Origin of the sequence: Sulfuritortus calidifontis (assembly GCF_003967275.1) — a bacterium.
GTDB lineage: Bacteria > Pseudomonadota > Gammaproteobacteria > Burkholderiales > Thiobacillaceae > Sulfuritortus > Sulfuritortus calidifontis.
Genome location: NZ_AP018721.1, coordinates 1,217,885 through 1,272,398, shown reverse-complemented (window position 1 = coordinate 1,272,398; position 54,514 = coordinate 1,217,885). Strand labels below are relative to the sequence as shown.

Annotated in this window: 59 protein-coding genes and 2 tRNA genes (1 of these 61 only partly in view); 35 read left to right on the top strand and 26 right to left on the bottom strand. The window is 65.3% G+C overall.

From position 1 onward, the window contains the following. Together EL388_RS06700 and EL388_RS06695 are read right to left on the bottom strand one after the other, a co-directional pair. On the bottom strand, positions 1–372 hold the full coding sequence (locus EL388_RS06700) for an Hsp20/alpha crystallin family protein (protein WP_126461427.1): 372 nt from the start codon (positions 370–372) through the stop codon (positions 1–3). A 20-nt stretch (positions 373–392) separates the two neighbouring features. After that, entirely contained in the window at positions 393–824 is a 432-nt protein-coding gene (locus tag EL388_RS06695; protein ID WP_172599386.1) for an Hsp20/alpha crystallin family protein, read from the bottom strand. Positions 825–968: 144 nt separating this feature from the next. On the opposite strand from EL388_RS06695, the gene EL388_RS06690 reads away from it, so the two are divergent. From EL388_RS06690 to EL388_RS06645, 10 genes are all read left to right on the top strand, one after another. Continuing rightward, on the top strand, positions 969–1,913 hold the full coding sequence (locus EL388_RS06690; protein ID WP_126461424.1) for a DnaJ C-terminal domain-containing protein: 945 nt from the start codon (positions 969–971) through the stop codon (positions 1,911–1,913). Between the two features lie 2 nt (positions 1,914–1,915). Then, positions 1,916–2,224, top strand: a complete 309-nt coding sequence (locus EL388_RS06685) for a chaperone modulator CbpM (protein WP_126461421.1) — start codon at positions 1,916–1,918, stop codon at positions 2,222–2,224. Positions 2,225–2,226: 2 nt separating this feature from the next. After that, on the top strand, positions 2,227–3,153 hold the full coding sequence (locus EL388_RS06680; RefSeq protein ID WP_126461418.1) for a zinc metalloprotease HtpX: 927 nt from the start codon (positions 2,227–2,229) through the stop codon (positions 3,151–3,153). Positions 3,154–3,316: 163 nt separating this feature from the next. Next, positions 3,317–5,164 carry an ATP-dependent zinc metalloprotease FtsH gene (gene ftsH / locus EL388_RS06675; RefSeq protein ID WP_126461415.1) on the top strand — a complete coding sequence of 616 codons (1,848 nt, stop codon included), beginning with the start codon at positions 3,317–3,319 and terminating at the stop codon, positions 5,162–5,164. A 47-nt stretch (positions 5,165–5,211) separates the two neighbouring features. Beyond that, complete coding sequence (locus tag EL388_RS06670) at positions 5,212–5,991, top strand: IS1595 family transposase (protein WP_197721789.1); 780 nt, start codon at positions 5,212–5,214, stop codon at positions 5,989–5,991. A 41-nt stretch (positions 5,992–6,032) separates the two neighbouring features. Continuing rightward, on the top strand, positions 6,033–6,470 hold the full coding sequence (gene trxC, locus EL388_RS06665; protein ID WP_126461412.1) for a thioredoxin TrxC: 438 nt from the start codon (positions 6,033–6,035) through the stop codon (positions 6,468–6,470). 26 nt (positions 6,471–6,496) lie between these two features. Next, on the top strand, positions 6,497–6,709 hold the full coding sequence (locus EL388_RS06660; RefSeq protein WP_126461409.1) for a cation:proton antiporter domain-containing protein: 213 nt from the start codon (positions 6,497–6,499) through the stop codon (positions 6,707–6,709). A gap of 36 nt (positions 6,710–6,745) precedes the next feature. Further along, the gene (locus EL388_RS06655) at positions 6,746–7,069 is read left to right on the top strand and encodes an NAD-binding protein (RefSeq protein ID WP_126461406.1); all 324 of its coding nucleotides are present in this window, start codon (positions 6,746–6,748) and stop codon (positions 7,067–7,069) included. Next, positions 7,051–7,269, top strand: coding sequence for a hypothetical protein (locus tag EL388_RS06650; RefSeq protein ID WP_126461403.1), 219 nt, complete (start codon positions 7,051–7,053; stop codon positions 7,267–7,269). Before EL388_RS06655 ends, EL388_RS06650 begins: the two co-directional genes overlap by 19 nt. Before the next feature lie 110 nt (positions 7,270–7,379). Further along, a complete protein-coding gene (locus EL388_RS06645; RefSeq protein ID WP_126461400.1) occupies positions 7,380–8,504 on the top strand; it encodes a S1C family serine protease in 1,125 nt (374 codons plus the stop codon). Positions 8,505–8,581: 77 nt separating this feature from the next. On the opposite strand, the gene dnaK is transcribed toward EL388_RS06645, so the two are convergent. From dnaK to EL388_RS06610, 7 genes are all read right to left on the bottom strand, one after another. Continuing rightward, on the bottom strand, positions 8,582–10,504 hold the full coding sequence (gene dnaK, locus EL388_RS06640) for a molecular chaperone DnaK (RefSeq protein ID WP_126461396.1): 1,923 nt from the start codon (positions 10,502–10,504) through the stop codon (positions 8,582–8,584). A gap of 70 nt (positions 10,505–10,574) precedes the next feature. Further along, on the bottom strand, positions 10,575–11,096 hold the full coding sequence (gene grpE / locus EL388_RS06635) for a nucleotide exchange factor GrpE (RefSeq protein ID WP_126461393.1): 522 nt from the start codon (positions 11,094–11,096) through the stop codon (positions 10,575–10,577). Between the two features lie 71 nt (positions 11,097–11,167). After that, positions 11,168–11,404 (bottom strand): transcriptional antiterminator, Rof, encoded by a 237-nt coding sequence (locus EL388_RS06630; protein ID WP_197721837.1) that lies wholly within the window; start codon positions 11,402–11,404, stop codon positions 11,168–11,170. Further along, entirely contained in the window at positions 11,404–12,339 is a 936-nt protein-coding gene (locus EL388_RS06625; RefSeq protein ID WP_126461390.1) for a S49 family peptidase, read from the bottom strand. The genes EL388_RS06630 and EL388_RS06625 overlap by 1 nt, the downstream gene beginning before the upstream one ends. Positions 12,340–12,342: 3 nt before the next feature. Then, positions 12,343–12,687: a Rieske (2Fe-2S) protein gene (locus EL388_RS06620; protein ID WP_126461386.1), complete on the bottom strand. Its 345-nt coding sequence runs from the start codon at positions 12,685–12,687 to the stop codon at positions 12,343–12,345. Further along, positions 12,666–13,322 (bottom strand): HAD-IA family hydrolase, encoded by a 657-nt coding sequence (locus tag EL388_RS06615; protein WP_126461383.1) that lies wholly within the window; start codon positions 13,320–13,322, stop codon positions 12,666–12,668. The genes EL388_RS06620 and EL388_RS06615 overlap by 22 nt, the downstream gene beginning before the upstream one ends. Next, entirely contained in the window at positions 13,315–14,280 is a 966-nt protein-coding gene (locus tag EL388_RS06610; RefSeq protein WP_197721836.1) for an RluA family pseudouridine synthase, read from the bottom strand. The genes EL388_RS06615 and EL388_RS06610 overlap by 8 nt, the downstream gene beginning before the upstream one ends. A gap of 523 nt (positions 14,281–14,803) precedes the next feature. Between EL388_RS06610 and EL388_RS06605 the strand changes: the two genes are divergently transcribed. Beyond that, positions 14,804–17,428, top strand: a complete 2,625-nt coding sequence (locus EL388_RS06605; protein WP_126461377.1) for an Rne/Rng family ribonuclease — start codon at positions 14,804–14,806, stop codon at positions 17,426–17,428. Between the two features lie 32 nt (positions 17,429–17,460). Here EL388_RS06605 and EL388_RS06600 read toward each other — a convergent pair whose 3' ends face one another. Continuing rightward, positions 17,461–17,946 carry a low molecular weight protein-tyrosine-phosphatase gene (locus tag EL388_RS06600; RefSeq protein WP_126461374.1) on the bottom strand — a complete coding sequence of 162 codons (486 nt, stop codon included), beginning with the start codon at positions 17,944–17,946 and terminating at the stop codon, positions 17,461–17,463. A gap of 38 nt (positions 17,947–17,984) precedes the next feature. After that, positions 17,985–18,419: a MarR family winged helix-turn-helix transcriptional regulator gene (locus EL388_RS06595; RefSeq protein ID WP_126461371.1), complete on the bottom strand. Its 435-nt coding sequence runs from the start codon at positions 18,417–18,419 to the stop codon at positions 17,985–17,987. A gap of 144 nt (positions 18,420–18,563) precedes the next feature. Between EL388_RS06595 and EL388_RS06590 the strand changes: the two genes are divergently transcribed. Continuing rightward, positions 18,564–18,890 (top strand): TusE/DsrC/DsvC family sulfur relay protein, encoded by a 327-nt coding sequence (locus tag EL388_RS06590; RefSeq protein WP_126464032.1) that lies wholly within the window; start codon positions 18,564–18,566, stop codon positions 18,888–18,890. Between the two features lie 3 nt (positions 18,891–18,893). Here EL388_RS06590 and uvrB read toward each other — a convergent pair whose 3' ends face one another. Further along, complete coding sequence (gene uvrB, locus EL388_RS06585) at positions 18,894–20,963, bottom strand: excinuclease ABC subunit UvrB (protein ID WP_126461368.1); 2,070 nt, start codon at positions 20,961–20,963, stop codon at positions 18,894–18,896. Between the two features lie 82 nt (positions 20,964–21,045). Between uvrB and EL388_RS06580 the strand changes: the two genes are divergently transcribed. After that, entirely contained in the window at positions 21,046–22,236 is a 1,191-nt protein-coding gene (locus tag EL388_RS06580) for a pyridoxal phosphate-dependent aminotransferase (protein ID WP_126461365.1), read from the top strand. Between the two features lie 2 nt (positions 22,237–22,238). On the opposite strand, the gene EL388_RS06575 is transcribed toward EL388_RS06580, so the two are convergent. After that, positions 22,239–23,561: an AsmA family protein gene (locus EL388_RS06575; RefSeq protein ID WP_165919159.1), complete on the bottom strand. Its 1,323-nt coding sequence runs from the start codon at positions 23,559–23,561 to the stop codon at positions 22,239–22,241. Between the two features lie 59 nt (positions 23,562–23,620). Between EL388_RS06575 and EL388_RS06570 the strand changes: the two genes are divergently transcribed. After that, positions 23,621–23,696, top strand: a tRNA-Asn gene (locus EL388_RS06570). Positions 23,697–23,730: 34 nt separating this feature from the next. Here the strand turns inward: EL388_RS06570 and EL388_RS06565 are convergent. The 4 genes from EL388_RS06565 to EL388_RS06550 all read right to left on the bottom strand — a co-directional run bounded on the left by EL388_RS06565 (position 23,731) and on the right by EL388_RS06550 (position 26,548). Next, positions 23,731–24,561 (bottom strand): tyrosine-type recombinase/integrase, encoded by an 831-nt coding sequence (locus EL388_RS06565; protein WP_232019201.1) that lies wholly within the window; start codon positions 24,559–24,561, stop codon positions 23,731–23,733. Positions 24,562–24,653: 92 nt separating this feature from the next. After that, a complete protein-coding gene (locus tag EL388_RS06560) occupies positions 24,654–24,953 on the bottom strand; it encodes a helix-turn-helix domain-containing protein (RefSeq protein ID WP_165919160.1) in 300 nt (99 codons plus the stop codon). Further along, a complete protein-coding gene (locus EL388_RS13830) occupies positions 24,950–25,795 on the bottom strand; it encodes a replication initiation factor domain-containing protein (protein ID WP_165919161.1) in 846 nt (281 codons plus the stop codon). Before EL388_RS13830 ends, EL388_RS06560 begins: the two co-directional genes overlap by 4 nt. A 552-nt stretch (positions 25,796–26,347) precedes the next feature. Further along, positions 26,348–26,548, bottom strand: coding sequence for a hypothetical protein (locus EL388_RS06550; RefSeq protein WP_126461354.1), 201 nt, complete (start codon positions 26,546–26,548; stop codon positions 26,348–26,350). Positions 26,549–26,934: 386 nt separating this feature from the next. Here EL388_RS06550 and EL388_RS06545 point away from each other — a divergent pair, with 386 nt between their 5' ends. After that, positions 26,935–27,219, top strand: a complete 285-nt coding sequence (locus tag EL388_RS06545) for a hypothetical protein (RefSeq protein ID WP_126461351.1) — start codon at positions 26,935–26,937, stop codon at positions 27,217–27,219. A 23-nt stretch (positions 27,220–27,242) separates the two neighbouring features. Then, positions 27,243–27,608 (top strand): hypothetical protein, encoded by a 366-nt coding sequence (locus EL388_RS06540; protein ID WP_126461348.1) that lies wholly within the window; start codon positions 27,243–27,245, stop codon positions 27,606–27,608. Between the two features lie 34 nt (positions 27,609–27,642). Here the strand turns inward: EL388_RS06540 and EL388_RS06535 are convergent. Further along, positions 27,643–27,717: transfer RNA gene (locus EL388_RS06535), tRNA-Val, on the bottom strand. Positions 27,718–27,828: 111 nt separating this feature from the next. On the opposite strand from EL388_RS06535, the gene gltX reads away from it, so the two are divergent. Further along, positions 27,829–29,247: a glutamate--tRNA ligase gene (gene gltX / locus EL388_RS06530; protein WP_126461346.1), complete on the top strand. Its 1,419-nt coding sequence runs from the start codon at positions 27,829–27,831 to the stop codon at positions 29,245–29,247. A gap of 132 nt (positions 29,248–29,379) precedes the next feature. Next, on the top strand, positions 29,380–30,033 hold the full coding sequence (locus EL388_RS06525) for a glutathione S-transferase N-terminal domain-containing protein (RefSeq protein ID WP_126461343.1): 654 nt from the start codon (positions 29,380–29,382) through the stop codon (positions 30,031–30,033). A gap of 167 nt (positions 30,034–30,200) precedes the next feature. On the opposite strand, the gene mnmA is transcribed toward EL388_RS06525, so the two are convergent. From mnmA to rluD, 6 genes are all read right to left on the bottom strand, one after another. Next, on the bottom strand, positions 30,201–31,271 hold the full coding sequence (gene mnmA / locus EL388_RS06520) for a tRNA 2-thiouridine(34) synthase MnmA (RefSeq protein WP_126461340.1): 1,071 nt from the start codon (positions 31,269–31,271) through the stop codon (positions 30,201–30,203). Positions 31,272–31,322: 51 nt separating this feature from the next. Then, positions 31,323–31,781, bottom strand: coding sequence for an NUDIX hydrolase (locus EL388_RS06515; RefSeq protein WP_126461337.1), 459 nt, complete (start codon positions 31,779–31,781; stop codon positions 31,323–31,325). Next, positions 31,778–33,097 (bottom strand): 30S ribosomal protein S12 methylthiotransferase RimO, encoded by a 1,320-nt coding sequence (gene rimO / locus EL388_RS06510; RefSeq protein WP_126461334.1) that lies wholly within the window; start codon positions 33,095–33,097, stop codon positions 31,778–31,780. The genes EL388_RS06515 and rimO overlap by 4 nt, the downstream gene beginning before the upstream one ends. A gap of 204 nt (positions 33,098–33,301) precedes the next feature. Then, positions 33,302–34,117, bottom strand: a complete 816-nt coding sequence (locus EL388_RS06505; RefSeq protein ID WP_126461331.1) for a ZIP family metal transporter — start codon at positions 34,115–34,117, stop codon at positions 33,302–33,304. Between the two features lie 168 nt (positions 34,118–34,285). Then, the gene (gene pgeF / locus EL388_RS06500; protein ID WP_126461328.1) at positions 34,286–35,038 is read right to left on the bottom strand and encodes a peptidoglycan editing factor PgeF; all 753 of its coding nucleotides are present in this window, start codon (positions 35,036–35,038) and stop codon (positions 34,286–34,288) included. Beyond that, positions 35,025–35,939: a 23S rRNA pseudouridine(1911/1915/1917) synthase RluD gene (gene rluD, locus EL388_RS06495; RefSeq protein WP_126461325.1), complete on the bottom strand. Its 915-nt coding sequence runs from the start codon at positions 35,937–35,939 to the stop codon at positions 35,025–35,027. The genes pgeF and rluD overlap by 14 nt, the downstream gene beginning before the upstream one ends. Before the next feature lie 45 nt (positions 35,940–35,984). On the opposite strand from rluD, the gene EL388_RS06490 reads away from it, so the two are divergent. Then, positions 35,985–36,773 (top strand): outer membrane protein assembly factor BamD, encoded by a 789-nt coding sequence (locus EL388_RS06490; RefSeq protein ID WP_126461322.1) that lies wholly within the window; start codon positions 35,985–35,987, stop codon positions 36,771–36,773. A 92-nt stretch (positions 36,774–36,865) separates the two neighbouring features. Next, positions 36,866–39,040 carry a RelA/SpoT family protein gene (locus EL388_RS06485; RefSeq protein WP_126461319.1) on the top strand — a complete coding sequence of 725 codons (2,175 nt, stop codon included), beginning with the start codon at positions 36,866–36,868 and terminating at the stop codon, positions 39,038–39,040. A 157-nt stretch (positions 39,041–39,197) separates the two neighbouring features. Here the strand turns inward: EL388_RS06485 and ispD are convergent, their stop codons facing one another. After that, positions 39,198–39,887, bottom strand: a complete 690-nt coding sequence (ispD, locus tag EL388_RS06480; protein WP_126461316.1) for a 2-C-methyl-D-erythritol 4-phosphate cytidylyltransferase — start codon at positions 39,885–39,887, stop codon at positions 39,198–39,200. Positions 39,888–39,959: 72 nt separating this feature from the next. Here ispD and amrB point away from each other — a divergent pair, with 72 nt between their 5' ends. From amrB to EL388_RS06440, 8 genes are all read left to right on the top strand, one after another. Beyond that, positions 39,960–40,760, top strand: coding sequence for an AmmeMemoRadiSam system protein B (gene amrB / locus EL388_RS14215; RefSeq protein ID WP_126461313.1), 801 nt, complete (start codon positions 39,960–39,962; stop codon positions 40,758–40,760). After that, a complete protein-coding gene (gene amrA / locus EL388_RS14210; RefSeq protein ID WP_126461310.1) occupies positions 40,750–41,313 on the top strand; it encodes an AmmeMemoRadiSam system protein A in 564 nt (187 codons plus the stop codon). Before amrB ends, amrA begins: the two co-directional genes overlap by 11 nt. Then, positions 41,310–42,398, top strand: a complete 1,089-nt coding sequence (gene amrS / locus EL388_RS06465) for an AmmeMemoRadiSam system radical SAM enzyme (protein WP_126461307.1) — start codon at positions 41,310–41,312, stop codon at positions 42,396–42,398. Before amrA ends, amrS begins: the two co-directional genes overlap by 4 nt. Positions 42,399–42,471: 73 nt before the next feature. Next, a complete protein-coding gene (locus EL388_RS06460; RefSeq protein ID WP_172599385.1) occupies positions 42,472–44,709 on the top strand; it encodes a CHASE2 domain-containing protein in 2,238 nt (745 codons plus the stop codon). A 139-nt stretch (positions 44,710–44,848) separates the two neighbouring features. Then, positions 44,849–45,256, top strand: coding sequence for a response regulator transcription factor (locus tag EL388_RS06455; protein WP_126461304.1), 408 nt, complete (start codon positions 44,849–44,851; stop codon positions 45,254–45,256). Next, positions 45,253–45,996: a YaiO family outer membrane beta-barrel protein gene (locus EL388_RS06450; protein WP_126461301.1), complete on the top strand. Its 744-nt coding sequence runs from the start codon at positions 45,253–45,255 to the stop codon at positions 45,994–45,996. The genes EL388_RS06455 and EL388_RS06450 overlap by 4 nt, the downstream gene beginning before the upstream one ends. Continuing rightward, complete coding sequence (locus tag EL388_RS06445; RefSeq protein WP_126461298.1) at positions 45,974–47,029, top strand: HEAT repeat domain-containing protein; 1,056 nt, start codon at positions 45,974–45,976, stop codon at positions 47,027–47,029. Before EL388_RS06450 ends, EL388_RS06445 begins: the two co-directional genes overlap by 23 nt. After that, the gene (locus EL388_RS06440) at positions 47,026–48,435 is read left to right on the top strand and encodes a glycosyltransferase family 2 protein (RefSeq protein ID WP_197721835.1); all 1,410 of its coding nucleotides are present in this window, start codon (positions 47,026–47,028) and stop codon (positions 48,433–48,435) included. The genes EL388_RS06445 and EL388_RS06440 overlap by 4 nt, the downstream gene beginning before the upstream one ends. A 52-nt stretch (positions 48,436–48,487) precedes the next feature. Here the strand turns inward: EL388_RS06440 and EL388_RS06435 are convergent, their stop codons facing one another. Continuing rightward, positions 48,488–49,723, bottom strand: a complete 1,236-nt coding sequence (locus EL388_RS06435) for a DUF1015 domain-containing protein (RefSeq protein ID WP_126461295.1) — start codon at positions 49,721–49,723, stop codon at positions 48,488–48,490. A 216-nt stretch (positions 49,724–49,939) separates the two neighbouring features. Here EL388_RS06435 and EL388_RS06430 point away from each other — a divergent pair, with 216 nt between their 5' ends. The 7 genes from EL388_RS06430 to EL388_RS06400 all read left to right on the top strand — a co-directional run. Then, complete coding sequence (locus tag EL388_RS06430) at positions 49,940–51,211, top strand: YhjD/YihY/BrkB family envelope integrity protein (RefSeq protein ID WP_126461292.1); 1,272 nt, start codon at positions 49,940–49,942, stop codon at positions 51,209–51,211. Positions 51,212–51,229: 18 nt separating this feature from the next. Further along, entirely contained in the window at positions 51,230–51,508 is a 279-nt protein-coding gene (locus EL388_RS06425; RefSeq protein WP_126461289.1) for a toxin-antitoxin system TumE family protein, read from the top strand. After that, positions 51,489–51,836 carry an HVO_A0114 family putative DNA-binding protein gene (locus EL388_RS06420; RefSeq protein ID WP_126461286.1) on the top strand — a complete coding sequence of 116 codons (348 nt, stop codon included), beginning with the start codon at positions 51,489–51,491 and terminating at the stop codon, positions 51,834–51,836. Before EL388_RS06425 ends, EL388_RS06420 begins: the two co-directional genes overlap by 20 nt. 97 nt (positions 51,837–51,933) lie before the next feature. Beyond that, positions 51,934–52,731 carry an alpha/beta hydrolase gene (locus EL388_RS06415; RefSeq protein ID WP_165919162.1) on the top strand — a complete coding sequence of 266 codons (798 nt, stop codon included), beginning with the start codon at positions 51,934–51,936 and terminating at the stop codon, positions 52,729–52,731. Between the two features lie 135 nt (positions 52,732–52,866). After that, positions 52,867–53,232: a hypothetical protein gene (locus EL388_RS13825; protein ID WP_165919163.1), complete on the top strand. Its 366-nt coding sequence runs from the start codon at positions 52,867–52,869 to the stop codon at positions 53,230–53,232. A gap of 120 nt (positions 53,233–53,352) precedes the next feature. Continuing rightward, the gene (locus tag EL388_RS06405; RefSeq protein WP_165919164.1) at positions 53,353–54,048 is read left to right on the top strand and encodes an NnrU family protein; all 696 of its coding nucleotides are present in this window, start codon (positions 53,353–53,355) and stop codon (positions 54,046–54,048) included. 53 nt (positions 54,049–54,101) lie between these two features. Further along, positions 54,102–54,514 carry the 5' portion of a methylated-DNA--[protein]-cysteine S-methyltransferase gene (locus EL388_RS06400; RefSeq protein ID WP_126461274.1) on the top strand. It continues 472 nt past the right edge of the window, so 413 of the gene's 885 nt are visible here — the first part of the coding sequence; it begins with the start codon at positions 54,102–54,104; its stop codon lies beyond the right edge, outside the window.

Sequence of the window (54,514 nt, the reverse complement as noted above, 5' to 3'; positions counted from 1 at the left end):
TTACTCGATCTGGACGCTGATCTTCCTCGGCTGGGCGTGCTCCGCTTTCGGGATGCGCAGCTTGAGCACCCCCTGGTTGAACTGCGCCGCCATCTTGCCGCTGTCCAACTCCTTGGACAGGGTGAAGACCCGGCGGTAACGCGGCACCCCGATCTCGGTATGGCTGGCCTCCATCCCTTCCGGCATCGTCAGGGCGATCTCGCCGTCGATGGTCAGGGTATCGGCCTCGACCTGGACGTTCAGCCGGTCCTTGGGCACGCCGGGCAGATCGGCATAAAGCGTGATGCCGTTGGCATCCTCGATCACGTCCACCGGCGGCAGCAGGGCGGCCTGTTCCTGCCGCGCTTCGCTGATTTGCCTTTGTTCGCTCATGTCTGGCCTCCTTATCTCACTTATTCGATGGCAATGCGGCGCGGCTGGGCAGCCTCCTTGCGGGCCACGCTGATGTGCAGCACGCCGTCCCGGTATTTCGCGCTCACGGCATTGGGGTCGATGTCATCGGGCAGGGTGACCACGCGGCGGAAACGCCCCCGGAAGCGCTCGTCGATGTGCACGGTGGCCTGCTCCGGCACCGCCTCGGCCGCGCGCTCGCCTTCCACGGTGAGCACGCCCTTCTCGATCTGCACGTTCAGGGCGGCCGGATCGAGGCCGGGTGCGAAGGCATAGATTTCCACCGATTTCGGCGTGCTGCCCACGTTCAGCGCGGGAAAGCCCCGGGCCAGGCCGCGGATGCTGGTCGGCCATTCGAAGGATTGGGCGAGTTCCCGTTGCAGCCGTTCCATCTCCGAGAAAATGTCTCGGGGGAAGAATGCACGATATATCATTTGAATCCTCCTTCATGTTCTTTCGAGCAGCGCTGGCTGCTCCTGCAAACGAAGTGGGGCCGGGCCGCAGGATTTCAATATCTTGAAAAGACCGCGGGCCGCACACAATTCCTGAGAAAGTTCGAACGAACGCAAGGGAGCGCCATGCAATTCAAGGACTATTACGCCGTGCTCGGGGTGCCCAGGGAGGCGACGGCAGACGAGATCAAGAAGGCCTTCCGGCGCCTGGCACGCAAATACCATCCGGATGTCTCGAAAGAGGCCGACGCCGAATTGCGCATGAAGGAGGTCAACGAGGCCTATGCCGTGCTCTCGGACCCGGAAAAACGCGCGGCCTACGACCAGCTCGGCCAAGGCCGCCGTCCCGGCGAGGAGTTCCAGCCGCCACCGGGCTGGGATGCAGGCTTCGAGTTTTCCGGCCACGGCTTCTCGCCGCACGAGGCGGCGGAGTTTTCCGATTTCTTCTCGCAGTTGTTCGGCGGCCTGGGCGGCGCGCGCGCGCACCGGGGCGCGGGCCGCCAGGCCCGGATGCAGGGCGAGGATCATCACGCCAAGGTCTATCTGGACATCGAGGACAGCTTCACCGGCGCGACCCGCCAGATCGGTCTGCGCGTGCCCAAGCTGGATGCCCAGGGCCGGGTGATCCTGGAGAACCGCACCCTGAACGTGAAGATCCCCCAGGGGATGCGCGAAGGCCAGATCATCCGCCTGGCCGGCCAGGGCGCGCCCGGCCTGGGCGGCGGCCCGCCCGGCGATCTATTGCTCGAGGTGCACTTCAAGCCCCATCCCCGCCTCCGGGCGGAAGGCCGCGATCTGCACCTGACCCTGCCGGTCGCCCCCTGGGAGGCGGCGCTGGGGGCGGTGATCGCCATTCCCCTGCCCAACGGCACGGTCAAGGTGCGCATCCCCGAAGGGGCCCAGGCCGGCCGGCAATTGCGGGTGCGCGGCAAGGGCCTGCCCGGCACCACGCCGGGCGATCTTCTGATCACCCTGCAGGTGGTGCTGCCGCCCGCCGACACGCCGCGGGCGAAGGAACTCTATGAAACCATGGCGCGGGAGCTCGCCTTCGACCCGCGCGCCGGGAGCTGAACATGAGCGATGAAGATGTCCTGATCGGCGTCCTCCTGGACGAAAGCTGGCTCACCCTGGAGCAGATGGCCGCCGCCTGCGACGTGGAGGCGGACTGGCTCCTGGCCCGTCTCGAGGCCGGCCTCTTCCCCCAGGCCGAGAGCGTGGCCGGGGTGTGGCGTTTCGCCGAGGCGGCGCTCACCCGCGCCCGGCGCATGCGGCGGCTGGAGCGCGACTTCGAGGCCGTGCCCGAACTCGCCGCCCTGGTGGCCGACCTTCTGGAGGAAAACGATCGCCTGCGGGCACGGCTGCGCTGCCTGGCCGGGGACTGACCGTGGCCGAATGGCAGCGCCACGCCCTGGCCAACCGCCTGCAAACCCTGCTGCTGGTGGGTCTGTTGTTGGCCATCGCCGCCGCCGCGGGCTGGCTCTGGCTCGGTGAGTCCGGGCTGTGGCTGGCGCTCAGCGCCAGCACCCTGGCCCTGCTCATCGAACCGGCCGCGGCCAGCCGGCTGACCCTGGCGCTGTATCGGGCGCAGCCGCTCGCGCCGAACGAGGCGCCGGCCCTGACCCGGATCATGGCCGAACTGGCCCAACGCGCCGGCCTGCCCCAAGTACCGCGGCTGTATCGGGTGGCGAGCCCGCTGGCGAACGCCTTCGCGGTGGGCAGCCGCGCGCAGGCCCACATCGTGCTCACCGACGGCCTGCTGCATGGCCTCTCTTTGCGCGAGCTGGCCGGCGTGCTCGCCCATGAGACCGCGCACATCGTCCACGGCGATCTGCGGGTGATGGGCCTGGCCGATTATCTGAGCCGCCTGACCAGCCTGTTCGCCCTGAGTGCGCAGCTGATGCTGCTCGTTTTTCTGCCTGCCTGGGCCATGGGCAGGCTGGAGCTGCCCTGGCCGGGCCTGCTGTGGCTGCTGTTTTCCCCTCAGATCGCCCTGCTGGCGCAACTGGGGTTGTCCCGGGTGCGCGAGTTCGACGCCGATCTGACCGCGGTCAGGCTCACCGGCGACCCGGCCGGTCTGGCCTCCGCCCTCGCCCGGATCGAGCGTGCCAGCCGTTCCTGGCGCGCCTGGCTCATGCCGGGCTGGGGCAACCCGGAGCCGTCCTGGCTGCGCACCCATCCTGCCACCGGGGAACGCATCGCCCGCCTGCAGGCCCTGCAGGAAACCCAGGCGTCCTGGGCCGCGGAACCCTGGAGCTGGCCGCATCCGCCCGCCGGCGCCCCACGCTGGCGCCTGGGCGGCATCTGGCGCTGATATTAACAGGCCGTTGAAAAACGTAGCGAGGATGGCCAGATGCAAGGCGCACGGAGCGCAGCGACCGAGACATATCGAATAGATAGGCGAGGGAGCGAGCACCGCGCAACGCCGCAGATGGCCCACCGCAGTAGTTTTTCAACGGCCTGTTAAGGAAACAGCCATGGAACAGAAGACCCAATGGAACACCCTGTACTGGCTCCTCGCCGCCCTGCTGCTCTTGCTGCTGCAGAACTGGTGGCAGGCCAGTCGTACCGTGGAGCCGGTGCCCTACAGCGAATTCGAGCAGGCGCTGCGGGATGGCCGGGTAGCCGAGGTGCTGGTGTCCGACCGCGTGCTCACCGGCAAGCTCAAGGCGCCGGACGCCAAGGGCAAGACCGTCATCGTCGCCAACCGGGTGGAACCGGATCTCGCCGCCCGCCTGTCCCAATACGGCGTGCCCTACACCCGGCAGGTGGAAAGCACCTTCCTGCGCGACCTCCTGTCCTGGGTGCTGCCGGCGGTGGCCTTCTTCGCTGTCTGGTTCTTCCTGTTCCGCCGCTTCGCCGAGAAGCAGGGCATGGGCGGCTTCATGACCATCGGCAAGAGCCGGGCCAAGGTCTATGTGGAGCGGGACACCGGGGTCGGCTTCGACGACGTGGCCGGGGTGGACGAGGCCAAGGCGGAACTCGCCGAGGTGGTGGATTTCCTGAAGAACCCGCAGGAATACGGCCGCCTGGGGGCGCGCATCCCCAAGGGGGTGCTCCTGGTGGGCCCGCCCGGCACCGGCAAGACCCTGCTGGCCAAGGCGGTGGCGGGCGAAGCGGGCGTGCCCTTCTTCTCCATCTCCGGTTCCGAATTCGTCGAGATGTTCGTCGGCGTGGGTGCGGCGCGGGTGCGCGACCTGTTCGAGCAGGCGCGGCAGCGCGCGCCGGCCATCATCTTCATCGACGAGCTCGATGCCCTGGGCCGGGCGCGTGGCGCGGCCGGTCCCATCGGCGGTCACGACGAACGGGAGCAGACCCTGAACCAGCTGCTCACGGAGATGGACGGCTTCGATCCCTCCGTGGGGCTGGTCATCCTGGCCGCCACCAACCGGCCGGAGATCCTCGACCCGGCGCTGCTGCGCGCCGGCCGCTTCGACCGCCAGGTACTGGTGGACCGCCCCGACAAGAGCGGGCGCCTGGCCATCCTCCGGGTGCATGCCAAGAAGGTGAAGCTCGCCCCGGACGTGGATCTGGAACAGGTGGCGGCGCTCACCACCGGCTTTTCCGGGGCGGATCTGGCCAACCTGGTGAACGAGGCGGCGCTCATGGCCACCCGGCGCAAGGCCGAGGCGGTGGAGCTGGCCGATTTCACCGCCGCGGTGGAGCGCATCGTCGCGGGGCTGGAGAAGAAGAGCCAGGTACTGAACGAACGCGAGCGCCGGACCGTGGCCTACCACGAGATGGGGCATGCCCTGGTGGCCCTTTCCCTACCCGGCACCGATCCCGTGCACAAGGTGTCCATCATCCCGCGCGGCATCGGGGCGCTGGGCTACACCATCCAGCGTCCCACCGAGGACCGCTACCTCATGACCCGGCAGGAGCTGGAGAACAAGATCGCGGTGCTGCTGGGCGGGCGCGCCGCGGAGAAGCTGGTCTTCGGCGAGCTGTCCACCGGCGCCGCCGACGACCTGGCCCGCGCCACCGACATCGCGCGCGACATGATCACCCGTTACGGCATGGACGAGGACCTCGGCTACATCGCCTTCGAGGCCCAGCGCCCGCGCTTTCTCGACGTGCCGGAACTCGCCGCCGGCGGTTGCCGGGTGGCCGAGTCCACCCAGGCGCGCATCGACGTCGCCGTGCGTGCCATCGTCATGGGCGTGTTCGAAAAGGCCTACGGCATCCTCGCCGACAACCGCGCGGTGCTGGACCGTTGCGCGGCGGAGCTTCTGGCACGGGAGACCCTGGACGAAGCGGCGATCCAGCGCCTCACCGGAGATATGAAGAAGCCCGCCCTTGGCGAAACCGCATCCGGCCCCAAATAAAAAGGTAATACCTAACCAAACTGGACCAAATCTGGAAGGATTTGGTCATGAAGAAATGCCCTGGTTGTGGCTACAGTCGACTGTATCAGTTGGCTGATGGCCGCCACAAATGCAAACGCTGCGGCCATCGCTTTCGCTGGCGTAGCGCGTGGTCGGCCAGCCGGCTGAGCGACGCCACCAAGCACGAACTGCTGCGTCGCTTCGTTTGGGGCGTGCCGGTTTACCGGCAGCGCTTCGGCGCCTTGGCCAGTGCGCCGGCGATCGAACGCTTTTACCGGCTGGTGCGTGCTTGCATGGCGTGGGCGGAGGAGTTCCGAGAACCCTTTGCCGGGGCGGTCGAATGCGACGAGACCACATTTGGCGGGGCTCGGCACGGCAAACGGGGCTGGGGTGCGGTCGGCAAAGTGATCGTGTTTGGCATCGTCAAGCGCAACGGCCAAGTCAAGGCGATGCCGATCGCGGCTCACAGCCGGGCAGAGGTGATGCGCCACATCCAGGCCCATACCCGGGAGGGCGCGTTGTACTACACCGACGAGTGGCAAGCTTACGCGACACTGAAGCTGCGGGGTGAGCACGTGGTGATCCGCAAGGAGAAAGGCAAGCCGGTGGGGCGGGACCATATCAACGGCATCGAGGGCTTCTGGAGCTATGCCAAGAACTGGTTGTATCCTTACCGGGGAGTGCCTCGCAAATACTTCCATCTTTACCTTGGGGAAGTTTGTTACCGTTTCAACCACCGGACTGATGACCTGAAACCCTTGCTGGTCAAGCTTCTCAAGACCACCAGCATCCAGGATATCAGCCCAAAATTGGTCCAGATTCGTTAGGAATTACCAATAAAAAAACAATCAATTTTCGGAGAGCCATCGTGAGCGATACCTTCAACATCGTCTGCCCCCATTGCCACGCGGTGAACCGCGTGCCCGTCGCGCGCCTGAATCAGGGCCCCAACTGCGGGAAATGCCACCGGCCCTTGTTCACCGGGCACCCGGTGGCGCTCACCGCCGCCACCTTCGCCAAGCATGTCGAGCGCAACGACATTCCGGTGCTGGTGGATTTCTGGGCGCCCTGGTGCGGGCCGTGCAAGATGATGGCGCCCCAGTTCGAGCAGGCGGCGCGCCTCCTGGAACCTCAGGTGCGCCTGGCCAAGGTGGACACCGAAGCGGAACAGATGCTGGGCACCCAATACGGCATCCGCAGCATCCCCACCGTGGCCCTGTTTGCGGGCGGGCGCGAGCTCGCGCGCCAGGCCGGCGCCATGGGGGCGCAGGACATCGTGCGCTGGGTGCGGGCGCAGCTTGCCTGATCGGCGCGGCCGCCTGAGGCCGAACCGTGCAGGATCTGTTTTCCTTCTCTTTCGTGCTGCTGGTGGCCGGCAGCCTCGCCGCCGCCGTTTCGGCACGGCTGCGCCTGCCCACCCTGCTCGGCTATCTCGGTGCCGACGTGGTGCTGGGCGAGAGCGATTTCCGGCACCGCATGGAAGACGACATCCGGCCGTTCCGCGATGTGCTCACCAGCCTGTTCTTCATCACCATCGGCCTGTAGCTGGATGCCGGCCGGCTGCTCGCCGCGCCCCTCGCTGTGCTGGCTTGGCTGGCGCTGCTGCCGGTGAAGATGCTGCTCACCTGGCCCGCCCCTGCGGCTGGCCGGCCTGGCGCGTTCGGATGCCTGACGCGGTCGGCCGCCCTGCCCGCCCCGCCCCAGGAAGAGGAGGATGAAAGCCGGCGCCGCGCCGGCCTGCCGGTGCATTACGGCGATGCCAGCCGGATCAACACCCTGCGCGCCGCCGGGGTGGAGCGCGCGCGCCTGGTGGTGATCACCTTCCACCGGCCGGAACAGGCCCTGCGCATCGCCCATTGGCTGCGCCATACTCATCCGAAATCCCGTTGCTCGCCACCAGCCTGAGCGACCAGGAGGCGCAGCGCTTGCTCGGCATTGCCGGCGTGCGGGTCTATGTGGAACGGCTGGCGGCGGGGCTTGCCCTGGCCGAGCGGACCCTGCTCACCGCCGGCATCTCGGCCGAGGGGGCGGACCGCTACATCGCCAGCCTGCGCGAACGGTTACAATCCGGGCTCGGCCAACCCGAGGATTTTCGCCCTGACTGAACCGCGCCCTTCCCCATTGCAGCGTTTCCGCAAGGTGGCGCTGCACCAGGCCACACGCGAATCCAACACCTGACCGGATCAGCCGCCGCAAGGCAAAGGAGCCCCTCAGCATGCCCGACCGTTTTCTCGCCCGCCTGTTCTGGATCACTCTGGCCGCCACCTTCCTCATCCTGCTCTGGCGCGGCGTGCCTGACTTGGCCGGCTGGTTCGCCCCGGCACCCCCGAGCGAGCCGCGCCTGGTGACGCCCCGGGGCGAGCTGGCGGCCGACGAAAAGGCCACCATCGAGCTGTTCGAGAAGGCGAAGGACAGCGTGGTGTACATCAGCACCCGCGCCCAGGTGATGGATCTGTGGAGCCGCAACGTCTTTTCCGTGCCGCGCGGCACCGGCTCCGGCTTCATCTGGGACGATGCGGGGCACGTCATCACCAATTTCCACGTCATCGAAAACGCCAGCGAGGCGACGGTGAAGCTGGCCGATGGCCGCAGCTTCCGGGCCGCCCTGGTCGGCGCCTCGCCGGCCCACGACATCGCGGTGCTGAAGATCGGCGTCGGCTTCCGGCGCCCGCCACCGGTGCCCATCGGCACCAGCCATGATCTGAAGGTGGGCCAGAAGGTATTCGCCATCGGCAACCCCTTCGGCCTGGACTGGACGCTCACCACCGGCATCGTTTCGGCGCTGGACCGCTCGCTCGGCGAGGAGAACGGCAACACCATCGAGCACCTGATCCAGACCGATGCCGCGATCAACCCGGGCAACTCGGGCGGCCCCCTGCTCGATTCGGCCGGGCGCCTGATCGGCATCAACACCGCCATCTACAGCCCGAGCGGGGCGTCGGCCGGCATCGGCTTCGCCGTTCCGGTGGACACCGTCTACCGCGTGGTGCCGCAGCTGATCAAGTCGGGCAAGTACATCCGCCCCGCCCTGGGCATCGAGGTGGACGAGGGTCTCAACCAGCGGCTGGCGCAACTGCGCAGCGTGGCCGGCGTGGTCATCCTGCGGGTGCAGCCGGGCTCGGCAGCCGAGGCGGCCGGGCTGCAGGGCGCGCGCATCAGCCGGGACGGCGGCATCGTGCCGGGCGACACCATCCTCGCGGTCGAGGGCAAGGCGGTGGACAGCGTGGGCAAGCTGCTAGCCGCCCTGGACGATCACCAGGTCGGCGACACGGTGAAGCTGACCATCCTGCGCGGGGACAGAAAGATCGAACTGACGGTGACCCTGCAGCCCGGCGTCTGAACCGCCGAAAAAAAACGCCGGTGTGAACACCGGCGTTTTCGATCGGGCGGTCCGGCGCGGGCCGGCAGGGACGCGGATTACTTGTCCTTGACCTCCTCGAACTCGGCATCGACCACGTCCTCGTCGGCCTTCTTGCCGCCGGCGGCACCGGCCCCTGGCTGGGCAGCGGCCTCGGCGCCGCCCTGCTGACCGTACATCTGTTCGGCCAGCTTGTGGCTGGCTTCCGCCAGGGCCTGGGTCTTGGCCTCGATCTCGGCCTTGTCCGAGCCCTTGATCGCCTCTTCGGCGGCCTTGACCGCGGCCTCGATCCTGGCCTTCTCGTCGGCCGGCACCTTGTCGCCGTGCTCCTTGAGCGCCTTGTTCACCGAGTGGATCATGGCATCGCACTGGTTGCGGGCGTTGACCAGTTCGAAGGCCTTGTGGTCCTCGGCCGCGTTGGCCTCGGCATCATGCACCATCTTCTTGATCTCGTCCTCGGTAAGACCCGAGTTGGCCTTGATGGTGATCTTGGCCTCCTTGTTGGTCGCCTTGTCCTTGGCCGAGACGTGCAGGATGCCGTTGGCGTCGATGTCGAAGGTGACCTCGATCTGCGGCATGCCACGCGGCGCCGGCGGGATGTCGGTCAGGTTGAACTGACCGAGGCTCTTGTTGCCGGCCGCCATCTCGCGCTCGCCCTGCAGCACGTGGATGGTCACCGCGGTCTGGTTGTCGTCGGCGGTGGAGAACACCTGCGAAGCCCGGGTCGGGATGGTGGTGTTCTTCGGGATGAGCTTGGTCATCACGCCGCCCAGGGTCTCGATGCCGAGCGACAGCGGCGTGACGTCGAGCAGCAGCACATCCTTGACCTCGCCCTGCAGCACGCCGCCCTGGATCGCCGCGCCGATGGCCACGGCCTCGTCCGGGTTCACGTCCTTGCGCGGTTCGCGGCCGAAGAACTCCTTCACCTTCTCCTGCACCTTGGGCATGCGGGTCTGGCCGCCCACCAGGATGACGTCGCTGATGTCGGAGACCTTGATGCCGGCGTCCTTGATCGCCACCTTGCACGGCTCGATGGTGCGCTCGATCAGGTCCTCGACCAGGGACTCGAACTTGGCCCGGGTGATCTTCATCACCAGGTGCTTCGGACCGCTGGCGTCCGCCGTGATGTAGGGCAGATTCACCTCGGTCTGGGTGGTGGAGGACAGCTCGATCTTCGCCTTCTCGGCCGCTTCTTTCAGACGCTGCAGCGCGAGCACGTCACGGGACAGATCGACCCCCTGCTCCTTCTTGAACTCCTCGATGATGTAGTCGATCAGGCGCTGGTCGAAGTCCTCACCGCCCAGGAAGGTATCGCCGTTGGTCGACAGCACCTCGAACTGGTGCTCGCCCTCGACTTCGGCGATCTCGATGATCGAGATGTCGAAGGTGCCGCCGCCCAGGTCGAACACGGCGATCTTGCGGTCACCCTCTTTCTTGTCCATGCCGAAGGCGAGCGCGGCCGCGGTCGGCTCGTTGATGATGCGCTTGACCTCCAGGCCGGCGATGCGGCCGGCGTCCTTGGTCGCCTGACGCTGGCTGTCGTTGAAGTAGGCCGGCACGGTGATCACCGCCTCGGTGACCGGCTCGCCCAGGTAATCCTCGGCGGTCTTCTTCATCTTCTTCAGCACTTCGGCCGAGATCTGCGGCGGAGCCTTCTTCTCGCCACGCACCTCGACCCAGGCATCGCCGTTGTCCGCCTTGACGATCTTGTAGGGCATCAGGTCGATGTCCTTCTGCACCTCTTTCTCTTCGAAGCGACGGCCGATCAGGCGCTTGACCGCATACAGGGTGTTCTTCGGGTTGGTCACCGCCTGGCGCTTGGCCGGGGCGCCGACCAGGATCTCGCCGTCGTCGGTGTAAGCCACCACCGAGGGCGTGGTACGCGCGCCTTCGGCGTTCTCGATGACCTTGGGCTTGCCGCCTTCCATGATGGCGACGCAGCTATTGGTGGTACCCAGGTCGATGCCGATGATCTTTCCCATGTCTTTATTCCTTTGAATACAAGTTCAACTGTGGCTGATATGTGGTTCAAATCCCTGGCTTCAAGTGGGCCTACTTGAAAACCTGAACCAGGGCGGGGCGCAGCACGCGGTCGTTGAGCAGATAGCCCTTCTGCAGCACGTTGGCGACGGTGTTGGACTCGCCCTCGCCTTCCACCACGCCGATGGCCTGGTGCACATTGGGATCGAATTTCTGACCCAAGGGGTTGATTTCAATAAGATTCTGCTTCTCGAACACCGAGGCCAGCTGGCGCAAGGTCAGTTCCACCCCGCTCTTGAGACTGTCCAGGGTGGCATTGTCGCCGGTGGCCAGGGCGGCCTCCAGGCTGTCCTTCACGGCGAGGAGCTCGCCGGCGAACTTCTCGACCGCGAACTTGCGGGCCTTCTCGGCCTCTTCCAGGCCGCGCCGGCGCACGTTTTCGGTCTCGGCCTTGGCCCGAAGCCAGGCATCGTGATGCTCCTCGGCCTTGAGCTCGGCCAGGCGCAGCATCTCTTCCAGGCTGGGGGTGACTTCCTTGTTCTCGTCGGCAACCGCCGGTTCGGCGGACTCGGGGGTGTTCTGTTCTTGTTGCATGTTCGATGGCGCCCTTCGGAATTAAACCTGCGTAGGGAATGGGGGCACTCCCGGCGATTTCAAGAGGGCAGTCAGGCCGGCCGGGCGCTTACGATGGCGTCCAGCCGAATGACCTGATTGGCGCCGGATTCGGCCTGGAAGCTCAGCCACTCCGCCCCGGCGCGGGTGGCGACATCGGTGGGCAGGACCACGGCCTCGACCTCGCCGGCCTCGGTCCGGTAGCGCAGGCGCAGGCGCTGCCGGCGCAGTACGGCGAATTCCAGGCGCTCGTGTAAGGCGCAGGGAATGGGCTGGTAGGGCTCGGCCATCAGCGCAGACCGAGCTGGTCCCTGGCCCAGGGCCGCACCGCCTCGCCGATGGCGCTGCCCAGGCGCTTGGCCAGGCGGTCGGCCAGGTTTTCCCGTGGTGTGAAGTCCAGGATGTCCTCGGCCTGGACCACTTCGCGCGCCACGTAGTCGAGGCTGCCCAGGGCATCGGCCAGGCCCAGCTCGATGCTCTTGCTGCCGTTCCAGACCAGGCCGCTGAACAGCTCCGGCGTCTCCTTCAGGCGCTGACCCCGGCCCTGGCGCACGGCCTGGATGAACTGCTGGTGGATCTCGGCCAGCATGGCCTTGGCATGGGCCACCTGCTTCGGGTCCTCGGGCGAGAAGGGGTCGAGGAAGCCCTTGTTCTCGCCGGCGGTGAGCAGGCGGCGCTCGATGCCCAGCTTTTTCATGGACTCGGTGAAGCCGAAGCCGTCCATCAGCACGCCGATGGAGCCGACCAGCGAGGCCTTGTCGACATAGATCCGGTCGGCCGCCGCCGCGATGTAATAGCCGCCGGAGGCGCAAAGATCCTCGACCACGGCATAGACCGGGGTATTGGGATACTTGGCGCGCAACCGCCGGATCTCGTCATAGATGATGCCGGCCGCCACCGGGCTGCCGCCCGGACTGTTGATGCGCAGCACCACGGCCTTGCTGCGCTTGTCCTCGAAGGCGTTGTTGAGCGCGGCCACGATGTCGTCGGCCACCACGTCGCCGCCGCCGATCTCGCCCTGGATGTCAATCAGGGCGGTATGCGGCCCCGGCTTGAGCTCGCCGTCCTGCTTGGCGGCGATCATGATGAGCACCAAAAACAGCCAGATGAACAGCAGCGAGCGGAAGAAGATGCTCCAGCGCCGCGCCTTGCGCTGCTCCCGGATCTGCTCGAGCAGGAGCCGTTCGAGCGCGTCGCGTTCCCAGTTTTCCTGACCTTCGGCCATGTATTATTCCTTCACATAAATGCCGCCGTCGCGCTCGATCACCTCGAGCGGCAGCAGGCCCCGCCGCTCGCAGCGGCCGCCCAGACAGGCGCCGGATTCCGGGGCGTAGAGGGCGCCGTGGGTGGCACAGACCAAGTATAACCGGCTGTCATCGAAAAACTCCCCGGGCTGGAAGTCGAGCTCCACCGGGATATGGCCGCAGCGGTTGAGATAGCCATAGACCCGGCCCTTGAAGCGGATGACGAAGGCCGGGGTCGGCTGGCCGCCCCATTGCGCCTCGAAGCGCACCCCCCTGCCGCCATCTTGCAGATCGCTCGCCGCGCAGATCAGGCGTGGGTTCTCAGCCATTCGGCCAGCTCCTCGAAGCGGTGGCAGACGGCAAGCGGCCGGTAGGCATGCAGGCTGTCGGCGGGGTGGGCACCGTAGCCGGCGGCCAGCGCCGGCACCCCGGCGTTCTGCGCCATCTGCAGGTCATGGCTGGTGTCGCCGATCATCAGGGCGCGCTCGCGCTCGACCATGAGTTCGTCGAGCAATTCGATCAGCATGGTCGGGTTGGGCTTGGAAAAGGTCTCGTCGGCCGTGCGCGAGGCGTGGAAATACGGTTCCAGGCCGCTGTGCTCGAAGGCGCGGATCAGGCCGCGCCGTGCCTTGCCGGTGGCCACGGCGAGCAGGAAGCCGCGGCTGTGCAGCTCGGCGATCAGTTCCGCCGCGCCGTCGAACAGGGGGATATCCTGATCCTGGGCCAGATAGTGGTAGCGGTAGCGCTCGGCCAGGCGCGGCTGTTCCGCCTCCGGCATGTCTGGAAACAGGGCGGCGATGGCCTCCTTCAGGCCCAGGCCGATGATGTGGCTGGCCGCCTCGCGGCTGGGCACCGGCCAGCCGATGTCGGCGCAGGCGGCCTGGATGCTGGCGACGATGGTGCCGGCCGAATCCAGCAGGGTGCCATCCCAGTCGAAGATGAGCAGGTCGAAACGTTTAGCCAATTCGGGATTCCGTTTTCAGTGAATTCAAAAAGCCTTGCAGATCATCCGGCAACGGCGCCTCCAGCTTGAGCGGCTTGCCGGTGAGGGGATGCTTGAACTCCAGCGCCGCGGCATGCAGGAACATGCGTTTGAGCCCCTGGGATTTCAAGCGTTTGTTCAACTCGAAATCGCCATATTTGTCATCACCGGCGATGGGGTGCTTGAGCGCGGCCAGATGGACCCGGATCTGATGGGTGCGCCCGGTCTTGAGTTCCGCCTCGAGCAGGCTGAAACCGGGATAGTGCCCGACCAGCCTGAATATCGTGTGGGCGGCCTGACCGTCCTGCTGGGCCGCGACCCGGCGCTCGCCCTCGCCGGTCACGTATTTCTTCAGGGCCAGGCGGACGTTGCGCACGGGGTCGCGCCAGTGACCGGTGGCCAGGGCGAGATAGCGCTTGCGCATTTCGCCCTCGCGCAGCATGCGGTGCAGTTCGACCAGGGCCGCGCGCTTCAAGGCCAGGACCAGGACGCCGGAGGTCTCCCGGTCCAGGCGATGGGCCAGTTCCAGAAAGCGGGCCTCGGGCAGTTCCACCCGCAACTGCTCGATCACCCCCTGGCTCACCCCGCTGCCGCCATGGACGGCCATGCCGGCCGGCTTGTCGATGATGAGCAGGCTGTCGTCGCGGTAGATCACCCGGTCGAGCAGGGGCTTGACCACCCGCACCGGGGTCTTGTCCGGGCGCTCGGCCAGCCGGACCGGGGGGATGCGCAGCTCATCGCCCTCCACCAGGCGATAGGCCGGCTCGATCCGCCTGCCGTTCACCCGCACCTCGCCGTCGCGGCAGATCCGGTAGATGCGGGTCTTGGGCACGCCCTTGAGCTTCTTGAACAAGTAGTTATCCAGGCGCTGGCCGGCCTCCTCCGGCCCGATCACCACCCTGACCACCCGGGCCGGGGCCGGCGCCGATGACGGCTGCATGGCTTTGGCAGGTTTTTTTGCAGGTTTGTTACCTAAGTCTTTCATTTCACTGTTATACTTCTTGCCACTTTCAGAGCCGGCAAACAGGGCGTTGAAGAACCTGCCCGCGCCGCACCGAGAAAGTGCCGGTTGTTTCACTCGCCGGCTAAGGGCCTCCGGCCTCGCAGGTTGTCTTAACGAGCGTGATTCGCATTAAAAGAAGGTCGCTCGGGGGCTGCACGGCGAACCGGTCAGCCAAATTGAGTGAAGTTGGAGCTTCGGCGCGGACTGCGCGTAGCCCTCGACTCGATCGAGGAGAACGCCGGAAGAACGGCCGGGGCCAATGGTAACGTATTTGATAGCGCGATTTGCACCCGGATACCCTCCGACGGCCTGGCCGGCGGGCAAAGGATGAACCCGAAACCATGCACGTGACAGAACAAGACCGAAACCAACCAGTCTGCTGATCCCTGCTCGCTTTGCTGCCGCGACCCAGGTTCGCGGCGGGTTTATCGCCCCGGGGCGCATGGCGCAGGGGTAAAACATGAAACGCATGTTATTCAATGCGACGCAGGCGGAAGAACTGCGCGTCGCCATTGTCGAAGGCCAGAAACTGATCGACCTCGACATTGAGTCCGCCAGCAAGGAACAACGCAAGGGCAACATCTACAAGGGTGTCGTCACCCGGGTCGAGCCCAGCCTGGAAGCCTGCTTCGTCGATTACGGCGCCGAGCGCCACGGCTTCCTGCCCTTCAAGGAAATCGCCCGTTCCGCCCTCTCCGGCGCCGAGGGCGGCGAACTCGGCCGTGGCCGCATCCAGGACTTCCTGAAGGAAGGCCAGGAACTCATCGTCCAGGTCGAAAAGGACGAGCGCGGCAACAAGGGCGCCGCTCTCACCAACTTCATCAGCCTGGCCGGCCGCTATCTGGTCCTGATGCCGAACAACCCACGCGGCGGCGGCGTCTCGCGCCGGATCGAAGGCGAGGAACGCAACGAGCTGCGCGACGCCCTGGCCCAGCTGGAAGTCCCCAGCGGCATGAGCCTGATCGCCCGCACCGCCGGCATCGGCCGCTCGGTCGAGGAACTGCAGTGGGACCTCAACTATCTGCTGCAGCTTTGGCAGGCCATCGACTCGGCGGCCAAATCGCAAAAAGGCGCCTTCCTGATCTATCAGGAATCCAGCCTGGTCATCCGCGCCATCCGCGACTACTTCACCGCCGACATCGGCGAGATCCTGATCGACACCCCGGCCATCTACGAGCAGGCCCGCCAGTTCATGGCCCACGTGATGCCGAACAATGTGAACCGGGTCAAGCTCTACACCGACAGCGTGCCGGTGTTCTCCCGCTTCCAGATCGAGCACCAGATCGAGAACGCCTATTCGCGCACCGTGCCCCTGCCCTCCGGCGGCGCCATCGTGATCGACCACACCGAGGCCCTGGTCGCCATCGACGTCAACTCGGCCCAGGCCACCAAGGGCGCCGACATCGAGCAGACCGCCTTCAACACCAACCTGGAAGCGGCCGAGGAAGTGGCCCGCCAGCTGCGCCTGCGCGACCTGGGCGGCCTGATCGTGATCGACTTCATCGACATGGAAAACCAGAAGAACCAGCGCGAGGTGGAGGAACGCCTGCGCGATTCCTTACGCCATGACCGCGCCCGCATCCAGCTGGGCAAGATCTCCCGCTTCGGCCTGATGGAGCTGTCGCGCCAGCGCCTGCAACCCAGCCTGGGCGAGACCAGCTACGTGACCTGCCCGCGCTGCGCCGGCACCGGCCATGTTCGCAGCACCGAGTCCTTCGCCCTGCACCTTCTGCGCATGCTGCAGGAGGAGGCGATGAAGGAAAACACCGGCGCCATCCACCTGCAGGCCCCGGTCGAGGTCGCCACCTTCCTGCTCAACGAGAAGCGGACCGACATCCTCAACATCGAGGCCCGGCACAAGGTGGAGGTCATGCTGATCCCGAACATCCACTTCGAGACCCCGCGCTATGTCCTGCAGCGCCTGCGTCACGACCAGCTCAACCTGACCGAGACCATGCTGCCCAGCTACCAGATGATGGAAAAGCCCAGCGAAGAGGCGGAAGCCGCTGCCGCTGCGGCCAAACCCGAGCGCGCCCAGCCCATGGTCCAGGGCATCACCCCGTCGCAGCCAGCGCCGATGCCGACTACCAAGGCCGAAGAAGCCGGCAAGCCCGGCCTGTTCGGCCGCATCCTGGGCTGGCTGGGCGGCTTGAAGGCCAAGCCGGAAGCCAAGCCCCAGCCCAAGAAGGCGGAAGGCCGGCGCGAGCGCAACGAGGGTCGTCGTGGCCGCCAGACCGAAGGTCGCGAAGGCCGCGGTCGCCGAGAGCGCGGCGAAGGCGGCGAGCGTGGCGAACGTCAGGAACGCCGCGAGCGCCCCGAACGTGGCGAGCGCCAGGCTCGGGGCGAGCGTCAGGAGCGCCCGGAGCGTACTGAACGCGCCGAACGTGGCGAGCGCCAGCAGGAACGCCGCGAGCGGCCTGAGCGCGCCCCGCGCGAGGTCCAGCCGGCGGCTCCCGCCACTGCCCCGGCCATCGAGGCGGTGGCCGGCGAGGCCGGTCAGGAACGCGAAGGCCGCGGCCGCCGCCGCGGCCGTGGCCGCGGCCGCCGCGGCGAGGGTCGTCCTGAGGATATGGTCGGTGAACAGCAAGTCGCCGCGCCGACGAGCGAAGCGATTGAAAGCGCCCCTGCCCCGACCGTCCCGGTCGTGGTGACGGTGGAACCCGCCATGGAAGTGAAGCAGGCCCCTGCCCCGGTGCAGGAAGCCGCCCCGGTGGTCGTGACGCCGGTCGCAGCCCCCGAGCCCAAGCCGGCCCCGACGAGCATGCCCACCCCCGACCTTAGCCAGGCCGGCCTGGAACTGGTGGAAACCCGCGCCAGCGTGCCGGCCGCCGAAGCGGCCCCGGCCGGCGAAGCCGGTCAGCAGCGCCGTCGCCGGCCGCGCCCGAGCGTGGAAACCGCACCGGCCGAACCGCTGATGATGGTGGAAACCAAGTCCGCCCCGTCGGAGCCCCAGGCAGCCGAGCCGACGATGCCGACCGACCAGCCGCGCCGGCGTCCCCGCCCGGCCCAGGAGGCAGAAGCCACTTCGGAACCCCTGGTGATGGTGGAGACCAAATCCACCTCGTCGGATCAGGCTAACGCCTAAACCCGCCGCCCCGGCTCCGGGGCAGTCTCAACTCAAGCGCCCGTCCGGATCGCCTGCAGCAGGCCCCGGGCGGCGTCTTCCACCATATCCAGCACCAGATCGAAGCCTTGCGCCCCGCCGTAATAGGGGTCTGGGACTTCTTGTCCCTTGAACCGTTCGCTGAACGCCAGGAAAAGCTGCAGCTTGTGCCGCTGATCGTCAGGGCAGATGCGCTGCAAATTGGCCAGGTTATCGAGGTCCATGGCCAGGACGTAATCGAACTCGGTGAAATCGCGTCGGGAAACCTGACGGCCGCGCAAGGGCGACAAATCGTAGCCGCGGCCGATCGCGGCCGCCTGGGCGCGCCGGTCCGGCGCCTTGCCAATGTGGTAATCGTGGGTGCCGGCCGAATCGATCCGGACCCGATGTTCCAGCCCCTCCTCCGCCACCATGCGCCGGAATACCCCTTCGGCCGTGGGCGAGCGGCAGATGTTGCCCATGCAGACGAAGAGCACCGAAACCTTGCTGTCCTGATTCATCGAGAAACCCGCCGATTGAAAACCGGCGATTATAGGGCTTATGACTCGTTCGCTTGTGTGGTGGACAACTCGTCCGCGCCTGGCACCTTGAAGATGCCCTGCAGGGTCAGCAGTTCGTCGCGGTGCAGGCGGGCCAGGGTTTCGACCAGCTTTTCGCCCTTTGGCGTCAGATGCACCTCGACCTCGCGCCGGTCGTGCCGTCCCGGTTCGCGGCGCACCAGTTCCAGTTTTTCGCAGCGCGAAACCAGGGCGACCACGCCGTGGTGGTGGGCCTGCAGGCGCTCCGCCAGTTCGCCCACCGTCGCCCATTCACGCCCTTGATGACCCTTCAGATGCAGCAGGAGCAGGTATTGCAGGTGGGTGATGCCCTTCTTGCGCGTCGCCGATTCGCTGAAACGCAGGAAACGCCTCAGCTGGTAACGGAAGTCGGACAGGGCCTCGTACTCTCTTTTGGTCATGGATTTGCTCTTCATGGGCCAATGCTAGCCGGTTTGTCTTGTTTGATATATATCAAATTCTGATAATATCAATCTGTGATATATTGAAACCGTAACTCTCTGTTTGCCAAGCTCGACGGCCGAAAACCGGCCGCTGGATAAGGAGATGAGAATATGGACATGCAAGTCGCTTTCGAACTGCCGCCCTTGGACGAGGAAGGCTATCTGATCGAACCGCGGGACTGGAACGAGGCCGTGGCCGAGGAACTGGCCCGCCAGGAGAACATCACGCTGAACGAGGATCACTGGGACGCCATCCGCTTCATGCGCGAGTTTTACGAGGAACACCAGGTCGCCGCCGATGCCCGCTTCGTGATCAAGCATCTCACCGAACGCCTGGGCCCGGGTTCGCGCAACAAGCTGTTCGAGCTGTTCCCCTACGGCTATGTGAAGCAGGCCTGCAAGATCGCGGGCATGAAACGGCCGCGGGCCTGGAGCACGGGCTAGGCCTTATAGACGCTTGGATGTCCCCGAGCCGGCTTGCCCCGGCTCGGCGTCGCGCTCTTCCACCCCGAACATCAGCTTTTTCAGGCTGTGCATCTGGTCGCGTAGGCTTGCGGCCTTCTCGAATTCCAGGTTGCGCGCAGCCTCCATCATTTCCTTCTCCAGCCGCTTGATCTCCTTGGTGACTTCCTTCTCGCCCAGCTTCTTGTAATGGGCGCGCTCTTGCGCCACATGCAAAGCCTTCTCGGCCTCTTCGATGTCGTAGACGCCGTCAATGATGTCCTTGATCCGTTTCTGCACGCCCTTGGGCACGATGCCGTGGGCCTCGTTGTAGGCCTTCTGCTTGGCCCGGCGGCGTTTGGTCTCGTCCATGGCCCGGCGCATGGAATCGGTGATCTCGTCGGCGTAAAGGATGGCCGTGCCGTTGATGTGGCGCGCCGCCCGGCCGATGGTCTGGATCAGCGAGCGCTCGGAACGCAGGAAACCCTCCTTGTCGGCGTCGAGAATGGCCACCAGGGACACCTCCGGGATGTCCAGCCCCTCGCGCAAAAGGTTGATGCCGACCAGGACGTCGAACACGCCCAGGCGCAGGTCGCGCAGGATCTCCACCCGCTCCACGGTGTCGATGTCCGAGTGCAGGTAGCGCACCTTGATGCCGTGGTCCGAGTAGTACTCGGTCAGATCCTCGGCCATGCGCTTGGTCAGGGTGGTGACCATGACCCGCTCGCCCTGAGCCACCCTGAGACTGATCTCGCTCATCAGGTCGTCGACCTGGGTGGTGACCGGGCGCACGATGACCTCGGGGTCGATCAGGCCGGTCGGCCGCACCACCTGCTCCACCACCTGCTCCTGGTGCTTGGCCTCATAGGGGCCGGGCGTGGCCGAGACGAATACGGTCTGGCGCATCATGCGTTCGAACTCGTCGAAGCGCAGGGGCCGGTTGTCCATGGCCGAGGGCAGGCGGAAGCCGTAATTGACCAGGTTCTCCTTGCGCGCGCGGTCGCCCTTGTACATGGCGCCGATCTGCGGCACGGTGACGTGCGATTCGTCCAGGAACATCAGGGTATCGGCCGGCAGGTAGTCGATCAGGGTCGGCGGCGGCTCGCCCGGCTTGCGGCCCGAGAGATAGCGCGAGTAGTTCTCGATGCCCTTGCAGAAGCCCAACTCGGACAGCATCTCCAGATCGAACCGGGTGCGCTGTTCGATGCGCTGGGCCTCGACCAGCTTGCCGTTGTCGGCAAAGAATCTGATCCGCTCGGCCAGTTCGAGCTTGATGCCCTCGATCGCCCGCAGCGTGGTCTCGCGCGGGGTGACGTAGTGGCTGGAAGGATAGACCGTGAACCGGGGCAGCTTGTGCAGCACCTGGCCGGTGAGCGGGTCGAACACCGAGATGGCCTCCACCTCGTCGTCGAACAGCGACAAGCGCACGGCGGTCTCGGCGTTTTCCGCCGGGAAGATGTCGATCACATCGCCCCGCACCCGGAACACCCCGCGCTTGAACTCCAGTTCGTTGCGCTGGTACTGCATCTCGGTCAGCCGGCGGATCACCTCCCGTTGCGGCACCCTGTCGCCCTGCCTGAGATGCAGGATCATGTGGTGGTATTCCGAGGGGTCGCCGATACCGTAGATGGCCGAAACCGTAGCCACGATCACGCAGTCCGGCCGCTCCAGCAGGGCCTTGGTCGCCGACAGCCGCATCTGCTCGATGTGCTCGTTGATGCTGGAGTCCTTCTCGATGAACAGGTCGCGCGCCGGGACATAGGCCTCGGGCTGGTAGTAGTCGTAGTAGGACACGAAGTACTCGACCGCATTGTTCGGGAAAAACTCGCGGAATTCCGCATAAAGCTGGGCCGCCAGGGTCTTGTTCGGGGCCATGACGAAGGCCGGCCGGCCGGTCCGGGCAATCACGTTGGCCATGGTGTAGGTCTTGCCCGAGCCGGTCACCCCGAGCAGGGTCTGGCAGCGCATGCCCTGCTCGATGCCAGCCACCAGCTGGGCGATGGCGGTCGGCTGGTCGCCCGAGGGCTCGAACGGCTGGTGCAGCTCGAAGGGGCTATTGGGGAAGGTGACGATCACGGGTAGAATTTCGCGCGCGAAAACCGATCAATGTTATCAGGTCGGCCCCCCTTCACGCGCGACGATTTGCAAAGGCCCTATCTTGGAACTCTCCCACCGCGTCAAGAACATCAAGCCCTCCCCCACCCTGGCCGTGTCGGCCCTGGCGGCCAAGCTCAAGGCCGATGGCCGCGACATCATCGGCCTGGGCGTGGGTGAGCCCGATTTCGACACCCCGCAGCACATCAAGGAAGCCGCCATCGCGGCGATCCACCAGGGCTTCACCAAATACACGGCGGTCGGCGGCACCCCCTCGCTCAAGCAGGCCATCGTCGCCAAGTTCAAGCGGGAAAACGGCCTCGACTACCTGCCGAAGCAGATCCTGGTCTCCTGCGGCGGCAAACAGAGCTTCTACAACCTGGTCCAGGCCTACATCAACCCGGGTGACGAGGTGATCATCCCGGCGCCCTACTGGGTGTCCTATCCCGACATCGTGGTGCTGGCCGACGGCAAGCCGGTGATCGTCGAGGCCGGCATCGAGCAGGGCTTCAAGCTCACGCCGTCTCAGCTGCAAAGGGCCATCACCAGCCACACCAAAATGCTGGTGATCAACAGCCCGTCCAACCCGACCGGTGCCCTCTACAGCCTGGACGAACTCAAGGCCCTGGGCGAGGTGCTGCGCAAGCACCCCAAGGTGCTGATCGCCACCGACGACATGTACGAGCACATCCGCCTGGTCGACACCCCCTTCGTCAACATCCTCAACGCCTGTCCGGACCTGTACGAACGCACCGTGGTGCTCAACGGCGTGTCCAAGGCCTATGCCATGACCGGCTGGCGCATCGGCTATAGCGCCGGTCCGGCCGACCTGATCGCGGCCATGGAGAACATCCAGTCGCAGAGCACCTCCAACCCCACCTCGATCTCGCAGGTGGCGGCCGAGGCCGCCCTCAACGGCGACCAGGCCTGCATCCAGCCCATGCTGGCCGCGTTCAAGGAGCGCCATCGTTTCGTGGTGGATACTTTGAACGCCATCGCCGGCGTGAAGTGCGTGGAAAGCGGCGGCGCCTTCTATGCCTTCCCGGACGTGCGCGATGCCATCGACGCCCTGTTCGCCGCCGGCAAGCTCACCGCCAGGACCGACATGGCCCTGAGCCAGTACCTGCTCGACCACGGCGTGGCCGTGGTGCCCGGATCGGCCTTCGGCGCCGAGGGCTATATCCGGCTGTCCTTCGCCACTTCCATGCAGAACTTGGAAAAAGCCTTGGAGCGCATCGCCAAGGCCCTCGCCTAAATCTATTTGAAGAGCTTTTCCAGGGCCTGGCCGGCCTTGGAACCAATCGCCGTACCCAGGCCCGGCCCCAGCAGACCGGTGCCCACCGCCGCCCCCGCCACCGCCATGCCGCTCGGCAACAGGAGGGGGTCATGCACCGTGCCGCTCACGTTCAAGGGCACCGCCACCAGGGTGGCCGTCGCTTTCAATTCCACCGTCACCTGCCCGGACAGCTCCTTGGCCGGGCTGATGGCGACATCGCCTTTGGCATTCAAGATACCGGAACTGATCTCGATCTCGCGCAGACGATATTGCCTGCCCTCGACCTCGGCCACACCGCTCAACCGATCGAACCGGGTCTGGCCGCCACGGCTGCCCTGACGGGTCAGCAGCTTGGCCGCCTGGGCAAGGTTGACCTTGTCGAGCACGCCGTCCTTGACCTCGAAATTCACCTTGGCTTGCAGCCTGTCGGCCAGTTCACCCGGCGAAGGTGCCGCCATCCGGTAACGGCCATCCGCATAAAGCCGACCGCTGAAGGCACTGGACGGACTCAGCATGTGCACGATCTGGCTCACCTCCACGCCTGTCGTCTTGATTGTGCCATCCACCTGCCAGCCATCCCGCCAATCCAGGCGGATCGGGGCCTGTAAATCGCCGCCATAGAGGCGGGCATTCAATTGCAGCAGATCGAGCCCCTGTTTGGTCAGCCTGCCCTGGCCCTGCAGGCTGTCGAACAGCAGTGCGGGCTTGATCGGCAGTTTGAACTGGCGGCCTTCGAGCACCACCCGGTAGCGCTCTTCAGGTTCGGGCAATAGAGTCAATGTCATGCTGCCATCCTCCGGCCCAGCCTGGACCGATTGCAGGCCAGCCATGTTCATGCGGACCTCGGCTTGCAAAGGCCCCCATTTCAGGGCGCCCAAATCCAGATTCATGCCGCGCAGCTCGACGCGGCGGACCAGTACCGTCTGCGGTCCGGGCCGAGGCTTGGCCCATTCGGCAATGCGGCCAAGCAAGGCCGGGTTCACCGCAACCTCCCGCACGGCGACAGATTGGATCACCTTGACCTCGTCGAATAGGGAAAACAGGTCCGGCGTCACCGTCACCGCCCCCAGCTTCACGGCTTGCTCTGCGCCGATACTGAGATCGGCCAAGGTGGCGGCAGGCCAGGGCAACAAGGTGAAACTCAGCCGGCCGATATCGACCGGCTCGCCCAACTTCTCGGAAGCCGCTTCCTGCAGGCGGATGCGATAGCTCTCTGTCGGGATGAGAAAAGGTAGAACCAACAGACCGCCCAGCACTACCGATAGACTGATCAGGGCGATCTTCCAACGCTTCGCAAGCTGCATTCGTGCATCACATCTGTTGACCGAAAACGGCCAACAGCCTATCATACGCGCCTCTCAATTCCCCGATAGCTCAGTCGGTAGAGCGACGGACTGTTAATCCGCAGGTCCCTGGTTCGAGCCCAGGTCGGGGAGCCAGATGCACTAAGCCTCGCAGCAATGCGGGGCTTTTTCATTTCTGGCCTACCGTAGCCAAATCGTAACCACCAATTACCGCATTGAGACGGGCCGGGGCGGCGGCTAGCTGGTCGGGCGCGTGGTGCGCATATCGCTCGACCATCGAAGCCGTTCTCCAGCCTCCCAGGCGCTGCAGCTCATGCGTAGGCGTTCCCGCCTGCCGGTGCCACGTCGCCCAGGTATGGCGCAGATCGTGCCAGCGGAAATCCTCGATGCCTGCCCGCTTGCGCGCTTCCTGCCATGCTTTCGTGTTGGCCTGTTTGATCGGCTTGCCATTGAAGGTGAACACCTTCTCAGGATGCTTGCCGACCTGGCGGAGCAAGACCATTACGGCCTCCTCGCTGAGAGGCACCGGGATCGGACGGCGGTTTTTCGACTGCCATCCCTCGATCCAGGCGAATCGCCGTTCCAGATCGACCTGCGACCATTGCAGACCCAACACGTTCGACTGTCTCAATCCCGTCAGGAGTGCGAAGGTCACCACATCCCGCTGATGGGCGGGCAAGACTTCCAAGAGCCGCCTAGCCTGCTCAGGCGTGAGGGCACGTTCGCGTCCTTCCGGTTCTTTAAAGAGCTTCACCTTGGGCACCTTGTCCAGCCATTCCCATTCGTCGCGTGAGCGAATGAGGATGGACCGCACCAGGGCCAAGTAGCGGTTCGCCGTAGACTTTGAGCCCTCCTTGAGCCGAGCCGCCTTAATTTGGTCGATCACGTCGAGCGTGATTTCGTCCAGGTGCAGCGCCCCGAGGAAGGGATGGAGCCATTTCAGCTTCCGCACATCTTCGCGATGGGTGCGCTTGTCGGCGGTTTCCGACAGCCAGCGCACTACCGCTTCCTGCCAAGTGCGCCGGGGTTTTGCCCCGAGCCGCACTTGCTCCCACAACGAGGCTTTTAACCGGTCGTGGTACTCCTGGGCCTTCAGCTTGTCGTCAGTCCCAGTACTTCTTTGTATGACCTTTCCAGCGTGGCGGAGCTTGATCCACCAGACGGAAGAGTCCTTACGCTTGTAGAGTGACATTCGGATTTCTCCTGTCGGTCACCCTGCATCACCCGCGCCGGGTATTGTGCGCGGATGTAATCGATCAGATCAACGTCCACGAATACCCAGCTCTTGCCGATCTTGGCCCCTGGAATTTCACCGCAGCGGGCCTTTTCCCGCAGGGTTACGGGGTGGATATGGAGCAAGTCGGCAGCGGCATGCAGGTCGAGGGTTTTCACGTCGCGGCCCCTGCCAATCCTGGCGGGTAATCAGCGAGCCGGCGCGGCACACCGGGGCGGATCAGCTCAGCGACCACAGCGGCGGCGTTCTTGCCATGCTTCGCCATAAGGACGTTCACCAGGGGACCATAGGCTTGCTTGGCATAGTGGACCAGGGCACCTAGTGCGATCTTGGCGGCCTTGGCGATAGTGCGGACCTTCTCCTGGATGATCGAGAGGAAGCCGAAGCAGGCATAAGCCCCGGCCAGATAGACGCCGGGCCGCGTGAGCATGTCATAGGGCAGCACTCGACTTTGATCCTTGAACTCAACTTCGGCCCGGACCCAGGGGCTTTCCGGGTCGCCTAGCTGCTTCCCCTTCTCGTAGATGCGGGCCATTTTGCCGTTGGCGCGGTTGCCGATGTAGAGGGTTCGGCCCTTGGGGCTACCCGCGGTGAGCCAATCGCCCTTGACCTGGTGCCCAGGGCGGCGGCCTCCGGTGCTGAATCCGTCCGCGTTGTACCACTCCACCGCACGCTCGATGCTGAGGGTTTCGCCGTCATGGTCATCATGGGCGACATCTACACGTTTGAGCCGTGCGCCGTTGGCTTCCAGCCAATCCTGGACCGCCTGCCAGTCCTTGACGTGGGCGCAGCCGGCACCGGTCAGGGAAACGTAGGCCGTCCCCTTCTGACCTTTCCCCCCTACTGCAAGGATGCCGTGGCCGCCCAGGTCGTAGGACTGCGAGTAACCGAAGGCCCCCTTGCCACGCGATGTGAGGGAGGAAACACCGAACAGGGCCGCAAGATGGGGAAGTAGCCAGCGGATGGGATCGACCTCGGGCGGGGCGATGGTGAAGGCCAACCAATCGACGTGAGCCAACCGGGGCAAGGCCCCGGAGGGATTTTCCGAGGGGAAAGAGTTTCCCCCCGTAGTTACTATACGGGGGGAGGCCCTTCGCCCGCGCATACCGCCGGCGCCTGCGCGCTCGCCAGTATGCACAGGCTCAGGGGCCGTGCCCGAATGTTCACTAATGGGGAAGTTCTGTCCTGGCGGAATGCCAGGTGGATGTGTGGCAGGCATGGCGACCTCATCGAATAGCATTGATGAAGTCACAAGACAGGGGCGCAAGCCTCTGTCTATTTGCCGCTGCTGCATTCCCCCTTGCGCTGCTTCTAATAGGCTAATGCATCCCTGGGCTACGGTCGCTCCCGTTTTTTCGGGTCCCGTTATTTGGGTCGTCTCAATACCGTCTTGTGACAGACGCTTTAAGCCTATGGCATTAAAAATGCATCTGTCAAGTCCTGGCCGCGTTACCCACATACCCACAGCCGCGCTTCGCGCCCCTGGGCGCGCTGGTGCGTGGCGTCCGCCACGCGCGCCCAGGGCTTCGGGCTATGGATATGTGGATAACGCTCAGTGGTGATTGATGCGAAAGCGGATCATCACCAAATCACCGAAGGTCAAACCGGGATGCCGGCGCATTGCCTCGTTCACCGTGGCAAATCCGACCTCCATAAGAAAATCGGCGAAATACTCAACGTGCTCAGGTAGCATCGGAATCGTGGTAAGCGTCTGCATCTGTTCAACGCGTTCCTCGTCAATCTTGATTTTCATACTGTTCACCGTAACCAAAACGTAACCACTGAGAAACCACCCGGACGGATTTCCGGGCTTCACGTGGCTACGTATGCCGAGCACGGGTGATGCAAGGCATTGATTTACAAAGTACAGTTAGAAATAGCTACGCCTGTTAATCCGCAGGTCCCTGGTTCGAGCCCAGGTCGGGGAGCCAAAAATCGAAAAAGGCCAGCGCATCTGCTGGCCTTTTTTATTTCTGTTCTCGATGGCTCTACTCTTCAATAATCGGCAAGATCCTGCCCCTCGAACTTAAAGTGAAGTCTCAAAAGCTCTTGATTATTTTGAACTTTACAAACAGGAAATTGCCTTATAATTAATTAACAAAAAAGGTGGGGGTTGTGAATATCTGAAAGGAGCGACTCATGCCGATCGAATCCGTTACCAGCACCGCCGGCGCGATCAAGACCTACGCGACCGAAGATACCCAGCGCCGCGGCTCCCGTCCCGAGGATGAACTGCGGGCCGCCAACAGGAAGAACACCCAGCGCGAGGAAGTTCAGCTCAGCGAACAAGCGCGCCAACTCGCCAAGCAATCCATAGCGGAAGACGCCAAGCGCAGCAACCCGGCGCAGGAAACGGAATCCAAGCGGGAACCGCGTGGCACAGCAGCAAAGGCGATCGCCGCCTATCAAAAGGCCGCCGCGTAAGCTTGAGTTCAAGCTAAAGCATAATGGACCTCGCTATCCAGGCCACCAACTACAGCTTCCAAAGCCCGATCCAGAATCGGGCAGCGCAGCCTTTGGCCACGCCTCAGGCGGTCAGCGCCAACAAGCCTGAGACCTCGACGCCCAACCCCAAGGAAGAGACCCGGCTCAATCAGGCACGACAGCAGGCCAACCCCCCAGCCAGGGTCGCCAGCCAGCCGAATGCCGGCTTGATCTCGCGCACGAAAACCGATTTCGAATACGAAGATACCCGGTCGGTGATGAAGGTGACCGATAAGGACGTGCTGATCTATCAAGTGCCGGCCAAGGGCGCGCTGGAAATCATCAAGGCCGAGGCCAAAGAGGCCTCGCGCATCGAAACCGCGGTTTGAACCGCATCAGCGGGAAAACTTCGGGAGGGGAATTTGGTGGGCAGCACAGGGTTCGAACCTGTGACCCCCGCCGTGTGAAGGCGGTGCTCTACCGCTGAGCTAGCTGCCCGAAAGAGGCCGCAATTCTACCCACAGCCCCCATCGCGGTCAAAAGCTTTTTGAGGCGAGTACCCGGCCTCCGGTAGAATGCTGCCCTTTCCGTCTGTTCGATTTTCCCACCATGGTTCGCACCCGTTTCGCCCCCTCCCCGACCGGCTATCTGCACATCGGCGGCGCCCGCACCGCCCTGTTCTCCTGGGCCTATGCCCGCAAGCATGGCGGCCAGTTCATCCTGCGCATCGAGGATACCGACCAGGAACGTTCCACCCTGGAATCGGAGAAGGCCATCCTGGAAGGCATGGCCTGGCTGGGCATCGACTGGGACGAAGGCCCGTTCTACCAAATGAAGCGACTGGACCGGTACAAGGAGATCGCCCAGCGTCTGCTCGACGAGGGCAAGGCCTATTGGTGCTATGCCAGCAAGGAAGAATTGGACGCCATGCGCGAGGAACAGCGCGCCAAGGGCGAGAAGCCGCGCTATGACGGGCGCTGGCGGCCGGAGCCGGGCAAGGCGCTGCCCACTCCGCCGGCGGGCGTGACCCCGGTGCTGCGCTTCAAGACCCCGCTCGACGGCGTCGTCAGCTGGGACGACATGATCAAGGGCCGCATCACCGTGGCCAACAGCGAGCTGGATGACCTGGTGCTGATGCGCGGCGACGGCATCCCCACCTACAACTTCGGCGTCGTGGTCGACGACTGGGACATGGGCATCACCCACTGCATCCGGGGGGATGACCACGTCAACAATACCCCGCGCCAGATCAACATCTACCGCGCCCTGGGCGCCGAGCCGCCGATCTTCGCCCACGTGCCCATGATCCTCGGCCACGACGGCGAGCGCCTGTCCAAGCGGCACGGCGCGGTGTCGGTGTTGCAATACCAGGAAGACGGCTACCTGCCCGAGGCCTTGCTCAACTACCTGGCCCGCCTGGGCTGGGGCCACGGCGACGACGAGAAATTCTCCATGCAGCAGTTCGTCGAATGGTTCGACGCCGCCAACGTCAGCCACTCCCCCGCCCGCTTCGACCAGGAAAAGCTCGCCTGGCTGAACCAGCAGTATCTCAAGGAGGCCGACAACGACCGGCTGGCCGGACTGGTCCTGCCCTTCCTGCACAAGCAGGGCATTGCGCTCGACGGCGGTCCCGATCTGGCCAAGCTCATGGCGCTGCTGAAGGACCGGGTATCGACGGTCGAGGAACTGGCCGATGCCTGCCACATCTTCTTCCGCCAAGCCGAGGCCCCGGTCGAAGAACTCAAGGCCAAGCTCACCGCCGAGACCATGCCGGCCATGGAAAAGCTCAAGGTCGACCTGGCCGGCGTCAATTGGGAGGCTGCCAGCCTCAATCAGTTGCTCAAGGACACCGCCAAGGCCTTCAATCTCAAGCTAGGCCAGATCGGCATCCCCCTGCGCCTGGTGCTGTTCGGCACGGCCCAAACCCCCTCGCTCGATCAGACCCTGGAACTGCTCGGCCGGGCGGAAACCCTGCGCCGGTTCGAGGCGGCCTGGCCACATGCCCAGGCAATGGCACAGGCGAACTGAAAGTTAACCCGGAACTTCACAAGCCGGTAAAATAGACCCCTCACGATCCATGACGGGCGTGGCCGATAAGCAATGACCCATTGCGCAGACTTTCGGCCGCGGTGTAGTTGAATCGGTGTAGATAGACGCAAAATGGCCGCAAAAAAGACCACAAGCAACGCCAACCACAAGACCAAGCTGATCGCTTCGCTGACCAGCCCGTTCGCCCGCAAGGTGCGCATCGTCGCCTCGGAAAAGCGCATCGAGTACGAACTGGTCGTCGACATCCCTTGGAACGAAGACACCCAGGTGCCCAAGCACAATCCGCTGGGCAAGGTGCCGGTCTGGGTGCCGGAGGACGGCAAGGCCCTGTTCGATTCCCGCGTCATCGTCGAATATCTCGACGGCATCAGCCCGGTCAGCCACCTGCTGCCCAAGGATGCCCGCGCCCGCATCGCGGTCAAGCGCTGGGAGGCCCTGGCCGATGGTCTGTGCGATGCCGCCGCCTTGGTCTTCCTGGAGCGCAAGCGCCCGGCCAAGCAACAGGACAAGGCCTGGATCGAACGGCAGATGAAGAAGGTCACCGGCGCGCTGGAAGAGATGAGCGAAGAACTGGGCCAGCGCGACTGGTGTCATGGCGAGGCCTACAGCCTGGCCGACATCTGCGTCGGCTGTGCCCTGGGCTATCTCGATTTGCGTTTCAAGGACGAGATCGACTGGCGCCGCAGCCACCCGAATCTGGCGGAGCTATACGACCGCCTGATGCAGCGGCCGGCCTTCAAAGAAACCGTCCCGCCAGCGGCTTAAGGGGCCTCTGAAAAAGTCCGATTTCGTCGTTCCCGCGCAGGCGGGAACCCAGAAAGATCAATAAACTGGATGCCCGCCTGCGCACCCGTAAGGGACAGGCCGTGGTTGTATAGCCGCTAAAGCGGCAACAACCACGCTCCGGGCATGACGGCTTAATCAGACCTTCCTTAAATAATTATCCCGCCGCCCAGGCAGACCTCGCCGTCGTAGAGCACGACCGACTGTCCCGGCGTCACCGCCCACTGCGGCTCGTCGAACACCAGCTTCAGGTGAGTGCCGGAGATCGCCTCGACCGTGCAGGCGGCGTCCTGCTGCCGATAGCGGGTCTTGGCACCGTAGCGCCGTCCGGCTTCGGCCACCGGACCGACCCAGCTCAAATCGTGCGCCTGCAATTCCGAGCTCAATAGCAGCGGGTGGTCGTGGCCCTGGACCACGATGAGCTCGTTCTTCGCCATGTCCTTGCCGGCGACGAACCAGGGCACGCCCTCCTTAGCCCCCTTCACCCCGCCGATGCCCAGGCCCTGACGCTGGCCCAGGGTGTAATACATCAGGCCCAGGTGCTCGCCGATGACCCGGCCCTCGGGCGTGCGCATCACGCCCGGCCGGGTCGGCAGGAAGCGCCGGAGGAATTCACGGAACGGCCGCTCGCCGATGAAGCAGATGCCGGTGCTGTCCTTCTTGGCGTAATTGGGCAGGCCGGCCTTTTGGGCCAGGGCGCGCACCTCGGGCTTGGGCAGGCCGCCCAGCGGAAACAGGGCACGGGCGATCTGGTGCTGCTGCAGGCGATAGAGAAAGTAGCTCTGGTCCTTGTTGAGATCGACCGCCTTCAGGAGTTTCCGATTCGGCGCCTCGCCCTCCAGCCGCGCATAGTGGCCGGTGGCGATGAAGTCCGCCTTCAGGGTCAGCGCATGGTCGAGAAAGGCCTTGAACTTGATCTCGGCATTGCACAGCACGTCCGGGTTGGGCGTGCGCCCGGCCTGGTATTCCTGGAGGAAATAGGCGAACACCCGGTCCTGGTATTCGCGGCTGAAATTCACCAGCTCGATCTCGATGCCGAGCACCTCGCCCACCGCCAGCACGTCCTTGAAGTCCTGCTCGATCGGGCAGTCGTCCTCCAGGTCGTCGGCCTCCCAGTTCTTCATGAACACGCCGACCACCTCGTGCCCCTGCTGCTTCAGGAGCCAGGCGGTGACGGCGGAATCGACGCCGCCGGAGAGGCCCACGACAATCCTACTCATGGCACGATGCGGCTCATGTTGCTGGGAGGCGTGAGGAACGAGGGAAAATCCTCATTCGAGCAACTCGCTGATCAGGTCCAGGGGAAAGCGCTGGCCGCGCCGGTAGTCCTCGATGCAGCGCAGGATCAGCGGGCTGCGGTGACGCGCGCGCACCGCCTCGATCTCGGCCGGGGTCAGCCAGACCGCGCGCAGGATGCCGGTATCCAAGGCGCGCTCCGGCTCATGGCTGTGCACCTTCCCGGTGAAGGCGAAGCGCAGATAGGTGCGACCCTTGCTCGGGTGGCGCCAGCGATAGACGCCGAGCAGGGCCTCGGGCTCGAAACGATGGGCGGTCTCCTCCAGCACCTCGCGCCGCACCGCATCAAGCAGGGTCTCGCCCTCCTCCAGATGGCCGGCCGGCTGGTTGAAGCGCACGCCCTCGTCGGTCTCTTCCTCGACCAGCAGAAAGCGGCCGTCGCGCTCGACGATGGCGGCCACCACCACATGCGGCTTCCAGATGGTTTCGCTCACAGCGGCTTGCCCCACAGATCGTAATCGTCGCTGCGGGTGACCTTCACCCGCACGAAGTCGCCCACCTTGAGCCCGGCGCCCTGGGCGATGTGGACGACGCCGTCGATCTCGGGCGCATCGGCATAACTGCGGCCCACGGCGCGGCCGCCGGCCACCGCGTCGATCAGTACGGTCAGCACCTGGCCGCGCCGGCGGCGCAGCTTCTCGGCGCTGATGTCGGCCTGCACGTCCATCAGCCGGGCCAGGCGGTCCATCTTCACGTCCTCGTCCACCGGGTCGGGCAAGGCGTTGGCCGCCGCGCCTGCCACCGGCGAATAGGTGAAGGCGCCGACGCGGTCGAGCCGGGCCGCCTGCAGGAAGTCGAGCAAGGCATCGAAATCGTCCTCGGTCTCGCCGGGAAAGCCGACGATGAAGGTGCTGCGGATGACCAGCTCCGGGCATATCTCGCGCCACTTCTCGATCCGGCGCAGGGTATTCTCCGCCGCCGCCGGCCGCTTCATCGCCTTGAGGAGGCGCGGACTGGCGTGCTGGAAGGGGATGTCGAGATAGGGCAGGATCTTGCCCTCCGCCATCAGCGGCACGATGTCGTCGACGCTGGGGTATGGATAAACGTAATGCAGCCGCACCCAGATACCCAGCTCGCCCAGGGCCTGGGCCAGTTCCAGCAGGCGCGTCTTCACCGGCCGGCCGCCCCAGAAGCCGGTGCGGTATTTCAGGTCCACGCCGTAGGCCGAGGTGTCCTGCGACACGATCAAGAGTTCCTTCACCCCGGCCTTGGCCAGGGCCTCGGCCTCCTGCAGCACCTCGCCCACCGGCCGGCTGACCAGGTCGCCGCGCAGGGACGGGATGATGCAGAAGGTGCAGCGGTGGTTGCAGCCCTCCGAGATCTTCAGATAGGCGTAATGCCGCGGCGTCAGCTTCAGCCCGCCGGGCGGGATCAGGTCGGTGTAGGGGTCGTGCGGCTTGGGCAGGTGGGCGTGCACCGCCGCCATCACCGCCTCGGTCGCGTGCGGGCCGGTCACCGCCAGCACCTGGGGGTGGGCGCTCTCGACCACACCCTCGCGCGCGCCCAGGCAGCCGGTGACGATGACCTTGCCGTTCTCGCGCAGGGCCTCGCCGATGGCGTCCAGGCTCTCCTCCACCGCCGAGTCGATGAAACCGCAGGTATTGACCACCACCAGGTCGGCATCGTCGTAGGTCGGCACGATGAGATAGCCCTCGGCCCGAAGCTGGGTCAGGATGCGCTCGGAATCGAAGGTGTTCTTCGGGCAGCCGAGGGAAACGAAGCCGATTTTGGGGAGAGTCTGCATGGTCATTCGGTCATTTTCGGGAACGGCAGCGAGCCCGCCCCCGCCGGAAAGTTCATTCGTCTGGAAAAACGGCTACATTTCGCGCCGTAATTTCTGAGGCAGCCCATGTTCGTACCCATCATCGCCATCGGCTACGGCTACATCATCCTGATGATGACCATCAGCGCGGAGAGCCTTTGGTCGGGTCTGGCCGTGTTCGTCGGCCTCGGGCTAGTGCCCATGTACCTCATGGCCAAGCTGCTCCGCCGCCGCGCCAAACCACTCCTCCGCCAGTCCGCCGACCAGCCAGACCGTGAGCACGCCGGCCAGGATCAAGACGATCTGCGCCCCGGTGTGTGACAGCTCCACCCGCTTGTGCAGGCCGGGGATGAGGTCCGCCACCGCCACATAGATCATGCCCGAGGCGGCCAGGGCCAGCATGTAGGGCATGGCCTGCTGCACCGGGGCCAGGGCGTAATAGCCGAGGACGCCGCCGACCAGGGTGGCCAGGCTGCTGACCAGGTTGAGCATGAGCGCCCTGCCCCGACTGTAGCCGGAATGCAGCAAAATCAAAAAGTCGCCCATCTCCTGTGGAATCTCGTGGGCGACGATGGCCACCGTGGTCACCACGCCCAGCTTCATGTCGACCAGGAAGGCCGCGGCGATGATCACGCCGTCGACGAAGTTGTGCATGGTGTCGCCGATGGTGATCATCAGCCCGGAGCGGCCGTGGTCGTGGGCCGGGGCATGGGCGCCGTGCGCCTCGCAGGCCTCGACGTGGCAGTGCCGCCAGAGCACCAGTTTTTCCAGCAGGAAGAAGAGCAGGATGCCGCCGAGCACGGTCACGCCGATGCGCTGGAAATCGCCCGTCAATTCCAGGGCATGCGGCAGCACTTCCAGGAAGGCCGCGCCGAGCAGGGCGCCGATGGCGTAACTCACCATCACCGGCACCCATTCCACCCTGGCCTTCAGGGCAATGGTGGCGAACAGGACGGAGAGCACGCCGCCAGCAAGACCGGCGATCAGTATCCAAGCTAGGGTTGTCATCGAACTTATCTGGGTTTGGGCTGGGCCAAAGGAGCGAATTCTACCGAAGTATTTAGACTTGCTCCCTCCCCACTTGTGGGGAGGGCTGGGGCGGGGACTGATTACCAGCAATTGGCGCCCCGCTCCCCCTCCCAACCTCTCCCATAGATGGGGGAGGCGGCTGTGTCATTACGCCAGCCAGACCAGGCTGGCCATGCGGCCGGTCTTTGGCTCACGGCGGAAGGAATAGAAGCGTTCGGCATCGCGCAGGGTGCAGAGGCCGCCGCCATAGACCCGGCTTACGCCGAGGCGGGCAAGCCGCAACCGGGCCAGGGCGTAGATGTCGGCCAGCCACTTGTGCGGCGCCGCATCCAAGGTGCCGGGCCAGGCCGGGCGGAAGGCCGTGGCGGCCAGCGGATCGTGTGCCATGAAGACCTCACGCACCTCGGGCCCCACCTCGAAGCTGTCCGGCCCGATGGCCGCGCCCAGCCAGGCCATGATGGTTTCCGGCGGCACCCGCATGGCCTCGACCGTGCGCTCCAGCACCCCACCGGCCAGCCCACGCCAGCCGGCGTGGGCCGCCGCCACCACCGTGCCGGCGGCATCGCAGAACAGCACCGGCAGGCAGTCGGCGGTGAGCACCGCGCAGACCCGGTTTGGCGCGCGCGCCACCGCGGCGTCGGCCTCGGTGCCTTCGGCATCGACCCCGGCCTCGGCCACCCGGTCGCCATGCACCTGCTTGAGCCACAGCGGCTCGGCCGGCAGAAAGCGGCGCAGGATGGCCCGGTTCTCGGCCACGCTCAAGGGATCGTCGCCCACGTGGCTGGCCGGGTTCAGGCTGTCGTAGGGCGGCTGGCTCACCCCGCCTGCGCGCGTGGTCATGCAGCCGCGCACATTGGGCGGGGCCGGCCAGTCGGGCTTGAGCCATTCATTCGGCAGCATCCAGGGCCTCCAATAACTGTTTGAAATCCGCCGGCGGCGGCGCCTCGAAGGCGAGCGGCTCGCCGCTCACCGGATGCTCGAAGCCCAGGCGCAGCGCATGCAGGGCCTGGCGATGGAAGTCCCAGCGGCCCTTGCGATGGCCAAGATAGACCGGGTCGCCGACCAGGGGATGGCCAAGATAGGCCAGATGCACCCGGATCTGGTGGGTGCGGCCGGTGGCTAGTTGACACTCGACCCAGGTCGCGCCGGGATAGCGCTTGAGCACTTTATAGCGGGTCAGGGCGGGCTTGCCCGAATCGACCACCGCCATCCGGGTGCGCTGGGTCGGGTGGCGGCCGATGGGCGCCTCGATCTCGCCGGCATCCCGGGCCAACTCGCCCATGGCCACCGCCCAGTAGGTGCGCCTCACCGTGCGGGCCTGCAGTTCGCGCACCAGCCGGGTCTGGGCCGTCAGGGTCTTGGCCACCACCATCAGGCCCGAGGTCTCCTTGTCCAGGCGATGGACGATGCCGGCCCTGGGCACCTCGGCCAATTGCGGGGCGTGATGCAGCAGGGCATTGAGCAGGGTGCCCGCCCAATTGCCGGCACCGGGGTGGGTGACCAGGCCGGCCGGCTTGTTCAGCACCAGCACGTCGGCATCCTCGTAAACGATGTCCAGGGCAATGGCCTCGGCCTGGTGCGGCTGCTCGGAGGGATGGACCTGTGGCTGAACCTCGATCGCCTCGCCGCCCCAGAGTTTGTGCTTGCGGCTAGCCGGCTTGCCGTCGACCCGCACCAGTCCCTCGTCGCACCAGGCCTGGATCCGGCTGCGCGAATAATCGGGCAGCAGTTCGGCCAGGCTCTGGTCCAGGCGGCGGCCGGCATGCTCGACAGGAATGATGAAAGTCAGGGTTTGGCTCATGGCCGGCCCGGTTATAATCCGGCGAACTCGTCAGGATGAATCGCAATGAACCGGATTTTAGCCGCATTACTGCTTACCCTCCTCGCCGGTTGCAGCCTGCTGCCGGAGCAGATCGACGAAACCAAGGGCTGGTCCGCCTCCAAGCTGTACAACGTCGCCAAGGAGGAGTTGGCCGAGGACAACTTCACCAAGGCGATCGAGCTGTTCGAGAAGCTCGAGGCGCGCTATCCCTACGGCCCCTATGCCCAGCAGGCCCAGCTCGAAGTGGCCTACGCCTATTACAAGGACAACGAGCCGGTTTCCGCCATCGCCGCCTGCGACCGCTTCATCAAGCTGCACCCGAACCATCCGCACGTCGATTACGCCTATTACCTCAAGGGCCTGGCCAACTTCATCGAGGACAGCAGCCTGTTCGCCAGCGTGGGCAAGCAGGACATGAGCGAGCGCGACCCGCGCGCCGCCCGCGAGTCGTTCGAGGCCTTCAAGGAACTGGTGCAGCGCTTCCCCGAGAGCAAATATGCGGCCGACGCCACCGCTCGCATGAAGTACCTGGTCAACGCCCTGGCCTCGCACGAGGTGCACGTCTCCCGCTACTACTATCAGCGCGGCGCCTATGTCGCGGCGGCCAGCCGGGCCAAGGCCGTGCTGGAGACCTATCCCAACGCCCCGGCCCTGGAAGAGGCGCTCTACCTCATGGCCAAGAGCTACGAGGCGATGAACCTCAACGACCTGCGCGACGACGCCCTGCGCGTGCTCAAGCACAATTTCCCCAACAGCCCCTATCTTGGCGGCAAGCCCGTCAACCAAGAAAAGGCATGGTGGAAGTTCTGGTAGTCCAAGTTGGCAGTTTTCAGTTGGCGGTCGTCAGCGGCTTGAGTTGTGGATGCTGCGAACTGACGACTGCCAACTGACGACTTGTTGCCGTCATGGTCACCCATGCCCTGAGCCACACCGCCCGCAGCGCGGAAGACTGGTTCGGACAGATCGCCGGGCGCTACGGGCCGGATCAGACCGCGCGCATTCGTAGCGCCTTCGCCTATCTGCTCGAACACGGCTCCGAGCTGGCCGCCGACAGCGGCGTGCCCTTGACCGAACATGCCCTGGCCAGCGCCATGCAGCTGGCCGCCATGGGCTTCGATGCCGATACCGTGGCCGCCGCCCTGCTCAACGGCCTGCCCGAGGCTGCGCTCAAGCCCGAGAAGCTCGCGCCCCTGTTCGGCGATGGTTTGAGCCGCCTGGTGCAGGGCACCCAGCACCTGGCGCGGATGGACAGCCTGCTCTCCGACAGCCCGGTCGAGGGTGGCCAGAGCGAGGCCCTGCGCCAGATGCTGCTGGCCATGACCGACGACATCCGGGTGGTGCTGATCAAGCTGGCTGACCGCGCCTGCGCCCTGCGCGAACTCGCCCCGACTAAACAGGACGGGGGCGACGAGGCCCATAGGCACAAGGTCGCGCTCGACACCCGCGAGCTCTACGCCCCCCTGGCCAACCGTCTGGGCGTCTGGCAGCTCAAGTGGGAGCTGGAGGACCTCGCCTGCCGCTACCTCGAACCCGACACCTACAAACAAATCGCCAAGCAGCTCGACGAGCGCCGGATCGAGCGCGAGGACTACATCGAGCAGGTCATCCATCTGCTCGACAGCGAGCTGGCCCGGGACGGCCTCAAGGGCTATGCCATCTCCGGCCGGCCCAAGCACATCGCCAGCATCCTGGCCAAGATGCGCAAGAAGCGCCTGTCCTTCGACGAGGTCTACGACGTGCGCGCCGTGCGCGTGCTGGTGCAGGACGTGAAGGACTGCTACCAGGTGCTCGGCCTGGTCCATCACCTGTGGCAACCGATCCCCGGCCAGTTCGACGATTACATCTCGCGGCCCAAGGGCAATGGCTACCGCTCCCTGCACACGGCGGTGATCGGCCCCGAGGACAAGGCGCTGGAGGTCCAGATCCGCACCTTCGAGATGCATCAGGAGGCGGAACTGGGCATGGCCGCCCACTGGCGCTACAAGGAGGGTGGCGGCGGCGAGAAGCTGCAGGAGAAGATCGCCTGGCTGCGCCAGCTGCTGGCCTGGAAGAGCGAGCTGGCCGACAGCGCAGAACTGGCCGAGCAGTTCAAGACCGAGCTGGTCCACGACGAGGTCTACGCCCTCACCCCGCAGGGCCGGGTTGTGGCCCTGGCCGCCGGCGCCACCCCGCTCGACTTCGCCTATGCCGTGCACACCAACCTGGGCCACCGCTGCCGCGGCGCCAAGGTCGACGGCGTGCTGGTGCCGCTGGACACCGCGCTCAAGACCGGCCAGCGGGTGGAGATTCTCACGGTCAAGGAAGGCGCGCCCAGCCGCGACTGGCTCAACCCCGCGCTGGGCTTTCTCAAGACCTCGCGCGCCCGGTCCAAGGTACGCCAGTGGTTCCGCCAGCAGGACCTCGACACCCATATCCAGGAAGGCCGGGAGACGGTGGAACGGGAGATCCAGCGCCTCGGCCTGATCAACATCAACCTGGAAAAACTCGCTGCCCGGCTGAAATTCAGCAAGCTGGAAGAGCTGTTCGCCGCCGTCGGCCGCGGCGACCTCGGCCCCGGCAACCTGGGCCGCGCGCTGCAGGACGAATTCCAGCCGCCGCCGGAAAAGCCCCTGATCGGCCGCCGCCGCAGCAAGGAAACGCCCTCCGGCGTCATCGTCGAGGGCGAGGCCAACATGCTCACCGCCATCGCCGGCTGCTGCAAACCGGCGCCGCCCGATGCCATCGTCGGCTATACCACCCAGGGTCGCGGCGTCACCATCCACCGGGCCGACTGCCCGGTGGTCAAGCGACTGCCCGAGATCCGCCGCGCCCGCCTGCTGCACGCCGAATGGGGCAAGGCCGACAAGCAGGTGTTCGAGGTCGACGTGGTGGTGCTGGCGCAGGACCGCGCCGGGCTGCTGAAAGACATCACCGAGATCTTCGCCCAGGAAAAGCTCAACGTGGTACGGGTGAACACCCTATCCCACGACGGCGAGGCACGCATGGAATTCACCTGCGAGGTGCGCGACATCGGCCAGCTCTCCCGCTTCCTGGGCCGGGTCGCCCATGTCCGCGGGGTGTATCAGGCTAGAAGGAAGTAAGCCACCTGGGAGCCTGTCGGACTTAATCCCCCATGCGCGAGATGTTAAGTCCGACAGGCTCTTAGAATATCGAAATTCCTCCCCCTCCCGACCTCCCCCACAAGTGGGGGAGGAGCATGCGCCCTCCCCACTTGTGAGGAGGGTTGGGGTGGAGAAATCACTTGGAACAGCGATCAAGCCACCAGCCCGCCACCTCCAGGTCGTGCGGAAAGGTCACTTTCAGGTTGCTGGCATCGCTTTCCACCAGCAGCGGCGACAGGCCCAGGTGCTCGATGGCCGAGGCCTCGTCGGTCACCTCGGCGCCGGCCCGACGCAGCGCCTCGCGCAGAAGGCCGTAGCGGAACATCTGCGGCGTCTGCGCCCCCCACAGTCCCTGGCGCGGCACGGTCTCGCGGATGCGCTGGCCGTGGCCTTCGCGCTTTAAGGTGTCGGCCACCGGGGCGGCGAGGATACCGCCCACCGCATCGTCGCGCACCGCCTCCAGCAGCTTGTCGAGCAGGGCGCGCGAGAGACAGGGGCGCGCGGCGTCGTGCACCAGCATCCAATCCTGCTCGGCCACCTCGTCGGCGATCGCCTCCAGGCCGTTGAGCACGCTCTGCGCCCGGGTCTCGCCGCCGCAGCGCAGCACGCTCAGCTTGGCAAAGCCGCTCCAGTCATACCCCTCCCAGTATCCGTCCGCCGCCGAGAGCACGACATAAATCCGGCTGATGGCAGCGTGCGTCTCGAAGGCGCGCAAGGCATGCCAGATCATCGGCCGGCCGGCGAGTTCCAGATATTGCTTGGGGAAATCGGCGCCCATCCGGGCACCAACCCCGGCGGCGGGCAGCAAGGCGAAGTGGCGTGACATGTGATTGGTATTGTTGGGAATCTGCCCTAATTTTAAATGAGTAATGTAGGGAATTAGCGTGGGGGTTGTCATATGAATCTGGTCCGTCCGGCCGCCGTGGCCGGCATGTTCTATCCGGGTGACGCCGCCACCCTGGCACGCGATGTCCAGCAAATGCTGGCACAGGCCGAGCCCACGCCGCTCAGGCCCAAGGCCATCGTCGCGCCACATGCCGGCTACATCTACTCCGGCCCCATCGCCGCCTCGGCCTATGCCCTGCTCAAGCCCCTGAGCCAGACCATCCGCCGAGTGGTTCTGCTCGGCCCGGTGCACCGGGTCTGGGTGCAGGGGCTGGCCCTGCCCGAGGCCGAAAGCTTCGAGACCCCGCTGGGCCGGGTGCCGATCGATCACGAGGCGGTGGTCGCCATCCGTGACCTGCCCCAGGTCGAGGTCAATGCCACGGCCCATGCCATGGAGCATTCGCTCGAGGTGCAGTTGCCCTTCCTGCAGACGGTGCTGGAGGACTTTGCCCTGGTGCCCCTGGTGGTCGGCGGCGCCACACCACAGGAGGTGGCCGAGGTGCTGGAGATGCTCTGGGGCGGCGACGAGACCCTGATCGTGATCAGTTCCGATCTGTCGCATTACCTGCCCTATGTCACCGCGCAGCAGACCGACCGGGACACCGTGCGCCACATCCTCAGCCTCGACGCCCACCTGCTGGGCGAGCAGGCCTGCGGCGCCCATCCGCTCAATGGCCTGCTGCTTGCCGCCCGCCGCCACGGCCTGCGGGCACAGCTGCTCGACCTACGCAATTCCGGCGACACCGCCGGCGACAAGCACCAGGTGGTGGGCTACGCCGCCATCGCCCTCACCGAGGCTGGCCATGTCCATTAATAACGAGAAGGGCCGCCTGCTCACCCGTCTGGCCCGCGCCGCCATCGCCCGCCGGCTGGGCGAAGTGGCGGCGGGCGAAGCCGGTCCCCTTCCCGATTGGCTGCGGCAGCCCGGCGCCGTCTTCGTCACCCTCACCCAGCACGGCCAGTTGCGCGGCTGCATCGGCAGCCTGGAGGCGCACCGGCCGCTGGCCGAGGACCTGGAGGAGAACGCCCAGGCCGCCGCCTTCCGCGACCCGCGCTTCCCGCCCTTGAGCCGCACCGAGCTGCCCGACACCCGGATCGAGGTCTCCATCCTGTCCCCACCCGAACCCATCCACTTTTCCAGCCAGGAAGACGCGCTCAGGCAACTGCGGCCGGGCATCGACGGCGTCATCCTCGAATACGGCCACCACCGTGCCACTTTCCTGCCCCAGGTCTGGGACCAGCTGCCGGAGCCTGCCCAGTTCATGAGCCATCTCAAGCTCAAGGCCGGCCTGCCCGGATACTTCTGGGCCGACGACCTGAAGCTCTACCGTTACACCGTGGAAAAATTCAAAGAGGACACACCATGACCGTCGCCGAATCGAATTACCCTGGCCGCTGGTGGCACCCGCTGGAGGATGGCCGCATTCAGTGCGATCTTTGCCCGCGCGACTGCAAGCTGCACGAGGGCCAGCGCGGCGCCTGCTTCGTGCGGCGCATGGAAGGCGGCCGGATGATCCTGACCACCTACGGCCGCAGCTCCGGCTTCTGCGTCGACCCGATCGAGAAGAAGCCGCTCAACCACTTCTACCCTGGCACCTCGGTCTTCTCTTTCGGCACCGCCGGTTGCAATCTGGCCTGCAAGTTCTGCCAGAACTGGGACATCTCCAAATCGCGCGATTTCGACCGCCTGGCCGACGCCGCCAGTCCCGATGAGATCGCCAGGACCGCGCAGAAGCTGGGCTGCAAGAGCGTGGCCTACACCTACAACGACCCGGTGCCCTTCGCCGAATATGCCATGGATACCGCGGACGCCTGCCACAAGCTGGGCATCCAGAGCGTGGCGGTGACCGCCGGCTACATCCACGATGCGCCCCGGCGCGAGTTCTACGCCAAGATGGACGCCGCCAACGTCGATCTGAAGGGGTTCACCGAGGATTTCTACGTGAACTATTGCGGCGGCCACCTGCAGGCCGTGCTCGACACCCTGGTCTATCTCAAGCGCGAGACCCAGGTCTGGTTCGAGATCACCACCCTGCTCATCCCCACCCTGAACGACTCCGACGACGAGATCAAGCGCCTGTCGGACTGGGTGCTGAAGGAACTGGGCCCGGACGTGCCGCTGCACTTCACCGCCTTCCACCCCGACTACAAGCTGATGCACCTGCCGCCGACGCCGGGCGAGACCTTGAGCCGCGCCCGCCAGATCGCCCTGCAGGCCGGGCTGCACTATGTCTACACCGGCAACGTGCACGACCGCGAGGGTGGCACCACCTACTGCCCCTCGTGCAGAACGCCGCTGATCGTGCGCGACTGGTACGAGATTCCCGAATACCACGTCACCGACGACGGCCATTGCCCGAAGTGCGGCACCGCCCTCGCCGGCCGCTTCCAAAAATTCGAACGCCCCTTCGGCGCGCGCCGCATCCCGGTGGCCATGCACCTCGCCGCCTGAAATCGGGCTGGTGGCCCTGTGCTACCATCCCCTTGGCCTTAGCCGACAATAAAGCCAAGGGGACCGCCGCCACATGTTCAGCACCTTCAAGCGCCACACCTGGCGCATGCTCACCGGCCTGCTGCTGCTGATCGGCCTGCTGCTCAACACCGCCGGCGTCTACCATATCCCCCTGCTCGACCGCCTGGAAGAAATCGCCTACGACACCCGCCTGCGGTTTCTGATGCCGAACACGGTGGACCCCCGCATCGTCATCATCGACCTCGACGAAAAGAGCCTCAAGGCCGAAGGGCGCTGGCCCTGGGGGCGCGACAAGGTGGCCCGGCTGGTCGACCGCCTGTTCGACGACTATGGCGTGGCCATCGTCGGCTTCGACGTGGTGTTCGCCGAGCCGGACGAGAGCTCCGGGCTCAAGGTGCTGCAGGGCCTGGCGCAAAGCCGGCTCAAAGGCATCCCGGAATACCAGTCTGCCATGCGCGAACTGGCACCCCAGCTCGACCGCGATGCCCTGTTCGCCCAACACATCCGGGGCCGGCCGGTCATCCTCGGCTATTACTTCACCAGCCGCAGCGGCCAGCAGCAGGCCCAGGTCTCCGGCGTCCTGCCCGAGCCCATCTTCCCGCCCGGCGCCCTGGGCGACATCCGGCTGCAGGCGCGGTCGATGGACGGCTACGGCGCGAACCTGCCCGCCCTGCAGGCGGCCGCCCTCGACAGTGGCCACTTCAACCCGCTGCACGACCCGGACGGGGTCAACCGCCGGGTACCGCTGCTGCTGGAATACCAGGGCGGCTATTACGAGAGCCTCGCCCTGCTCATGGCGCGCCACTTCCTCGGCGTCGACTTCGTCGAGCTCGGCTTCCCGGACGAGGAGGCGATGGCCGCCGGCTACACCGCCATCGAATGGGTCAAGCTGGGCGACATCCGCATCCCGGTCGACAAGGAATTCGCCACCCTGGTGCCCTACCGCGGCGGCCAGGGCAGCTTCCCCTACATCTCGGCCACCGACGTGCTGCACAAGAAGGTCGACCCGGCCATGCTCGCCGGCCGCATCATCCTGATCGGCACCACCGCGCCCGGGCTCATGGATCTGCGCACCGTGCCGGTCGGCACCGTCTATCCAGGGGTGGAGGTCCATGCCAATCTGATCTCCGGTATCCTCGACAACAACATCAAGGAGCGTCCCGCCTACGTGCTGGGCCTGGAACTGGCCCTGCTCCTCTTCAACGGCATCGCCATCGTCCTGGTCCTCGCCCTGCTGGGGCCGGTCACCAGCCTGCTGTTCACCCTGGCCGTGCTCGGCGCCAACGTCGGCTTCAATCTCTGGGCCTGGCAGAACATCAATCTGGTCTATCCCATCGCCTCGGTCACCGTGCTCATCCTCGGCCTGTTCGCCATCAACATGGTCTACGGCTTCTTCTTCGAGGCACGCACCAAGCGCCGGGTGGCCGGGCTGTTCGGCCAGTATGTGCCGCCGGAGCTGGTCGAGGAGCTGTCGGAGCATCCCGAGCAGGCCAGCATGGAAGGCGACAGCCGGGAGATGACCGTGCTGTTCAGCGACGTGCGCAACTTCACCAATCTGTCCGAGGGGCTGACCCCGATCGAACTCACCCGGCTGATGAACGCCTACCTCACCACCATGACCCGCGTGATCCACGAGCATCGGGGCACCATCGACAAATACATCGGCGACGCCATCATGGCCTTCTGGGGCGCGCCCCTGGCCGATCCCGACCACGCCCGCCACGGCCTCGCGGCCGCACTGGCCATGCAGGCGAAGATGAAGGAACTGCGCGAGGAATTTCCCAAGCGGGGCTGGCCGGCCATGCGCATCGGCGTCGGCCTCAACACCGGGGTGATGAACGTCGGCAACATGGGCTCCGAGTTCCGCCGCTCCTATACCGTCATGGGGGATGCGGTGAACCTGGCCTCGCGCCTGGAGGGCCTGACCAAGGAATACGGCGTCGAGATCCTGGTCGGCGAACACACCCGCGATGCCCTGCCCGATTTCGTCTTCCGCGAACTCGACCGGGTGCGGGTGAAGGGCAAGGACAAGCCGGTGGCGATCTACGAGCCGCTCGGCCTCCAAGACAAGGTTGCCGAGGAGGTGAAGGCGGAAGTCGCCCGCTTTGAACAGGCCTTGGCCGACTACCGTGCGCAGCGCTGGGACGCCGCCGAGACCGGGCTGAAGGCCCTGGCCGGACAGCATCCGGAGGCCAAGCTCTACCAGCTCTACCTCGAACGCATCGCACACTCCCGCGCCGAGCCGCCCGGCGAAGGCTGGGACGGTGTGTTCGTGTTCAAGACCAAATAGATATCCCGCTGCGCATGGTGTGAATGCGACAGTTGTTTGACTGAATCGCTCTCCGTAGCCACCCTAAGTCTCTTCACCGAACAATTGCCCGGCTAATTTTCATAGAATCGAGTCAGTCCAGGCCTTGGGCTTGGCCAGCATGCCATACAAAGAAAGTGATTTCCGCGTGAACAGCCAGAAAGTCGTCGTGGTGGAAGACGACGAAGTCATTGCCTACCTGCTCGAATTCATCCTCAAGCGTGAGGGCTACGAGGCCGTGCGCGCCAAGGATGGCCGCGAGGCGATCGACCTGATCCAGACCATGGCCGCACCCTCCCTGGTGCTGCTCGATGTGATGCTGCCATACAGCGACGGCTTCCAATTAATCCACGCCATTCGTGGCAATAGCCAATGGCAATCCGTGCCGATTGTGATGCTCACCGTCAAATCCCAGGAACAGGATATCGTGCGCGCCCTGGACAGCGGGGCGGATGATTACATCCTCAAGCCTTTCCAGCCGAACGAACTGCTGGCGCGAATTCGACGTTTTCTGAAGGTAAAAACATGAGAACCCTGGCCTGTTTGACGGCAACTGCCCTGCTCTGCACGCCAGCCTGGGCCGGCCGTCTGGAAGCGGAAATCGGCGCCAGCATGGAGAACCTGGACAAGGGCTATGCCGACTGGGAAAGCCGCTACCTTGAGGCCGGCTACCAGATCGACAAACGGCAGTCGGTCTACGGCATGGTGCGGCAAACCGAGCGCTTTGCCCAACGCGACAGCGAACTGCTCGCCGGTTATTACCACCCACTTGGCCCTGACTGGACCCTGGTGCTGGAGGGCAATTTCAGTCCGACGCATGAAGTACTGGCCAAGTGGTCCGCCTTCGCCCAGGTGCAGCGGACCCTGCCCGATGGCTGGGGAGCGCATCTCGGCCTGCGCCGCACCGAATACACCCATGACACCACCAGCACCGCCAATCTCACCCTGGAACGCTACTGGTCGAATTACCGCGCCGGCTACACCTTCTATTCCAGCTATCTCGAAGGCAGCGGCTCCTCGTCGGCCCATCGCCTGCAATTCGATTACTACTATGGCGAGCACAGCCGGGTCGGGCTATACGCCGCGACCGGCCGCGAGCTGGAGAACCAGGGTACGACCGTGCTGGCGAGCGATGTCTACAGCCTTGGGTTGGTCGGCCGTCACTGGCTGAACCCCGACTGGGCCATCATCTATGAGCTGTCCAGCCAACGCCAAGGTGACCTCTACACCCGCAACGGGATAAAACTTGGGCTCCGTCGCGCATTCTGACCTGCTGCTGAAACTGGCCCTCTGGGGCGGCAGCGCTGCCATGCTGCTCACCATCTTGCTGGTCGTACAGATCATGCTGACCCGGCTGCACCTGATCCTGAGCCAGCGGCGGGAGCAGCAGTTCAGTGAAATCTGGCGGCCGATCATGGCCCAAGCCCTGTTCACCTTGCCCGACAGGCCACCGGCCGTCCCCTTTGCCTCGGTTCGCCAGTTTCTACACTTGTGGATTCACATCATGGAGTTGCTGCGCGGCGAGGGCACCAGGAACCTGACCGACCTTGCCCTCGCCTGTGGCATCGACCAGGCCGCACGCAAGCTCACCCGCAAGTCCAGCGTGACCGACCGGGTGCTGGGACTGCTGGCCCTGGCCCACATGGCCCAAGAGCAGGACTGGGAACTCATGCTCGAACAGCTGACCGACGAGAACCCGCTGCTGTCGCAGATCGCCGCCCGCGGCCTGACCCATATCCGTCCACAGGAGGCGATCCCTCTGATCCTGCCGCAGCTTGTCCGCCGCCGCGACTGGGCGCCGATCCGCATCGCCAATATCCTGGAAGAGGCCGGGCCCGACCTGGTGACGGCGCCCTTCATCGAATTCGCCATGCGTCTTCCGAGCGAACAGATTCCCCATATTCTGCCTTTCCTGTACACCGTATACGAAACCGAATTGGAGCCACTGCTCTATTACTGGCTGGAAACGGAACATAATCCCCAAACCCTGATTGGCTGCCTCAAAGCAGTGCAGGATCCGCTCGCCGTGCCCGCCGTACGCAGCCTCACCAGTTATCCCGACTGGGTGGTACGGGTTCAGGCCGCCGCTGCCCTGGGCCGGATCGGCATGAAGGAAGACAAGGCCGTTCTGACCGGCATGCTGTCAGACCGCGAATGGTGGGTTCGTTACCGCGCAGCCCAGGCCCTGCTCGGCTTGCCGGGCATGGACATCGCTGCCCTGCGCCGGCTACAGGCCACGCTGACCGACCACTTCGCCCGCGACATCCTTGAACACGTCATCGCCGAGCAGGGAGCTACATGATGTTGCAAGATATCGTGTATGCCACCCAATGGCTCTTCCTCCTCTATTTCTCTGGCCTGAGCTTGGTCTATACCGGCCTCAACCTGATCGCCCTCTATGCAGTCGCCCGCACCAGCGCATCGCGTTCGCTGGACGCCCTGCCGCGCCTTTATTCCGGCCTGGAGCCGCCGATCAGTCTGCTGGTTCCGGCCTACAACGAGGCCAGCACCATCGCCGGCTCGGTCCGCTCCATGCTGCAACTGGCCTATCCCGAGTTCGAGATTGTCGTAATCAACGATGGCTCCCGCGACGACACCCTGAAAGTGCTCAAGCAGGAATTTTCGCTACAGGTCTTCCCCGAGGCCTATCGGGTGCGCCTGAAGACCCAACCCGTGCGCGCCATCTACCACTCGACGCTCTACCCAAACTTGAGGGTGATCGACAAGGAAAACGGCGGCAAGGCCGACTCGCTCAACGCCGGCATCAATGCCAGCCGCTATCCGCTGTTCTGCGCGGTCGATGCCGATTCCATCCTGCAACGCGATAGCCTGCAGCGCGTGGTGCGACCTTTTCTGGCCGATCCGCGCGTCATCGCCGCCGGCGGCACCGTGCGCATCGCCAACGGCTGTACCGTCGCCCGCGGCTTCCTGAAAGATATCGGCCTACCCAGCAGCCCCCTGGCGCTGTTCCAGATCGTCGAATACCTGCGCGCCTTCCTGTTCGGCCGCATGGGCTGGTCGCCGATCAACGCCATGCTCATCATCTCCGGCGCCTTCGGCCTGTTCCGCAAGGAGGCGGTCATCGCCGCCGGCGGCTACCGCACCGACACCGTGGGTGAGGACATGGAATTGGTGGTGCGCCTGCATCGCCTGTATCGGCAAAACAAGAAGCCTTACCGTGTCGTCTTCGTCACCGATCCGATCTGCTGGACCGAGGCCCCGGAAGATCTGCGCACCCTGAAAAACCAGCGCGTGCGCTGGCAGCGCGGGTTGATGGAAAGCCTGTGGTTCAACCGCTCGCTGATGTTCCACCGCAATGGCGGCCTGGTCGGCTGGCTGGCCTTCCCCTTCGCCCTCTTCTTCGAGGGCCTGGGGCCGCTGATCGAACTGGGCGGCTTCTTGATCTTGACCCTGGCCACGCTGACGGGCGCCATCTCCTGGCCTGCCTTCGGTGTTTTCCTGTTGCTGGCCGTCGGCGTCGGCCTGTTGCTCACTTCGAGCGCGCTGCTGCTGGAGGAGATCACCTTCCATGTCTATCCCCGCCCAGCTCAAGTCGCCCGGCTCTACCTCGCCATGCTGGGCGAGAACGTCGGTTTTCGTCAGCTCAACAGCTGGTGGCGCCTGCTTGGCCTGTGGCGCTGGCTGATCGGCACCAAGGGGCATTGGGGCGAGATGCAGCGCAGCGCCAGGTGGCAGAACAATCAATGAGCAAAAGGGCTAGCCATCGGCAGCCCTTTGCCTTGCCTTCAAGACCACTCGATTAGAGCATGTGCGAGGCCATGCCGTCGGCCAGCTTGGGCTCGAACCAGGTCGATTTCGGCGGCATCACCTCGCCCGCGTCGGCCACGGCCATCAAATCTTCCATGCCGGTGGGGTGGAGCGAAAAGGCCAGGGCCATCTCGCCCGAATCCACCCGCTTCTCCAGCTCGGCCAGGCCGCGGATGCCGCCGACGAAGTCGATGCGCTTGTCGCGGCGCGGGTCGGCAATGCCGAGGATGGGCGCGATCAGGTTGTTCTGCAGCAGGCTCACGTCCAGGCGGCCCACCGGGTCGGCCGGGATCAGCTCGGACTTGATCGTGAGCCGGCGCCACTTGCCGGCCAGATACAGGCCGAACTCACCCGGCCGGACCGGCTTCACCGCCGCGGCGGCGTCCTCGACCCTGAAGCCCGCCGCCACCCTGGCCAGGAAGTCGGCCTCGGACAGACCGTTCAGGTCCTTGATCACCCGGTTGTAGTCCAGGATCTTCATCTGGTGATGGGGGAAGATCACCGACAGGAAATAGTTGTAGGGTTCCTCTCCGGTGTGCTTGGGGTTGGCGGCCCTGCGCGCGGCGCAGACGCGGGATGCCGCGGCCGAGCGGTGGTGGCCGTCGGCGATGTAGAGAGCTGGCATGGCATCGAACAGCTCGGTCAGCCGGGCAATCGCCTTGGCCTCGCGGATCACCCACAGGGTGTGGCGCACGCCGGCCTCGGACATGGCGTCGGCCTCGGGGTGGCCCTGGGTGGCGGCGGCGATGATGCTGTCGACCTCGGGCTGGCTCGGGTAGGCCAGCAGCACCGGGCCGGTCTGGGCATTGAGCGCCTCGATCTGACGCACGCGGTCGTCTTCCTTGTCCGGCCGGGTGAACTCGTGTTTGCGGATGCGATTGGTGTCGTAGTCGGCCACGCTGGCGGCGGCGACCAGGCCGGTCTGCACGTGATCCTTCATGATGATGCGATAGGCGTAGTAGCAGGCCTGGTCGTCCTGCTTGAGCACGCCGGCGTCCAGCATCTTCTTCAGGTTCTCCGCCGCCTTGGCGTAGACCGCCGGCGCATAGGGATCGGTCTCGGGCGGCAGATCGATCTCGGGCTTGGAGATGTGCAGGAAGCTCCAGGGCCGGCCCTCGGCCAACAGGCGCGCCTCCTCGGTGTTGAGCACATCGTAGGGCGGGGCGATCACATCCTGGGCGCGGCCGGGGGCGGGACGCAGGGCGGGAAAGGGGCGAATCAGCGACATAGAAGCTTCCTAGGTTGTTCGACGAAATCGGGTGTGGCTGAAACCCGTGCTGCAACTCCCCCTCCCAACCTCCCCCATAAATGGGGGAGGCGCGCCCCTCCCCGCTTGCGGGGAGGGGGGGGTGGGGAGCTTTTAGGCAACGGCCCGGCACCGCCCGAAAAACCGCCATTTTACCTTTCTTGCCCATTTCCCCCACTTTCGGCTAGCTTGAGGCCCATGGCAGAGGCAAAAACCCCCACCCCACGCCGCAACCGGCTCGACTGGCTGATGCAGACCGCCTGGACCACCTGGCGCTTGTTCAGCAAAAACGAGCTGTTCAACCACGCGGCGGCGGTCTCGCTCTATTTCCTGCTTTCGGCCGCGCCCCTGGTCATGCTCACCCTCTACGCCACCAACCTGCTGGAGCGCTGGGCCGCAGGCTCGGTGCCCGGCACCATCCTGCTCGCCGCCGTCTACGATCAGTTCCACCTCGACACCCTGCGCCAGTTCGGCATCATCCCGGCCAAGACCAAGCTCGCCGCCGGCGGCGTCGGCCTGCTCACCCTGGTGCTGGCCTCGCGCGGGCTGCTCAACGCCCTGCAAAGCGCCTTCCGGGTGATCTTCCCGGCCGACAGCAAGCGCCGCTTCGTGGTGTCCTGGGCGATCCCCCTGCTTATCGTGCCGCTCGCCTTCCTGCTCATCCTGCTCGGCGTCGCCGCCCGCGGCGTGCTCGAATTCCTGGCCCAGCCCTCGCTCCTGGGCAGCGCCCGGGCCGGCGCGCTGGAGGCGGCCAGCAGCCTGCTCAGCCTGCTCACCGTCTGGGCCCTCACCTTCTTCGCCTTCTGGCGCCTGCCTTTGAAGCCACCGCCCCTGCGGGCCACCCTCTGGGTCAGCGCCCTGGCCGCGCTCAGCCTGGTCATCCTGGCCACCGGCTTCGGCCACTTCTTTAGCGCCGAGAAATACCGCGCCCTCTACGGCGCGCTCGCCGGCGTGGTGTTCGTGCTGATCGGCATCTACTTCATCAGCGTCACCTTCTTCGCCTGGGCCCAATGCCTCTACGCCGTGACCAAGGTCGACGTCGCCGCGCTGGAACGCCTGTTCCTAGGCAGCGAGGGCCAGGGCGCCAACCGCCTGGAAAACCTGGCCTTCAGCGGCATCAACCGCCTGCTCGACAAATACGGCCAAAGCCTGCCCGCCGGCAGCGTGCTCATCCACCAAGGCGAAACCGGCAACCTGAGCTACTACCTCTACAGCGGCCGGGTCGCGCTGTACAAGGATGGTCCCCACGGCAGCCCGCTCGGCCACATCGAACAGGGCGAGCTGTTCGGCGAAATGGCCTACCTCTTGGGCGAGCCGCGCAGCGCCACCGTGGTGGCCGAAACCGACATCACCGTCCTCGCCCTGCCGCCGCAACTGCTGGAAGAACTCATGCGCTACTCGGCGCCGTTCTCGCGGCGGATCATCGGCAGTTTGTGTCAGCGGTTGAAGGTGATGAATCAGGCAAAGTAGGGATCACTCTGGTATCAGATCCGCACCCGCATCGTCTATGCCGAATCGGCCTTCGCCGAACTGGTGCTGTGGCAACTGCCGAAGCCGCTGGCGGGCTCGCTGCATGGCTACAAGTACAGGCTGGCGTACGTCGTGAACGGGGAATGCGTGCTGCGCTACGACAACGAGGCCGGCAAGGGCGACCACCGGCACTTCAAGGGCAAGGAACACCCTTACCTGTTCACGACGCCGGATCAATTGCTTGCCGATTTTCAGCAGGATATCGCGAGGTGGAACCATGAAAACCGTAACGCTTGATGTACGCGCGCCCGCCGATGCGATGGCGGATTTCGCCCAGGCCTGGAAGACGGGAAAACCGCAGAAGTCCGCCCGTATCAGTTTCGCCAGCCCCGAGCTGCTTTGGAAGGCGCTGACCGAAAAGCGCTGGCAACTGCTCAAGCTGTTGTGCGGGGCCGGGCCGGTGTCCATTCGCGAAGCGGCCCGCCGCGCCGGCCGCGACGTGAAGGCCGTGCATGGCGATGTCACCGCGCTGCTCAATGCCGGGCTGCTCGACCGCACGGAAGACGGCCGCATCGTCTTTCCCTATGAGGCGGTGAAGGTGGAATTCCTGTTGCAGGCCACTTAGTAGCTTGGCTACCAGGAGGAGGCGAATGACAATCGGCAAACCGTTCAATCGCCCTTTACTCGCTGCATTCCTTCTCATGACGCCCCATGGAAATGTCATGGCCGCCGAACCCGACACCCTTGAAGAGACCGTCTGCGGCGCGCTCAAGGAGCCCTTCGTCTTCTGGACCTGGAGCCGGCTGGCCGGCAAGCCGGATCCGGCGGCGGCCAAGCGCATCCCCAACGCGGAGGCGCTGGAGCACAAGACGCAGGACGGCCGGCTGCTGCGGGGCTACCGGCTCAAGTCCCTGTTGGCCGAGACCCGCGGCACGGTACTGGTGGCGCAGGGCAATGCCATGCTGGCCGACCAGGTGCTGCCGGAGTTGGCCCTGCTGGCGCAAGCCGGGCTGGAGGTCTATGTCTTCGACTATCGCGGCTATGGCCAGTCGGAAGGCCGGCGCCGGCTCAAGGCCATGGTCAGCGACTACCGGGAACTGGCCGAACGCATCCGCGCCGCCAGCGCCGGCCCGCATCATCTCTACGGCATTTCCTTCGGCGGCATCGTGCTGCTCAACGTGGTGGGCAGCGGCATCGCCTTCGACCGCGCGGTGATCGATTCGACCCCGGCCCGGCTCTCCAGCTTCGGCTGCCCCGAGCGCTACGACCCGATAGTGAATCTGCCCCAGGATGCCCGCCGCTTCCTGTTCGTGGCCGGCGGCCGCGACAGCGTGGTGCCGCTGCGCATGTCGCAGGCACTGATCGACCTGGCCCGGGCGCGGGGCGGCCGGATCGAACTGCAGCCGGACTATGCCCATCCGTTTATGGACACGGATTACGCCATCCACCGCGCCCGATTCGAGCGCATCCGTGACTTTCTCGCCGGCAGCGAGCGCGGCGATGCCTTGAAAAGCCAATAACCCTACTTTTCTCATTTATATGAATGAATTCCCGATAGGGTTTTGCGGTCTACATTAAGTAAGTAGACGCAACCGCTGAACGGGTTGCAGTGGTTTCGGTGCTTTCCATCCAACCCCCAATTCAAGGAGTCCACCATGAAACGACCATTGATGCTGTCCGGCCTGCTGCTCGGCCTGATGCTGGCCGCCGGCCCCTCCCTGGCGGCCGACGAGGAAGTGATTTACGGCAGCCAGCTCATGACCCAGCAGGAGCGGCTGGAATACCGGAACAAGATGCGCGCGGCCAAGACCGTTGAGGAGCGCGAGAAGATTCGCGCCGAGCACCACGAGGCCATGAAGGCGCGGGCCAAGGCCCAGGGCAAGACCCTGCCGGATGAACCGCCCGCCCGGGGCGGCGGCATGGGCCCCGGTGGCGGCATGGGGCCGGGCATGGGCCCGGGCGGTGGTGGCATGGGGCCCGGCGGTGGCGGTATGGGCCCGGGTGGCCAACGCGGCCGCTGATTCGACCTGGCCTCGATCGTGATCTTCGAGTGTGCAATGCCCGGATGGCAGTTCAGCCTGCATCCGGGCAGTTTTTTATCAAAAAAATGCATTCAACCATTAACAAAGGGGGGAGGATTCATGCCGGAGACCCATCTGTTACCGCTTGCCCTGGCCATGCTCGGCTTCGTCGGCGGGCATTTTCTGCTGTCGTATCCGCCGCTGCGTAGCGCCTTGATCGCGCGCTTGGGCGAGAAACCGTTCCAGGCCATCTATTCGACCCTCTCTCTGGCCTTTTTGGTCTGGGCGGTGACTGCCTATGGTCAGGCGCCCAGCCTGACGCTGTGGGACCTGGAACCGTTCGGCCGCTATCTGGCCTTGGCGGTCATGCCGCTGGCCATGATCCTGGTGGTGGCCGGACTGCTCTCGCGCAACCCCACCGCCGTCGGCGGCGAGCGCCTGGTCGGCTCGGAACAGGCAGTGGCCGGCATCGTCACCGTCACCCGCCACCCCTTTCTCTGGGGGGTGGGCCTGTGGTCTCTGGTCCATCTGCTGGCCAATGGCGATGCCGCCTCGTTGATCCTGTTCGGCGGCATGGCGGTGCTCTCCTTCGGCGGCATGGCCGCCATCGACCACAAGCGCAGCGTGGCCTTGGGCGCGACCTGGCAGACCCTGGCCGGACGGACGTCGCGCCTGCCCTTTCTCGCTGTGCTGCAAGGCCGCACCCGGATCGACTGGGCCGGCATCGGCTGGTGGCGGCCGGCGCTGGGCCTCGCTGCTTATGCGGTTCTGCTGCAGGTCCATGGCTGGTTGTTCGGTATGGCTGCCATCGATTAAGCCAGCGCAAGAATCGGGTGGGTGCAAACCCGCCGCCATGGCAGAGTGGCCACATGAACGACTACGACCGCGTTGCCCGGGTCATCCGCTATCTGGATCGGCACCGGACCGAACAGCCGGACTTGGCCACACTGGCCGAAGCCGCCGGCCTCAGCCCCTTTCATTTCCACCGTCTGTTCAGGGCCTGGGCAGGCATCACGCCCAAGGATTTCCTGCAATGCCTCACCCTCGAACATGCCCAGGCCCTGCTGCGTCGGGGCGACAGCGTGCTGGACGCCGCCCTTGCCTGCGGCCTGTCCGGGCCGGGCCGGCTGCATGACCTCTGCGTCAATATCGAGGCCGCCACCCCGGGCGAACTGAAGTCCGGCGGCGAGGGCTGGATTCTCCGCGCCGGCTTCGCCGAGAGCCCGTTCGGCAGCTGCCTGGTGGCCGAGAGCCCGCGCGGCATTTGCCATTTTGCCTTCGT

What these genes read in the sequence shown, in the direction of transcription:
- EL388_RS06695 (WP_172599386.1), bottom strand. Translation starts at nt 824, where the DNA reads ATGATATATCGTGCATTCTTCCCCCGAGACATTTTCTCGGAGATGGAA.
- EL388_RS06700 (WP_126461427.1), bottom strand. Translation starts at nt 372, where the DNA reads ATGAGCGAACAAAGGCAAATCAGCGAAGCGCGGCAGGAACAGGCCGCC.
- EL388_RS06450 (WP_126461301.1), top strand. Translation starts at nt 45,253, where the DNA reads ATGAGAACCCTGGCCTGTTTGACGGCAACTGCCCTGCTCTGCACGCCA.
- EL388_RS13825 (WP_165919163.1), top strand. Translation starts at nt 52,867, where the DNA reads ATGAAACGACCATTGATGCTGTCCGGCCTGCTGCTCGGCCTGATGCTG.
- amrS (WP_126461307.1), top strand. Translation starts at nt 41,310, where the DNA reads ATGACCGTCGCCGAATCGAATTACCCTGGCCGCTGGTGGCACCCGCTG.
- EL388_RS06505 (WP_126461331.1), bottom strand. Translation starts at nt 34,117, where the DNA reads ATGACAACCCTAGCTTGGATACTGATCGCCGGTCTTGCTGGCGGCGTG.
- EL388_RS06525 (WP_126461343.1), top strand. Translation starts at nt 29,380, where the DNA reads ATGGCCGCAAAAAAGACCACAAGCAACGCCAACCACAAGACCAAGCTG.
- EL388_RS06435 (WP_126461295.1), bottom strand. Translation starts at nt 49,723, where the DNA reads ATGTCGCTGATTCGCCCCTTTCCCGCCCTGCGTCCCGCCCCCGGCCGC.
- EL388_RS06490 (WP_126461322.1), top strand. Translation starts at nt 35,985, where the DNA reads ATGAACCGGATTTTAGCCGCATTACTGCTTACCCTCCTCGCCGGTTGC.
- EL388_RS06420 (WP_126461286.1), top strand. Translation starts at nt 51,489, where the DNA reads ATGAAAACCGTAACGCTTGATGTACGCGCGCCCGCCGATGCGATGGCG.
- EL388_RS06545 (WP_126461351.1), top strand. Translation starts at nt 26,935, where the DNA reads ATGCCGATCGAATCCGTTACCAGCACCGCCGGCGCGATCAAGACCTAC.
- EL388_RS06575 (WP_165919159.1), bottom strand. Translation starts at nt 23,561, where the DNA reads ATGCAGCTTGCGAAGCGTTGGAAGATCGCCCTGATCAGTCTATCGGTA.
- EL388_RS06610 (WP_197721836.1), bottom strand. Translation starts at nt 14,280, where the DNA reads ATGCAGCCGTCATCGGCGCCGGCCCCGGCCCGGGTGGTCAGGGTGGTG.
- EL388_RS06630 (WP_197721837.1), bottom strand. Translation starts at nt 11,404, where the DNA reads ATGGCCGAGCCCTACCAGCCCATTCCCTGCGCCTTACACGAGCGCCTG.
- dnaK (WP_126461396.1), bottom strand. Translation starts at nt 10,504, where the DNA reads ATGGGAAAGATCATCGGCATCGACCTGGGTACCACCAATAGCTGCGTC.
- ispD (WP_126461316.1), bottom strand. Translation starts at nt 39,887, where the DNA reads ATGTCACGCCACTTCGCCTTGCTGCCCGCCGCCGGGGTTGGTGCCCGG.
- ftsH (WP_126461415.1), top strand. Translation starts at nt 3,317, where the DNA reads ATGGAACAGAAGACCCAATGGAACACCCTGTACTGGCTCCTCGCCGCC.
- rimO (WP_126461334.1), bottom strand. Translation starts at nt 33,097, where the DNA reads ATGACCATGCAGACTCTCCCCAAAATCGGCTTCGTTTCCCTCGGCTGC.
- EL388_RS06685 (WP_126461421.1), top strand. Translation starts at nt 1,916, where the DNA reads ATGAGCGATGAAGATGTCCTGATCGGCGTCCTCCTGGACGAAAGCTGG.
- EL388_RS06430 (WP_126461292.1), top strand. Translation starts at nt 49,940, where the DNA reads ATGGCAGAGGCAAAAACCCCCACCCCACGCCGCAACCGGCTCGACTGG.
- EL388_RS06600 (WP_126461374.1), bottom strand. Translation starts at nt 17,946, where the DNA reads ATGAATCAGGACAGCAAGGTTTCGGTGCTCTTCGTCTGCATGGGCAAC.
- EL388_RS06645 (WP_126461400.1), top strand. Translation starts at nt 7,380, where the DNA reads ATGCCCGACCGTTTTCTCGCCCGCCTGTTCTGGATCACTCTGGCCGCC.
- EL388_RS06590 (WP_126464032.1), top strand. Translation starts at nt 18,564, where the DNA reads ATGCAAGTCGCTTTCGAACTGCCGCCCTTGGACGAGGAAGGCTATCTG.
- EL388_RS06670 (WP_197721789.1), top strand. Translation starts at nt 5,212, where the DNA reads ATGAAGAAATGCCCTGGTTGTGGCTACAGTCGACTGTATCAGTTGGCT.
- grpE (WP_126461393.1), bottom strand. Translation starts at nt 11,096, where the DNA reads ATGCAACAAGAACAGAACACCCCCGAGTCCGCCGAACCGGCGGTTGCC.
- rluD (WP_126461325.1), bottom strand. Translation starts at nt 35,939, where the DNA reads ATGAGCCAAACCCTGACTTTCATCATTCCTGTCGAGCATGCCGGCCGC.
- EL388_RS06485 (WP_126461319.1), top strand. Translation starts at nt 36,866, where the DNA reads ATGGTCACCCATGCCCTGAGCCACACCGCCCGCAGCGCGGAAGACTGG.
- pgeF (WP_126461328.1), bottom strand. Translation starts at nt 35,038, where the DNA reads ATGCTGCCGAATGAATGGCTCAAGCCCGACTGGCCGGCCCCGCCCAAT.
- mnmA (WP_126461340.1), bottom strand. Translation starts at nt 31,271, where the DNA reads ATGAGTAGGATTGTCGTGGGCCTCTCCGGCGGCGTCGATTCCGCCGTC.
- EL388_RS06690 (WP_126461424.1), top strand. Translation starts at nt 969, where the DNA reads ATGCAATTCAAGGACTATTACGCCGTGCTCGGGGTGCCCAGGGAGGCG.
- EL388_RS06405 (WP_165919164.1), top strand. Translation starts at nt 53,353, where the DNA reads ATGCCGGAGACCCATCTGTTACCGCTTGCCCTGGCCATGCTCGGCTTC.
- EL388_RS06550 (WP_126461354.1), bottom strand. Translation starts at nt 26,548, where the DNA reads ATGAAAATCAAGATTGACGAGGAACGCGTTGAACAGATGCAGACGCTT.
- EL388_RS06440 (WP_197721835.1), top strand. Translation starts at nt 47,026, where the DNA reads ATGATGTTGCAAGATATCGTGTATGCCACCCAATGGCTCTTCCTCCTC.
- gltX (WP_126461346.1), top strand. Translation starts at nt 27,829, where the DNA reads ATGGTTCGCACCCGTTTCGCCCCCTCCCCGACCGGCTATCTGCACATC.
- EL388_RS06415 (WP_165919162.1), top strand. Translation starts at nt 51,934, where the DNA reads ATGGCCGCCGAACCCGACACCCTTGAAGAGACCGTCTGCGGCGCGCTC.
- EL388_RS06455 (WP_126461304.1), top strand. Translation starts at nt 44,849, where the DNA reads ATGCCATACAAAGAAAGTGATTTCCGCGTGAACAGCCAGAAAGTCGTC.
- EL388_RS06620 (WP_126461386.1), bottom strand. Translation starts at nt 12,687, where the DNA reads ATGGCTGAGAACCCACGCCTGATCTGCGCGGCGAGCGATCTGCAAGAT.
- EL388_RS06625 (WP_126461390.1), bottom strand. Translation starts at nt 12,339, where the DNA reads ATGGCCGAAGGTCAGGAAAACTGGGAACGCGACGCGCTCGAACGGCTC.
- EL388_RS06460 (WP_172599385.1), top strand. Translation starts at nt 42,472, where the DNA reads ATGTTCAGCACCTTCAAGCGCCACACCTGGCGCATGCTCACCGGCCTG.
- EL388_RS06595 (WP_126461371.1), bottom strand. Translation starts at nt 18,419, where the DNA reads ATGAAGAGCAAATCCATGACCAAAAGAGAGTACGAGGCCCTGTCCGAC.
- EL388_RS06605 (WP_126461377.1), top strand. Translation starts at nt 14,804, where the DNA reads ATGAAACGCATGTTATTCAATGCGACGCAGGCGGAAGAACTGCGCGTC.
- amrB (WP_126461313.1), top strand. Translation starts at nt 39,960, where the DNA reads ATGAATCTGGTCCGTCCGGCCGCCGTGGCCGGCATGTTCTATCCGGGT.
- amrA (WP_126461310.1), top strand. Translation starts at nt 40,750, where the DNA reads ATGTCCATTAATAACGAGAAGGGCCGCCTGCTCACCCGTCTGGCCCGC.
- EL388_RS06540 (WP_126461348.1), top strand. Translation starts at nt 27,243, where the DNA reads ATGGACCTCGCTATCCAGGCCACCAACTACAGCTTCCAAAGCCCGATC.